General features: G+C 44.1%; 54 protein-coding genes and 1 pseudogene (1 of these 55 running past the window's edge). 28 read left to right on the top strand and 27 right to left on the bottom strand.

Going from position 1 to position 57,671, the window contains the following annotated elements; all coding sequences use genetic code 11:
• The 3 genes from AB4585_RS15865 to AB4585_RS15855 form a co-directional block, all read right to left on the bottom strand.
• Window positions 1-783, bottom strand: partial view of an ATP-binding protein gene (locus AB4585_RS15865; RefSeq protein ID WP_372154522.1) — the beginning only. The gene continues 939 nt to the left of window position 1, outside the view; only the first 783 of its 1,722 coding nucleotides appear in the window; its start codon is at window positions 781-783; the stop codon falls past the left edge of the window.
• On the bottom strand, window positions 783-1,967 hold the full coding sequence (locus AB4585_RS15860; protein WP_017063855.1) for an FIST signal transduction protein: 1,185 nt from the start codon (window positions 1,965-1,967) through the stop codon (window positions 783-785). The genes AB4585_RS15865 and AB4585_RS15860 overlap by 1 nt, the downstream gene beginning before the upstream one ends.
• Window positions 1,968-2,081: 114 nt before the next feature.
• On the bottom strand, window positions 2,082-2,447 hold the full coding sequence (locus AB4585_RS15855; RefSeq protein WP_372154523.1) for a hypothetical protein: 366 nt from the start codon (window positions 2,445-2,447) through the stop codon (window positions 2,082-2,084).
• A gap of 252 nt (window positions 2,448-2,699) precedes the next feature.
• On the opposite strand from AB4585_RS15855, the gene ccoN reads away from it, so the two are divergent.
• From ccoN to uspE, 10 genes are all read left to right on the top strand, one after another.
• Complete coding sequence (gene ccoN, locus AB4585_RS15850; protein WP_009846707.1) at window positions 2,700-4,133, top strand: cytochrome-c oxidase, cbb3-type subunit I; 1,434 nt, start codon at window positions 2,700-2,702, stop codon at window positions 4,131-4,133.
• An 11-nt stretch (window positions 4,134-4,144) separates the two neighbouring features.
• Window positions 4,145-4,765 carry a cytochrome-c oxidase, cbb3-type subunit II gene (ccoO, locus tag AB4585_RS15845; protein ID WP_017059643.1) on the top strand — a complete coding sequence of 207 codons (621 nt, stop codon included), beginning with the start codon at window positions 4,145-4,147 and terminating at the stop codon, window positions 4,763-4,765.
• Between the two features lie 9 nt (window positions 4,766-4,774).
• On the top strand, window positions 4,775-4,948 hold the full coding sequence (locus AB4585_RS15840; RefSeq protein WP_004733679.1) for a CcoQ/FixQ family Cbb3-type cytochrome c oxidase assembly chaperone: 174 nt from the start codon (window positions 4,775-4,777) through the stop codon (window positions 4,946-4,948).
• Window positions 4,948-5,922: a cytochrome-c oxidase, cbb3-type subunit III gene (ccoP, locus tag AB4585_RS15835; protein WP_017063857.1), complete on the top strand. Its 975-nt coding sequence runs from the start codon at window positions 4,948-4,950 to the stop codon at window positions 5,920-5,922. Before AB4585_RS15840 ends, ccoP begins: the two co-directional genes overlap by 1 nt.
• A gap of 108 nt (window positions 5,923-6,030) precedes the next feature.
• Entirely contained in the window at window positions 6,031-6,510 is a 480-nt protein-coding gene (locus AB4585_RS15830; RefSeq protein WP_017059641.1) for a FixH family protein, read from the top strand.
• A gap of 5 nt (window positions 6,511-6,515) precedes the next feature.
• Entirely contained in the window at window positions 6,516-8,888 is a 2,373-nt protein-coding gene (locus tag AB4585_RS15825; RefSeq protein ID WP_136974290.1) for a heavy metal translocating P-type ATPase metal-binding domain-containing protein, read from the top strand.
• Window positions 8,888-9,124 (top strand): cbb3-type cytochrome oxidase assembly protein CcoS, encoded by a 237-nt coding sequence (gene ccoS / locus AB4585_RS15820; protein ID WP_017059639.1) that lies wholly within the window; start codon window positions 8,888-8,890, stop codon window positions 9,122-9,124. Before AB4585_RS15825 ends, ccoS begins: the two co-directional genes overlap by 1 nt.
• Window positions 9,114-9,788, top strand: coding sequence for a sulfite exporter TauE/SafE family protein (locus AB4585_RS15815; RefSeq protein ID WP_017059638.1), 675 nt, complete (start codon window positions 9,114-9,116; stop codon window positions 9,786-9,788). The genes ccoS and AB4585_RS15815 overlap by 11 nt, the downstream gene beginning before the upstream one ends.
• A gap of 86 nt (window positions 9,789-9,874) precedes the next feature.
• Window positions 9,875-10,621, top strand: a complete 747-nt coding sequence (locus AB4585_RS15810) for an FNR family transcription factor (RefSeq protein ID WP_017059637.1) — start codon at window positions 9,875-9,877, stop codon at window positions 10,619-10,621.
• Between the two features lie 132 nt (window positions 10,622-10,753).
• Window positions 10,754-11,704: a universal stress protein UspE gene (gene uspE, locus AB4585_RS15805; protein WP_017070547.1), complete on the top strand. Its 951-nt coding sequence runs from the start codon at window positions 10,754-10,756 to the stop codon at window positions 11,702-11,704.
• 104 nt (window positions 11,705-11,808) lie between these two features.
• Here uspE and ttcA read toward each other — a convergent pair whose 3' ends face one another.
• From ttcA to AB4585_RS15785, 4 genes are all read right to left on the bottom strand, one after another.
• Window positions 11,809-12,702, bottom strand: a complete 894-nt coding sequence (gene ttcA, locus AB4585_RS15800) for a tRNA 2-thiocytidine(32) synthetase TtcA (protein WP_017059635.1) — start codon at window positions 12,700-12,702, stop codon at window positions 11,809-11,811.
• Window positions 12,703-13,021: 319 nt separating this feature from the next.
• Window positions 13,022-13,672, bottom strand: a complete 651-nt coding sequence (locus tag AB4585_RS15795) for a DUF2987 domain-containing protein (RefSeq protein WP_017063862.1) — start codon at window positions 13,670-13,672, stop codon at window positions 13,022-13,024.
• Between the two features lie 122 nt (window positions 13,673-13,794).
• The gene (locus tag AB4585_RS15790) at window positions 13,795-14,646 is read right to left on the bottom strand and encodes a glucosaminidase domain-containing protein (RefSeq protein WP_372154524.1); all 852 of its coding nucleotides are present in this window, start codon (window positions 14,644-14,646) and stop codon (window positions 13,795-13,797) included.
• Window positions 14,639-15,454 carry a membrane protein gene (locus tag AB4585_RS15785; protein WP_017063864.1) on the bottom strand — a complete coding sequence of 272 codons (816 nt, stop codon included), beginning with the start codon at window positions 15,452-15,454 and terminating at the stop codon, window positions 14,639-14,641. The genes AB4585_RS15790 and AB4585_RS15785 overlap by 8 nt, the downstream gene beginning before the upstream one ends.
• A 329-nt stretch (window positions 15,455-15,783) precedes the next feature.
• Here AB4585_RS15785 and potA point away from each other — a divergent pair, with 329 nt between their 5' ends.
• From potA to AB4585_RS15760, 5 genes are all read left to right on the top strand, one after another.
• Entirely contained in the window at window positions 15,784-16,899 is a 1,116-nt protein-coding gene (gene potA / locus AB4585_RS15780; protein ID WP_017059631.1) for a spermidine/putrescine ABC transporter ATP-binding protein PotA, read from the top strand.
• Window positions 16,883-17,740 carry a spermidine/putrescine ABC transporter permease PotB gene (gene potB / locus AB4585_RS15775; RefSeq protein WP_017059630.1) on the top strand — a complete coding sequence of 286 codons (858 nt, stop codon included), beginning with the start codon at window positions 16,883-16,885 and terminating at the stop codon, window positions 17,738-17,740. Before potA ends, potB begins: the two co-directional genes overlap by 17 nt.
• Entirely contained in the window at window positions 17,740-18,510 is a 771-nt protein-coding gene (potC, locus tag AB4585_RS15770; protein WP_017059629.1) for a spermidine/putrescine ABC transporter permease PotC, read from the top strand. Before potB ends, potC begins: the two co-directional genes overlap by 1 nt.
• 149 nt (window positions 18,511-18,659) lie before the next feature.
• The gene (locus AB4585_RS15765) at window positions 18,660-19,694 is read left to right on the top strand and encodes an extracellular solute-binding protein (RefSeq protein ID WP_017059628.1); all 1,035 of its coding nucleotides are present in this window, start codon (window positions 18,660-18,662) and stop codon (window positions 19,692-19,694) included.
• 210 nt (window positions 19,695-19,904) lie between these two features.
• Window positions 19,905-20,942 (top strand): extracellular solute-binding protein, encoded by a 1,038-nt coding sequence (locus tag AB4585_RS15760; protein WP_017059627.1) that lies wholly within the window; start codon window positions 19,905-19,907, stop codon window positions 20,940-20,942.
• 94 nt (window positions 20,943-21,036) lie between these two features.
• Here AB4585_RS15760 and cobB read toward each other — a convergent pair whose 3' ends face one another.
• The 11 genes from cobB to AB4585_RS15705 all read right to left on the bottom strand — a co-directional run bounded on the left by cobB (window position 21,037) and on the right by AB4585_RS15705 (window position 32,592).
• Window positions 21,037-21,771 (bottom strand): Sir2 family NAD+-dependent deacetylase, encoded by a 735-nt coding sequence (gene cobB, locus AB4585_RS15755; protein ID WP_017063867.1) that lies wholly within the window; start codon window positions 21,769-21,771, stop codon window positions 21,037-21,039.
• A gap of 256 nt (window positions 21,772-22,027) precedes the next feature.
• Complete coding sequence (locus tag AB4585_RS15750) at window positions 22,028-23,248, bottom strand: ammonium transporter (protein WP_017059625.1); 1,221 nt, start codon at window positions 23,246-23,248, stop codon at window positions 22,028-22,030.
• Window positions 23,249-23,626: 378 nt separating this feature from the next.
• Window positions 23,627-24,043, bottom strand: a complete 417-nt coding sequence (locus AB4585_RS15745; RefSeq protein ID WP_048658737.1) for a hypothetical protein — start codon at window positions 24,041-24,043, stop codon at window positions 23,627-23,629.
• Window positions 24,027-25,100 carry a formate dehydrogenase subunit gamma gene (locus AB4585_RS15740; RefSeq protein WP_372170223.1) on the bottom strand — a complete coding sequence of 358 codons (1,074 nt, stop codon included), beginning with the start codon at window positions 25,098-25,100 and terminating at the stop codon, window positions 24,027-24,029. Before AB4585_RS15740 ends, AB4585_RS15745 begins: the two co-directional genes overlap by 17 nt.
• Window positions 25,101-25,113: 13 nt before the next feature.
• A complete protein-coding gene (gene fdh3B / locus AB4585_RS15735; protein WP_004742271.1) occupies window positions 25,114-25,722 on the bottom strand; it encodes a formate dehydrogenase FDH3 subunit beta in 609 nt (202 codons plus the stop codon).
• Window positions 25,723-25,733: 11 nt separating this feature from the next.
• On the bottom strand, window positions 25,734-28,589 hold the full coding sequence (locus tag AB4585_RS15730) for a formate dehydrogenase subunit alpha (protein ID WP_017063869.1): 2,856 nt from the start codon (window positions 28,587-28,589) through the stop codon (window positions 25,734-25,736).
• A 10-nt stretch (window positions 28,590-28,599) separates the two neighbouring features.
• Window positions 28,600-28,800 carry a twin-arginine translocation signal domain-containing protein gene (locus tag AB4585_RS15725; protein WP_008217926.1) on the bottom strand — a complete coding sequence of 67 codons (201 nt, stop codon included), beginning with the start codon at window positions 28,798-28,800 and terminating at the stop codon, window positions 28,600-28,602.
• A 78-nt stretch (window positions 28,801-28,878) separates the two neighbouring features.
• The gene (locus AB4585_RS15720; protein WP_017059621.1) at window positions 28,879-29,517 is read right to left on the bottom strand and encodes a molecular chaperone; all 639 of its coding nucleotides are present in this window, start codon (window positions 29,515-29,517) and stop codon (window positions 28,879-28,881) included.
• Window positions 29,518-29,526: 9 nt separating this feature from the next.
• Window positions 29,527-31,194, bottom strand: a complete 1,668-nt coding sequence (locus tag AB4585_RS15715) for a 4Fe-4S dicluster domain-containing protein (protein WP_372154526.1) — start codon at window positions 31,192-31,194, stop codon at window positions 29,527-29,529.
• A gap of 299 nt (window positions 31,195-31,493) precedes the next feature.
• Window positions 31,494-32,141 carry a DUF3306 domain-containing protein gene (locus AB4585_RS15710; protein WP_372154527.1) on the bottom strand — a complete coding sequence of 216 codons (648 nt, stop codon included), beginning with the start codon at window positions 32,139-32,141 and terminating at the stop codon, window positions 31,494-31,496.
• A complete protein-coding gene (locus tag AB4585_RS15705; protein ID WP_017059618.1) occupies window positions 32,131-32,592 on the bottom strand; it encodes a DUF3305 domain-containing protein in 462 nt (153 codons plus the stop codon). Before AB4585_RS15705 ends, AB4585_RS15710 begins: the two co-directional genes overlap by 11 nt.
• Before the next feature lie 455 nt (window positions 32,593-33,047).
• On the opposite strand from AB4585_RS15705, the gene fdhD reads away from it, so the two are divergent.
• Window positions 33,048-33,869, top strand: coding sequence for a formate dehydrogenase accessory sulfurtransferase FdhD (gene fdhD / locus AB4585_RS15700; RefSeq protein ID WP_137001783.1), 822 nt, complete (start codon window positions 33,048-33,050; stop codon window positions 33,867-33,869).
• A 222-nt stretch (window positions 33,870-34,091) separates the two neighbouring features.
• Here the strand turns inward: fdhD and AB4585_RS15695 are convergent, their stop codons facing one another.
• Entirely contained in the window at window positions 34,092-35,675 is a 1,584-nt protein-coding gene (locus AB4585_RS15695; protein WP_372154528.1) for an ABC-F family ATPase, read from the bottom strand.
• Window positions 35,676-36,137: 462 nt separating this feature from the next.
• Here AB4585_RS15695 and AB4585_RS15690 point away from each other — a divergent pair, with 462 nt between their 5' ends.
• Together AB4585_RS15690 and AB4585_RS15685 are read left to right on the top strand one after the other, a co-directional pair.
• Entirely contained in the window at window positions 36,138-38,483 is a 2,346-nt protein-coding gene (locus AB4585_RS15690) for an ATP-binding protein (RefSeq protein ID WP_372170218.1), read from the top strand.
• A gap of 1 nt (window position 38,484) precedes the next feature.
• Window positions 38,485-39,372 (top strand): mechanosensitive ion channel family protein, encoded by an 888-nt coding sequence (locus AB4585_RS15685; RefSeq protein ID WP_017059614.1) that lies wholly within the window; start codon window positions 38,485-38,487, stop codon window positions 39,370-39,372.
• 130 nt (window positions 39,373-39,502) lie between these two features.
• Here AB4585_RS15685 and AB4585_RS15680 read toward each other — a convergent pair.
• The 3 genes and pseudogenes from AB4585_RS15680 to AB4585_RS15670 all read right to left on the bottom strand — a co-directional run.
• A pseudogene (locus AB4585_RS15680) lies at window positions 39,503-39,802 on the bottom strand (methyl-accepting chemotaxis protein); the annotation flags it as partial.
• 266 nt (window positions 39,803-40,068) lie between these two features.
• Window positions 40,069-42,096: a cache domain-containing protein gene (locus AB4585_RS15675; RefSeq protein WP_372170215.1), complete on the bottom strand. Its 2,028-nt coding sequence runs from the start codon at window positions 42,094-42,096 to the stop codon at window positions 40,069-40,071.
• The gene (locus AB4585_RS15670; RefSeq protein WP_029235435.1) at window positions 42,086-43,549 is read right to left on the bottom strand and encodes a sigma-54 dependent transcriptional regulator; all 1,464 of its coding nucleotides are present in this window, start codon (window positions 43,547-43,549) and stop codon (window positions 42,086-42,088) included. Before AB4585_RS15670 ends, AB4585_RS15675 begins: the two co-directional genes overlap by 11 nt.
• 302 nt (window positions 43,550-43,851) lie before the next feature.
• On the opposite strand from AB4585_RS15670, the gene AB4585_RS15665 reads away from it, so the two are divergent.
• The 6 genes from AB4585_RS15665 (at window position 43,852) to AB4585_RS15640 (ending at window position 49,222) form a co-directional block, all read left to right on the top strand.
• On the top strand, window positions 43,852-44,658 hold the full coding sequence (locus AB4585_RS15665) for a substrate-binding domain-containing protein (RefSeq protein ID WP_017071481.1): 807 nt from the start codon (window positions 43,852-43,854) through the stop codon (window positions 44,656-44,658).
• A gap of 210 nt (window positions 44,659-44,868) precedes the next feature.
• Complete coding sequence (locus AB4585_RS15660) at window positions 44,869-45,567, top strand: ABC transporter permease (protein ID WP_017059610.1); 699 nt, start codon at window positions 44,869-44,871, stop codon at window positions 45,565-45,567.
• A gap of 10 nt (window positions 45,568-45,577) precedes the next feature.
• Window positions 45,578-46,297, top strand: coding sequence for an energy-coupling factor ABC transporter ATP-binding protein (locus AB4585_RS15655; protein WP_372170212.1), 720 nt, complete (start codon window positions 45,578-45,580; stop codon window positions 46,295-46,297).
• Window positions 46,275-46,859, top strand: coding sequence for a molybdenum cofactor guanylyltransferase MobA (gene mobA, locus AB4585_RS15650; protein ID WP_004733776.1), 585 nt, complete (start codon window positions 46,275-46,277; stop codon window positions 46,857-46,859). The genes AB4585_RS15655 and mobA overlap by 23 nt, the downstream gene beginning before the upstream one ends.
• Complete coding sequence (locus AB4585_RS15645) at window positions 46,859-48,676, top strand: bifunctional molybdopterin-guanine dinucleotide biosynthesis adaptor protein MobB/molybdopterin molybdotransferase MoeA (RefSeq protein ID WP_372170210.1); 1,818 nt, start codon at window positions 46,859-46,861, stop codon at window positions 48,674-48,676. Before mobA ends, AB4585_RS15645 begins: the two co-directional genes overlap by 1 nt.
• A 279-nt stretch (window positions 48,677-48,955) precedes the next feature.
• Window positions 48,956-49,222: a DUF2960 family protein gene (locus AB4585_RS15640; RefSeq protein ID WP_017063882.1), complete on the top strand. Its 267-nt coding sequence runs from the start codon at window positions 48,956-48,958 to the stop codon at window positions 49,220-49,222.
• 179 nt (window positions 49,223-49,401) lie between these two features.
• Here AB4585_RS15640 and nagK read toward each other — a convergent pair whose 3' ends face one another.
• Together nagK and AB4585_RS15630 are read right to left on the bottom strand one after the other, a co-directional pair.
• Window positions 49,402-50,310 carry an N-acetylglucosamine kinase gene (nagK, locus tag AB4585_RS15635; RefSeq protein ID WP_017068179.1) on the bottom strand — a complete coding sequence of 303 codons (909 nt, stop codon included), beginning with the start codon at window positions 50,308-50,310 and terminating at the stop codon, window positions 49,402-49,404.
• 163 nt (window positions 50,311-50,473) lie between these two features.
• Window positions 50,474-51,220 (bottom strand): tRNA-uridine aminocarboxypropyltransferase, encoded by a 747-nt coding sequence (locus AB4585_RS15630; RefSeq protein WP_371722153.1) that lies wholly within the window; start codon window positions 51,218-51,220, stop codon window positions 50,474-50,476.
• Window positions 51,221-51,288: 68 nt separating this feature from the next.
• On the opposite strand from AB4585_RS15630, the gene AB4585_RS15625 reads away from it, so the two are divergent.
• Window positions 51,289-52,098: a sterol desaturase family protein gene (locus AB4585_RS15625; RefSeq protein ID WP_171733000.1), complete on the top strand. Its 810-nt coding sequence runs from the start codon at window positions 51,289-51,291 to the stop codon at window positions 52,096-52,098.
• Between the two features lie 115 nt (window positions 52,099-52,213).
• On the opposite strand, the gene AB4585_RS15620 is transcribed toward AB4585_RS15625, so the two are convergent.
• Complete coding sequence (locus tag AB4585_RS15620; protein WP_372170208.1) at window positions 52,214-54,259, bottom strand: methyl-accepting chemotaxis protein; 2,046 nt, start codon at window positions 54,257-54,259, stop codon at window positions 52,214-52,216.
• Window positions 54,260-54,363: 104 nt separating this feature from the next.
• Between AB4585_RS15620 and AB4585_RS15615 the strand changes: the two genes are divergently transcribed.
• Window positions 54,364-54,849: a C40 family peptidase gene (locus AB4585_RS15615; RefSeq protein ID WP_017059602.1), complete on the top strand. Its 486-nt coding sequence runs from the start codon at window positions 54,364-54,366 to the stop codon at window positions 54,847-54,849.
• Window positions 54,850-54,956: 107 nt separating this feature from the next.
• Here AB4585_RS15615 and AB4585_RS15610 read toward each other — a convergent pair whose 3' ends face one another.
• Window positions 54,957-55,301: a DUF3802 family protein gene (locus AB4585_RS15610; RefSeq protein ID WP_010440912.1), complete on the bottom strand. Its 345-nt coding sequence runs from the start codon at window positions 55,299-55,301 to the stop codon at window positions 54,957-54,959.
• Window positions 55,302-55,885: 584 nt separating this feature from the next.
• On the opposite strand from AB4585_RS15610, the gene AB4585_RS15605 reads away from it, so the two are divergent.
• Window positions 55,886-56,752 carry a fructosamine kinase family protein gene (locus AB4585_RS15605; RefSeq protein WP_372170206.1) on the top strand — a complete coding sequence of 289 codons (867 nt, stop codon included), beginning with the start codon at window positions 55,886-55,888 and terminating at the stop codon, window positions 56,750-56,752.
• Window positions 56,753-56,815: 63 nt separating this feature from the next.
• Complete coding sequence (locus AB4585_RS15600; protein WP_017059600.1) at window positions 56,816-57,019, top strand: CPXCG motif-containing cysteine-rich protein; 204 nt, start codon at window positions 56,816-56,818, stop codon at window positions 57,017-57,019.
• 108 nt (window positions 57,020-57,127) lie between these two features.
• Here AB4585_RS15600 and AB4585_RS15595 read toward each other — a convergent pair.
• Window positions 57,128-57,671: riboflavin synthase subunit alpha (locus AB4585_RS15595; protein ID WP_372170204.1), on the bottom strand; the 544-nt coding region annotated here is incomplete at its 5' end.

Below are 57,671 nucleotides of genomic sequence, written 5' to 3'. Positions count from 1 at the left end.
AATTGCCAGCAATAGCTCAGATGATGTGCTCATATTAAGCAGTATAGACTGTTGTTCTTCGTTCAATGATGTGGATTTTAGGGTGTCTATTAGGCCAATTATGGCATTTAGCGGTGTTCTTAATTCATGACTCATCATCGCGAGGAATTCAGACTTGGCCTTGTTGGCTCTTTCTGCGTCTTTTCTTGCTGTGACAAGCTCTGCGGTACGTTCTCGAACGGTTGCTTCAAGCTTTTCTTTGTTCTCAATATCGAAAACAGCACGCTCTATCAACGGTCGAAAACGGTTTAGTGTGGCCTTAGTTTCAATACTAAAGTGCTTGGTATTCGAGTGGATAAAGATGATGACGGATTGTGTTAGTCCGCTATCGATACCAGTAATTAGAACAGAGTTGATTTGATCGAGGATAATGGGATGTAAGGAATTGAATTCACCCAGAGACTTGGGTTCAAAAAGGATGGCGCATTCTCCATTGATCACTCGAGATAACTTGCCACAATCACTCCAATTCATCTGTTCGAAGACTTTGTTATTGCTTAGCAGGGTTTTGAAACTGCCTTCGTTCCCTACCCTTGATACCACGATAAAGTCATCAAACTTAATGTATTTTTTGAGCACGAACTCGAGACTGGAGAATATCTCAGATATGTTACTTGCCTTACTGATCGCAGAGATGGTTGATAAGATCACCCTGTTCTCTTCAGCCAGCTTTCGCTCACGGGCTTTTAGTTTTTGCAGTTCAATACGTGCTTCTTGCAGCGCTTCTTGACCTTCAGAACCCATTACTTTTTCAACCTATAAAACGTTGCAGACGATACCATTAAATTCCCGTGTGCATTCTCGCCACCAGAGAGCCTGCCTTGTTCACCAAACGTAAACGGACATATGTATGGGAGCCCATTAAGTGCTTGATTTATTTGGTCACAAACCTCATCCATATCTTGTTTAAGGTTCAACATTGGGCCTGCACAAAAGATATTGATCGCCCCTAGTTTCTCTTCAAGATCCATGTCGTTGTAGTATGAGGAGTGAATGATATTCGCGGCGCGGCTAATCAACTGCTGCTTAGACCCTTGCATCAGGTAGATGGTGTCGCCTTCACTGATGTCTGTGAACAGCTCAATCCCATTACACTCCGTCTCTCTGATCGAATGAGATAATTTGAAATATGGGTAATCGTAAGAAGAGCCGACTTTCCTGCCTAATGGGTAGACTGACGACTTTTCGAATATGTAGCCATCATCACTGCCATCTAAGTGGAAATTAGTCCATTCGTTGTAAACGGTGACGGCTGGCCTGTGGTCTATCTCCAACAAAATTCGGTTTCTTACTTTGGTCACGGTGCCTGAATACCGCGTAGGCGTATGACCCGCGCTGAAAGAGGAATAGATGGACTGAGACGCAAACACTACCGTTAAAGACACACCATTTATAGACAGCGACTCTTCGGTGAAGATACTCCAATTTCCGGAAACCTGGTTGTCTGCAGCACTGCCACCAATAATTGGCACTTCAGTACCAAATTTCTTATCGATAGCCGCCATCACCTTTTCTTCGTTACCCGGTGTGGAATGCAGCAAGATAAGATCAGGAATTTCACCTTCTCGGTTGGCGTTCTTGAGTGCTTTGTCTATCGCGCTGAAGGTACTGCGGTCTATGGAGTCGCTGAAATGTTCGATTCCCGTACCATAGGCGTTGATCCCCGAGTCATGAATAATGAGGACGCCAATGACTGGACCAGAATGAAAACCAGTTTCGGTCATAATGCCGTGACAAGTAGTACAGCCATGTATGGGAGTGTTCGGGAGAGCATCTACGAAATATCTCTGCACAGCGAGTGTCGAATACTCTTCTGTGCAGTAGCAAATAAGACAAGCAATATCGTCAGGGTTTTCCACCCCGCTGAGCAACTCATCTACTGCGATTTTATCGTCTAGGGAGTAAGAGACTTTTGATAGAAATTTCATAGATTCTGGGTAACTTTATTAATGCTCTCTTTATAACACTTTAATGCATTGTGTTTCACTGATTTGGTACATGTTTCTATCAAAAGAACCGAGGTGTGCCCCAGTTTCTCTCTGTTACTCCTTAGAAAGGTTTACAGAAAACGTGCTCACCTGTTGTGGAAATGTAACCGTTATTGAGGAGGTCTTATCACTAGTTTGTAACAGCCAATTTGATGGTCCTTTTTCTTCCAGAATTCCGCTTTCATTATAGCTAATGATAAATTTGCCAGTTTTAGATGTTTCGATCGAATACCCTAGGTTATTGCTTGAAACTGAAACATTATGATTATCAATACCAAATTTACAAGGTTTTGAAACTATACAGTTTGCTGTTTCGTTATTATCGTATGTTACTGTTCTCCAAGTAAATGCAGCTATTAAAATAACCAACATGACGATAATTTGAACAAGCCTGCCTTTTGTTAGCTTTTGTGCCGCCATTATAATCTTTACTCCTTGTTACAAAGTTCAAAGTTTTTAAATAAAAATCCAATTCCAGACCAAGCGTAAGGTTACTACTCTGTCATTGATTTGTTAATTCAAGTATAGTGTCGCGTTGAAAATGCCACTTTTTTTTAAAATCAGCAAGTGGAAATAAAGCCCTGAATAGGCTGAATTTCCTTTTCTAATTTGGGTGGCATTACGACGTGAGTCGTGTTGGAAGTAAAGTGTAGTAAATAAGAAATTGGAAGCATGCAAATGAGCCAAGAAAAGCAGCTTGAACAAAACTACAACTATACGGTCGTCCGTCAATTTACCCTAGTTACAATTTTGTGGGGTATTGTCGGTATGGGCGTTGGTGTTTTGATTGCCGCTCAATTAGTTTGGCCACAGCTAAACTTTGATACGCCGTGGTTGACGTACAGTCGTTTACGTCCCCTGCATACTAATGCGGTTATTTTTGCGTTCGGTACAAGTGCGCTGTTTGCAACATCATATTATGTTGTACAACGTACCTGTCAGACGCGTCTCTTTGGTGGCCCTCTCGTAGCCTTTACCTTTTGGGGTTGGCAAGCGATTATCCTGTCCGCTGCAATTACTTTACCGTTAGGTTTAACCTCTGGTAAAGAATACGCAGAACTTGAATGGCCAATCGATATTGCTATTACTCTTGTGTGGGTAGCTTATGCGGTCGTGTTCTTCGGAACCATGATTAAACGTAAGACATCGCACATTTACGTAGCAAACTGGTTCTTCGGAGCCTTCATTATCACGGTTGCCGTGTTGCACATCGTTAACAGCCTAGCTGTTCCTGTCTCTGCGTTTAAATCGTACTCGATTTATTCCGGAGCGATCGATGCAATGGTGCAATGGTGGTACGGACACAATGCGGTAGGCTTCCTATTGACAGCTGGTTTCCTAGGCATGATGTACTACTTCGTTCCTAAACAAGCTGGTCGCCCTGTTTACTCTTACCGTTTGTCGATTGTTCACTTCTGGGCTCTCGTGTCTCTGTATATCTGGGCTGGTCCTCACCACCTACACTACACTGCACTTCCTGACTGGACTCAATCTCTAGGTATGGTTATGTCTTTGGTTCTGTTTGCTCCATCTTGGGGTGGCATGATCAACGGTATTATGACTCTATCTGGTGCGTGGCATAAGCTTCGCTACGACCCAATCCTACGTTTCCTAATCGTTTCTCTATCATTCTACGGCATGTCGACTTTCGAAGGCCCAATGATGGCAATCAAAACGGTTAACGCACTATCTCACTACACGGACTGGACTATCGGTCACGTTCACTCTGGTGCGTTAGGTTGGGTTGCAATGGTTTCTATCGGTTCGGTTTACCACTTAGTTCCTAAACTATTTGGTCAAGAGCGTATGTACTCTGTATCCCTAATCAATGTTCACTTCTGGTTAGCAACGATTGGTACGGTTTTCTACATTGTAGCAATGTGGATCTCTGGCGTGATGCAAGGTCTGATGTGGCGTGCAGTTAACTCTGACGGTACATTAACTTACAGCTTCGTTGAATCTGTAGAAGCGTCTTACCCGTTCTACTTTGTACGTTTCTTAGGTGGTTTCATCTTCCTATCTGGTATGTTCTTAATGGCATACAACACGTACAAAACTGTTTCTGCACCTAAAGATAGCCTTAAAGCTATCCCTCAACCGGCTTAAGGAGATTTAGAATGAGCTCAAATTCAAATAATCGCCATGAGTTGGTAGAGAAGAATGTTGGCCTACTAGCGATTCTTATCGTTATTGCTATCAGTTTTGGTGCTTTAGTAGAAATTACCCCGCTTATTTTCCAAAAGCAGACTACTGAACCTGTAGAAAACCTACGTGTTTACTCTGCTCTGGAAATGGAAGGTCGTGATATCTACATTCGCGAAGGTTGTAACGTATGTCACAGCCAAATGATTCGTCCTTTCCGCTCTGAAACTGAACGTTACGGTCACTACTCTGTAGCTGGCGAAAGTGTTTGGGAACACCCATTCCTATGGGGTTCTAAGCGTACTGGTCCTGATCTAGCGCGTGTTGGTGATCGTTACTCTGATGAGTGGCACCGTGTTCACCTTATCGACCCTCGCGAACTTGTTCCTGAATCAAACATGCCTGGTTTCCCATGGCTTGCTGAGAATGTACTTGATGGCAAATTGACTAAACAGAAGCTTGAAATCTTCCGTAATCAATTTGGTGTTCCTTACACAGACGAACAAATTGCTAACGCTAAACAAGATGTTGAAGGAAAAACAGAGATGGATGCAATCATCGCTTACCTTCAATCGCTTGGCCACGCAATGAAATAAGGAATAATTATGGACATTATTACATTTCAAAGTGTTTGGACTGTTACTGTTTTTGCTTGTTTCATCGGCATCGTTTGGTGGGCTTTCGGTAAAAATCGTAAGTCGCGCTTCGACGAAGATGCAAACCTAGTGTTCGCTGATGAAGCACCTGCGAAAGATAAAAATCAAGGAGTGACGAAGTAATGAGTACATTCTGGAGTATTTGGGTAACAGTAATCACAATCGGTACATTGATTGGCTGTGCAGCCTTACTTCGTTGGTGTTCCAACGATAAAACAGGTGTAGAAGAAGGTCAGGATATGGGCCATGAATACGATGGTATTCGTGAGCTTAATAACCCGCTACCTAAATGGTGGACATACCTTTTCGTTAGCACAATTGTGTTTGCAGCTGTTTATCTAGCTCTATACCCAGGCCTTGGCAACTTTAAAGGTCTACTAGGTTGGACGAGTTCAAACCAAACAGTTCGTAGCGTAGAAGAGTCTCGCTCTGCAATCGCTGCTGCGCAAGCAAACAAACAGTTAGACGCATACGCGAAAGAACTTGATGATGCTGACACCTACTTTGGTGAAGCTTTCAGAAAGCTAGCTCACGACGAAAACGGTCTACGTTCTGTCCCTGACATTGCATCAGATGCCGATGCAATCAAAGTGGGCCAACGTTTGTTCCTACAAAACTGTTCTCAGTGTCACGGCTCTGATGCACGTGGTCAGAAAGGTTTCCCGAACCTAACTGATGACGCATGGCTATATGGTGGTGAACCACAAGCTATCGTTACTACCATCATGCATGGTCGTGTCGGTCAAATGCCAGGTTGGAAAGACGCTCTTGGCGAAGAAGGCGTAAAAGAAGTAGTTAGCTACACGCTTAGCCTTTCTGGTCGTAGCGTAAACGCACGTGAAGCAGAGGCTGGTAAAGCTCGCTTTGTAGTGTGTGCAGCGTGTCACGGTACTGATGGTAAGGGTAACCCTGCTGTTGGCGCCCCTGACCTGACTGACCGCGACTGGCTATTCGGCGATTCTCGCGCTGATGTGACGGAAACAGTCATGTACGGACGTTCTGGTGTAATGCCGGCTTGGAAGGACATCCTCGGTGAGGATAAGGTTCAGCTCGTCTCTGCCTACGTCTGGAGCCTCAGCAACTCAGATAAAGAGTAACATAATAATAACAGCCCCTTCTTAAGGGGCTGTCTTTCTTTTACAGTTATAACCTTAAGTGTTTGTAAAAATTAGTTTTATTTCATTGTATATATTGAGAATAATAATATGGAACAACCTTGGTATAAGCAGTTTTGGCCGTGGTTTTTGATCTTCCTAACCGTTGGCGTTTCTATGCTAACATTGGTTCGAGTCGCGATACTTACCAACCATTCAGTTAACGTTGTCACTGAAGATTACTATAAAAAAGGTAAAGGTATTAATGTCGACATTTCGAAAGTAAATGTTGCTAAAGAGCTTGGCTTATCAGCTTCAGTTAGCGAGAAAGGTAACTCAGTTATCATTACTCTCGACAAAGGCAAACTAGACCACTTCCCTGCTATTAGCGCAATGTTCGTGCACCGAACGCTGCCTGACCGTGATTTTACTCAGCTACTGACCGCTGATGCGAGAGGCAACTACACGTTGACTCTGGATCATGAAATGCAAGGTCCATGGTTTATCGAGCTTTCTCCGCATGATTCTGAATGGTTAGTGCAAGGTCGCATGAACTTCCCTATTGATACTCCTACTCAACTAACGAACTAAATCTTATGTGTGAATCCTGTTATCACTGCGGTGAAGATGTACCAGCGGAAACGGATTTTAAAGTAGAAATCTTAGGATCGGTGCGACCTATGTGTTGTCCGGGTTGCGAAACCGTAGCCCAGACAATCGTTGATAGCGGTCTGGTCTCTTACTACCAATATCGTACCGCTCCAGCTGAAAAAGCGGATCTCGTGCCAGAGCAACTTCTGGCACTCAGTCATTACGACAACGAAGATGTTCAATTGGAGTTCGTCCGTAACTCTGAAAACACCTCTGAAGTGACATTGTCACTAGAAGGTGTCTCTTGTGCTGCTTGTGCTTGGCTTATTGAAAAGCAAGTCTCTTCAAAGTTAGGGGTTGTTAGTATTCGTGTTAATACCACGACTAACCGCGCCCTGCTCAGTTGGGACAACACTCAGACGAAACTGAGCGAGCTGTTGTCTGCAATCCATACCTTAGGCTACAAAGCCGCACCTTTTGAGGCTGATCAACAAGAAGCCGCCTATCATCGATCGATGAAGAATTATCTCTATCGTCTTGGTATTGCTGGTTTAGCAACCATGCAGGTCATGATGCTGGCTGTGGCGTTGTATCTTGAAGTCTTCGGTAACCTTGAGCCCGAATTCAAAAGCTACTTCCGTTGGGTGAGCTTAATCTTTGCAACACCGGTTCTGCTCTACTCTGCATTGCCTTTCTATATCAACGCGTGGCGTAGCCTCAAAGGTCGAACATTGGGTATGGATGTACCTGTGTCGATCGCTCTTTTGTTTGCCTACGTTGCAAGTTTGGTCGCAACGGTGACAGAGAAAGGTGAAGTATTCTTCGAATCTATCTCGATGTTTACCTTCTTCCTACTGCTTGGTCGTTTCCTTGAAATGCGCGCTCGTCGTAAAGCCGCCGCTGCTAGTGGTAACCTGCTTAAGCTCGTTCCTGCTATGGCAACAACGTTAGATGGCGAACAAGTTCCAGTCAAAACCTTAAAAGTTGGCGACCAAATTCGCGTTCTACCGGGTGAGCACATTCCTGCCGATGGCAAAGTATTGTCTGGCAGAGTTCATATCGATGAATCGATGCTGACTGGCGAATCTATCCATGTGGTCAAAAACGAAGGCGATACTGTCTACGCTGGTACATTGAATGGTGACGAGTCGTTTGAACTGGAAGTGATGACATCAAAAGCGGATTCGGTGATTTCCAACATCGTTCGCCTGCAAGACGAAGCGCAACTGTCTAAACCTCGCATTGCAGAAATTGCTGATGTTGTGGCTCGATACTTTGTTGCGGTTATCTTAATCATCTCATTCGGCACTTGGTTTTACTGGCACCAAACACGACCAGAAGACGCTTTCTGGATCATGCTTTCGGTATTGGTCGCAACGTGTCCTTGTGCTCTGTCACTGGCAACACCGACGGCGATTACTTGTTCAACGTCTCGCATGGGTAACTTCGGTATTTTGCTGCGCAAAGGCCACGTATTCGAAACCTTGTGCAAAGTGAATCACTTGATCATCGATAAAACAGGTACATTGACTGAGGGTGATATTCGTATCAGCCAAGTTGAAACCTTCGCTGAACTTGATAAAGACACTTGTCTCAAAGTAGCGGCGAGCCTGGAACAACACGCTAACCACCCTATCGCTAAAGCGTTCAAGACTCATCTTTCTGATGAGATCGAAGTAGAGTCAGTTAATAACGTGATTGGTTCAGGTATCACTGGTGAGTGGAATGGCCAAGAAGTTGCGATTGGTAGTAGTGAATTCATTCTAGGTGAAGCTCAACCATCGGAAAGCAACGGCATTTACTTGTCGATGGCGGGTCGTCATATCGCTACATTTACTTATGAAGATCCAATCCGTAAAGAAAGCATCGAGTTTATTAAGCAATTTAAAGAAGCGGGCATCAAAACAACTCTGCTTACTGGCGATTCTTTGATTAACGCGAAGCCTGTTGCTGAAGAGATTGGTATTACTGATATTGTTGCTAACGCGAAACCTGAAGATAAACTTGCTTACCTGAACTCTCGAGATGCAAGTGACATTACCATGATGGTTGGCGATGGCATTAACGATGCCCCTATTCTTGCAGGTGCCCACCTTTCTGTCGCTATGGGCGGCGGTACAGACGTGGCGAAAGCTTCTGCGGATATGGTGTTACTGGGTGATAAGCTCGATAGATTACTTAAGTCGCGTACTTTGGCGTTAAAAACACGTAAGATAATTCGTGAAAACCTAGCTTGGTCATTAGGATATAACTTACTTATCCTTCCATTGGCTGTCGCGGGTTTGGTTGCTCCATACATTGCCGTTGTGGGCATGTCTGCCAGCTCTATTATTGTTGTGTCTAACTCGTTAAGGCTTTTAAAAGAGCAAGGTAAATAATGGAAAGTTTATACATCCTGATCCCCATTGCGATTGTACTGGTGTGCATCGCTGTTGGTATTTTTCTATGGGCGGTGAAGAGCGAACAGTTTGAAGACCTAGAACGTCAAGGTCACAATATACTGTTTGATGAAGACGAAAAGGCTCACAACCATTCTGATAGTAAACCTGTCAAGAATGAGAAAGCTAACAGCGAAAGCCAAACTAACGTAGACAAAAAGAACGATGACGCCTGATTGGATCGGAGCCTTTGTTGTTGGATTGATCGGCGCAGGCCATTGCATGGGAATGTGTGGTGGTATTGCGTCGCTTCTTTCGATTGGCAACAGTAAACCTTCCCCTGTTATTCCCCTACTTTATAACCTAGGGCGCTTGCTAAGTTATGCCGTGATTGGTGGTGTGATTGGCGGTGCAATCTCTTCGATAGGTCAGCTAAGCGATTTTAACGCTCTGCTAGGTTGGCTGCGATTATTTGCAGCTGGCTTTATGATCGTCTTAGGTTTGTATATCGGTAAATGGTGGTTCGGCTTGTTGTTCTTTGAAAAAGTCGGGCAGAAACTATGGCGCTATATCTCTCCTTTAGGTAAATCATTTCTACCCTTGAAGCACCCTAGCCATGCTTTGCCGTTTGGCTTTATTTGGGGTTGGCTACCATGTGGCTTAGTTTACTCAATGCTTACGTGGGCGGCCGTATCAGGAAGTTGGTACAACGGTGCCGGTATCATGCTTGCTTTCGGTTTAGGTACGCTTCCAGCAATGCTCACAGTAGGCATGGGCGCTAATTTCCTCAAAAAACTGCAACAAGCTGACTTATTTCGCCAATTAGGCGCAATTTTAATCCTCCTTTACGGTTTCTATACCGGATATATGGCATTGCAGCTCATTATTTATACCGTATAGGTGATCTTTAAATCCGGTTTTTTTACTACCCAACTGGATAAAGGAATGCTAAAATATTGACGTATATCAAATAGTGAAAGATTGTTATGATTTCTGAAAAGCCTGTGACGAAACGTGTTCAGTCTGGTGGCTGTGCGATCCATTGCCAGGATTGTAGTATTAGCCAGCTCTGTATTCCGTTTACTTTGAATGAATCTGAACTCGATCAACTTGATCAGATCATTGAGAGAAAAAAGCCTATTCAAAAAGGCCAAGAGTTATTTAAAGCCGGTGACGAGCTTAAATCTCTATATGCTATTCGCTCTGGAACGATCAAGAGCTACACGATTACCGAGCAAGGTGATGAGCAGATTACTGCATTCCACCTAGCGGGCGATCTTGTTGGCTTCGATGCGATTACTGGTGACCAACACCCTAGTTTTGCACAAGCGCTAGAAACTTCTATGGTATGTGAAATCCCATATGAGATTCTTGATGACCTATCAGGAAAAATGCCTAAATTGCGTCAGCAAATTATGCGCCTGATGAGTAACGAGATTAAAGGTGACCAAGAAATGATTCTGCTTCTTTCTAAGAAGAACGCGGAAGAGCGTCTTGCTGCATTCCTTTACAACCTTTCGACTCGCTTCTCTCAACGTGGCTTCAGCCCGCGTGAGTTCCGCCTAACGATGACTCGTGGCGATATTGGTAACTACCTTGGTTTGACTGTTGAAACAATCAGCCGTCTTCTAGGTCGCTTCCAAAAAGCAGACATCTTGAGCGTTAAAGGCAAATATATCACTATCGAAGATCACGATGCGTTGATGGAACTTGCTGGCGTTTCAAAAGAATAGTCTAGATATCAATGATGTAGTTCAATAATGAGCTACATCATGTTTCTCTCTTAAAACCTCTTATATTTCTCTTAATCTCTCCATAACTACGCTACATTATTTATATGTTCGGTCTGAAAAGTAGGCTTAGTTATGAGTATCTATAACAAAATTTTAGTTGTCGCAGACATTAATCACGATGAGCAACCTGCTCTAGTTCGTGCTATCCAACTTGCTAAGAAAAGCACCTCAACAAGCCACATCACTTTCTTTTTGTCGATATACGACTTCTCGTATGAAATGACATCTATGCTCTCTATCGATGAAAGAGACGCAATGCGCAAAGGCGTAATTCATCAACGCGAAATTTGGATGAATAAAGTCGCAGAACCTTACCTAGATGATTCTATTGAATTTAACGTACAAGTGGTTTGGCACAACCGCCCGTACGAAGCGATCATAGCCGAGGTTTACAGTGGCGAACACGACATCTTAATCAAAGGCACGCGTAAGCATGATACTTTGGAATCTGTCATCTTCACTCCAACCGATTGGCATCTATTGAGAAAGTGCCCTAGCCCAGTGCTATTGGTTAAAAACGATTTCTGGCCAGATCACGCGAAGATTTTTGCTTCCGTTCATGTAGGTTCTGAAACAGAAGCTCATTTAGAGCTTAACGATACAATGGTCGACAGATTGCTAGAGATCACCGGTCGTTTGGATGCGGAACCGTTCTTGGTGAATGCCTACCCTGTGACACCTGCGAATATTACCATTGAACTGCCAGAGTTTGATCCAACGTCTTATACCGATGCGGTTCGTGGCCATCACTTAACGGCAATGAAAGCATTGCGCCAGAAGCACGGTATGTGTGAAGAACAAACTGTGGTTGAACAAGGCTTGCCAGAAGATGTTATTCCTCGCGTCGCTTCTGAAAATAACGCTGCGATGGTGATTCTGGGTACAACGGGTCGTACTGGCTTGTCTGCCGTGTTTATTGGTAATACCGCGGAACATGTTATCGATAAGATTAACTGTGATGTGTTGGCTCTTAAACCGTCTGGTTACGTCAGCCCACTAGACCCTAACCTTTCGAAAGGTTAGGTCAGGGAAAAGTTTAACTTATAAAAAAACGCCTCAAGCATTGCTTGAGGCGTTTTTGTTTGTCTGTTGTAGGCGCATCTACTGCTCTACAACGATTATTCTTATTATACGTTCGTTACGTCGATGAACATTGACTCATCGATGTTAGAAGATGAAATTTCAGCTTCTTCGAATTCGTACGCTTTGCGGTCTTCACTACGGTCTAGTGGAAGGTTCACGAAGTCAAACAGCTCACGGTCAGCCAGTTGGCTTGGACTTACGTTCTGGATTGACTTGAAGATCTTCTCAACACGACCTGGCGTTTTCTTATCCCAATCAATTAGCATCGCTTTAATGTTCTGACGCTGTAGATTCTCTTGAGAGCCACATAGGTTACAAGGAATGATTGGGAACTCTTTATGTTCTGCGTATTTGATTAGGTCCGTTTCACGACAGTAAGTCAGTGGACGAATAACAACGTTACGACCATCATCTGAACGAAGCTTTGGTGGCATAGCCTTTAAGCGCGCACCGTGGAACATGTTTAGGAACATGGTCTCAACGATGTCGTCTAGGTGGTGACCCAGAGCGATCTTAGTTGCACCAATCTTCTCTGCGAATGAGTACAAAGTACCACGACGAAGACGAGAACATAGGCCACACGTTGTTTTACCTTCTGGCACTTTCTCTTTAACCACTGAATACGTGTCTTTATCTACGATGTAGTAAGGAATGTTCAGCGTTTCAAAGTACTCAGGAAGAATGTGTTCAGGGAACCCAGGTTGTTTTTGATCTAGGTTTACTGCCACAACATCAAATTTGATCGGTGCTGCTTCACGTAAACGTAGCAAAATATCTAACATCGCAAATGAATCTTTACCGCCACTAATACATGCCATTACTACGTCATTCTCTTCGATCATGTTGTAGTCGATGATGGCATTTCCAACATTTCTTCTCAGACGTTTCTGAAGTTTGTTGAATTCAAGTGTTTCTTTTCTATTATCGTTTTGGTTCATTGCGACTCTCACACCGTCGTATTACCGACTGTAGATTGCTAGTGGGACTGTTTTAGGGCGTGGATTATACGGATTTTTATTTGATGTTGAAATAGTAACGGCCGGATAAACAAGCTGAGTAATAGAAAGATTCTGCTTTTATTGTTCGATAAGCGCCTAAACGGCAGAGAAACGCGGCTTCACAAGCTCTCGGTTGGTATCATAGATAAAGAAAAGCAGCCTGATCTTATTCGATGAGGCTGCTTTAAGATATGTCGCAAAAACTTAGGGGGATGATTTCGCTAAGCTTTTACTTCACTAACAATGATTCTGTTAAAAATTATTGCGCGGGAATGTACGGCAATACGCGAACTGTTGGTTCTGGCAACGTGATGCTGTCACTTCCATTCAGTTCTTCTAAGGTGAATTTCGCACGTCCTTCTTTGATTGGTAGTTGCTTGCCATTTGAAAGCTCGATGTTGCCTTCCAGCTTATTAGCGAACTCTAGCGTTAACCCTTGGATATCTGGCGTGAACCAACCAGAGAACATACCGCTGACGTCTTCAAGCATCGCCTGCATCTGTGGTAATAGGTTTTCTATCTGTGCAACTTCTACTGTGCCAGCTAAAGGCTCTTGAGTCATCACCACAAAAGAATACGCACATTCCTGTTCTTGAGTTTGTACAAAGATAAGAGGGTTTGCTGAGCGTAGGTTTTGATCTACCGGTAGAAGCAGTTCATTGGCCGGAGAGACTTTTAGCTCTTCGTAGTGCTCTTCTTTTTCCATCCAAGCTTTGCTGATGTGACAGGTTTGCTGAGCTTGTTGATCAACAAAGAAGACCGCAACTTTGACATCATCATGCCCTTCTTTGGTGTTGTTTTTCAGCTGAGTATAAAGCTTAGAATACGTGAACATGTATTCTTGCGCTGAAGCAGGAAGAGAAACCCCAAGGCTTAATGAGGCTAATAAAGCGAGTGCTGTCTTTTTCATTATTATAATCTTGTCGAAGTTGAGCGTTTATAAATAGAAAGAGCAGCCAATGAGCTGCTCTTTTTGTGATATTACTGGTATAAGCCGACTATCGAAGGCAACCAAGTTGGTATCAAAATGAGTTACTTTTTCCAGTATACCTCGTTGTGACGGATCATAGCTTGTAAATCAGTCACATAGTCGGAACCTCGCTCAGAATATTTTAACAAGCCATTGGTGAGCTCTGTCGCCGTTGCGGTTGTTAAAAGATCATCACCTTGCGCATCAAGTTTTGCACGAATCACTCTTAGATCGGCGTAAGCACGATTACGATTAAGGTTCATGAAATACCGATGTACGGATTCTTGGCTTGAAGAGAATGTTGCGACTTCATGCGAGCTACCTTCGTTACGTTGTAGCGGAACAAGGCCACAACCTTTGGTGTAACACCAGTGTCCAAAATAGTTATTTGCTTTAGTGGCGAAACGAGATGTACCCCAAGCTGATTCATTGGCCGCCTGAGTTAACACAAGCGCTTCAGGTAGCACGTTTACACGATTCAACATTTCTTTCAGCCAAGCGTCATCTAAGCCCGATGAAGGTACAGGCAGGCTATACAGCTTCCCTAGTCTCTTTGCGTATGACGCGTCTTCAGAGTCAACATTGTTCAACCCCGTCTCTGAAAACTTGGTTAGAAACGCACGTTCTTTGGTGATTCGCTTGTTTTCGATGTTGATACTTGGGCGAAGATAAGAAAAGAAGGTGTCTTTCTTTTTATTTACATCTTCAATCGCTGCGAAATTTGGCTTATCAGAAGAGACGGTCAAGTCACCAAAGTTTTGCTCTGAGTCTGGAGCCTTTTGCCCCGCTCGCCTGCGCTCTTCTTCTTGTTGGTAAAGCATTGGGCCAACTAACGAGATCGAGCCAACTAAGGCTAATGCTGTCACTTTTAGCGCAAGTGATTTACTTGCGCTTAATTTAGAGTTGTTATGCATCGAATACCTGTGGGTCTTTATTGTTGCTACCGTTGTGGTCGTCGTCGCTCTTTGGTCTGTCTGACGCGATCAGTTTGAGTTTAATGCCAAACATCTCGCGGTAAAGAATCCCTTTCACGTGGAAGAAGAAAGGTAAAACGAAGATAAGGCCAATGCCGTACATCATTGCCGCGACGATGAACATCAGCATTACTAATAGGTAGATAGAAGCAACGGTGAAGATTTTTTTGTTGACAGCACGCAGAGAAAGCAGCAGCGATTGCATTGGCGGCACTTTCTTATCACAAATCAGCAGAATCGAATGGCTGAACGCCAGTGAGAAGTAGATAGACAAGAACGGCAGAATCATACCTGCGATGCCTTGAAGCATTAGGCTAAACAAAGTCACTAGAATAACCGGAACCGTAAACTGCAAACCTTTACCGATGTGGCGTACTTTGGTTTGTAGGCCAGCGGCGTGACTCATTGCCATTAAACAGATACCCGCATAGATAGGCGCACTGATCACTTCATAGCTAAAGTTCGCGATAAAAATCGATTCAACGATTTGTGGCGTAAACGACTCTGGGTCGATAACTGCATCTAAGATAACCGCGGGATCACCAAGCTGTAGTTTTAGTGCGATATAAAAGATAGCGAGCTGCACAAACATCAAAGCAATAATCGCTGGGGAAAACGAAAGAAAGTGACTTATCGTATGTTTCCAAGCTTCTTGGAATACAGCCGTTGCTTTGAGCTCATAATCGCCAGAAAGTGCACGGTTGATACTACCGCCCAAATTAAAATCTTTTTCGATGTCGTTGTTCATATTGATACCTAGGTGTGCCGATTAAGCGAAGCCACCTAACTTATTGATAAAAAATTACCTTCATTATACTCATATGTCGGATACAAACTAAAATATGAATCTGTAACAAGGCTTGCTTTTGCGTCTTGATGGTTAATAATTAGACACTTGTTAGGGTGTAAACCCAGTAAATAACAGTATGGTAAAGGATGTTTACTTTTACCTGCGAAATTTTTTATCTTCGAAAGGTAAAAAATGCTTTGAATTCACGTTTTTGGTGATTATGATGCGCGCCTTAAAGGTGTATAGCAACAGGTCTCAAATAGAACCAAGGTGGAGAAAAACAGACGTTGAACGCTAAAAAATCAGTAGGAAAGCCAGTAGTACAGCTAACTGGCATCAGTAAAAGTTTCGATGGTAAGGAAGTCATCGGCAATCTGGATTTAAACGTAAATCATGGTGAGTTTCTCACGATTTTAGGCCCATCAGGTTGTGGTAAAACAACCGTGCTAAGAATGATTGCGGGTTTTGAAACGGCAGATAGTGGTCAAATACTATTAGCTGAACAAAACGTAACCCAAGTTCCTGCTGAACAAAGGCATGTAAACACTGTATTCCAAAGCTATGCCCTATTCCCGCATATGACCGTTTTCGACAATGTGGCATTTGGCTTACGCATGCAGAAAGTTCCAAACAGCGAGATTGAACCTCGTGTAATGGATGCTTTGAAAATGGTGCGCCTAGAACAAATGGCACAACGAAAGCCACACCAGCTATCTGGTGGCCAACAGCAACGTATCGCAATCGCTCGTGCTGTCGTTAATAAGCCTAAAGTTCTTTTGTTGGATGAATCTCTATCTGCTCTGGATTACAAACTACGTAAACAGATGCAAATCGAGCTGAAACAATTACAACGCCAACTTGGTATCACGTTCATTTTTGTAACGCATGACCAAGAAGAGGCGCTGTCTATGTCTGACCGTATTATTGTTATGCGTGATGGCGTGATTGAACAAGACGGAACACCAAGAGAGATCTACGAAGAGCCTAAGAACCTATTTGTAGCGCGTTTCATTGGTGAAATTAACGTATTCGAAGCGACAGCGAAATCTCGTCAAGATGAAAAACGCATTGTTGCGACAATCGAAGGTGAAGAGTCCATTATCTATCACGATAAAGACGTAACACCGGGTCAAAAACTGCAAGTATTGCTTCGCCCTGAAGATCTTCGAATCGAAGAAATTAAAGAGTCAGAGCAACGCGGTATTGTTGGCCACATTGTCGAGCGAACCTATAAAGGCATGACATTAGATTCAGTCGTAGAACTTGAATCTGGTATGCGTGTCATGGTTAGCGAATTCTTCAACGAAGATGACCCTGATGTTGATCACTCACTGGGCCAAAAAGTTGCAGTAACTTGGGTTGAGAGCTGGGAAGTGGTATTAGAAGATGAGCAAGAAGTTTAATTTACAAAACGCAATTGTTGCTTTAATCACAGGTTGGTTAGTGTTGTTCGTGATGATTCCAAACATCATGATCATTGGTACTAGCTTCTTAACTCGTGATGAAGCGAACTTGATCGAGATGACCTTCACTCTCGATAACTACGTGCGTTTGGCTGACCCGCTGTATTTTAAAGTGTTGATGCACTCTTTCTATATGGCAATTGTCGCAACCCTACTTTGTTTGATTATTGGTTACCCATTCGCTTACATCGTGGCAAAAATGCCGGCGAAGTGGCGTCCAATCATGTTGTTCCTAGTGATAGTACCATTCTGGACGAACTCTTTGATTCGTACATACGGATTAAAAATTGTACTGGGTACGCAAGGTGTCTTGAACAAAAGCTTGTTAGCGTTAGATATCATTGATAAACCGCTACGTATCATGTACTCAGAAACCGCAGTAATGATCGGTTTAGTGTACATCCTACTTCCGTTTATGATTCTGCCGCTGTATTCAGCGATTGAAAAACTGGACGATACGTATTTAGAAGCGGCTAAAGATTTAGGTGCGAACAAACTGCAAACGCTATTGAAAGTGGTACTACCACTAACAATGCCGGGCATTATTGGCGGCTGTTTGTTAGTGCTACTGCCAGCGTTAGGTATGTTCTACATCTCTGACCTATTAGGCGGAGCTAAGAACCTATTGATTGGTAACGTGATTAAGAGCCAAGTGCTCAACGCTCGAGACTGGCCGTTTGGTGCAGCGACGAGTATCGCACTGACCATGGCAATGGCTGTGATGCTGTATGCCTACTACCGAGCAGGTAAGCTATTGAACAAGAAAGTGGAGCTAGACTAATGGGGCGCACAGTTAAGTTCAGCTTTATGGCGCTGGTATACGCCTTTCTATACCTACCTATTATCGTATTGATCGCCAACTCGTTTAATGCCAATAAGTTTGGTATGAAATGGGGTGGCTTCACCACTAAATGGTATGACGCGCTTATTAACAACGACAGCCTAATGCAGGCTGCGTGGCACTCGATCAACGTAGCGGTGTTCTCAGCAACAGCCGCAACGATTGTCGGGAGCCTTACAGCAGTAGCCCTATTCCGTTACCAATTTAAAGGTAAAGGCATCGTAAATGGCATGCTGTTCATCGTAATGATGTCTCCAGATATCGTAATGGCGATTTCGCTTCTTGCGCTATTCTTGGTAATGGGTGTTCAACTTGGGTTCTTTACCCTACTTGCTGCTCACATTACCTTCTGTCTACCGTTTGTTGTAGTAACGGTATACAGTCGCTTGAATGGCTTTGATGTGAAGATGCTAGAAGCAGCAAAAGACTTAGGTGCAAGTGAATGGACGATTCTAAAACAGATCATTCTGCCTCTTGCTAAGCCAGCGGTTGCTGCGGGTTGGTTATTGAGCTTCACTCTGTCTTTGGACGATGTAATCATTAGCTCTTTCGTAACCGGCCCAACGTATGAAATCTTACCACTGAAGATTTACTCAATGGTTAAAGTGGGTATCTCTCCTGAGGTAAACGCCCTAGCAACAGTGATGTTAGTGGTGTCGTTAATACTGGTGATCATTTCTCAGTCATTAGCGAGAGAAAAAATCAAGTAAGTCTCCTACTCTATATAGAGACTGGCTTGATTAAGAAGTTAAGAGACTTCAAGTTCAAAAAAAGTGTTAATCATAAACAGAATGGTAAATTGCCATTCTGTTTTTCTATCTACTGCCTTCGGGCAACGTTTAGTTTGGAGCTAACGTCAATGAAAAAATGGGCTACTCTATTAGCTGGTAGTGCATGTGCGCTTTCAATGTTATCTGCACCATCATTTGCAAAAGATAACAAAGAATTGGTATTCATGAATTGGGGACCTTACATCAACAGTGAGATTCTAGAACAGTTCACTGATGAAACTGGTATCAAGGTGATCTACTCGACTTACGAGTCGAACGAAACCCTGTACGCAAAGCTAAAAACACACAACAAAGGCTATGACCTAGTTGTGCCGTCGACTTACTTCGTATCTAAGATGCGTGACGAAGGTATGCTACAAAAGATCGACAAAACTAAGCTGAACAACTTCAAGAATCTAGATACTAACTATCTAGATAAGCCGTACGACCCAAGCAACGACTACTCTATTCCACACGTAGTTGCGATCACAGGTCTTGCTGTTAACACTGACATGTACGATCCAGAAGATTTCCAAAGCTGGGCTGATCTATGGAAGCCAGAGCTTGAAGGTCAACTGATGATGATGGACGACACTCGTGAAGTGTTCCACATCGCACTGCGTAAGTTAGGTTACTCTGGTAACACAACCAACGAAAAAGAGATCGACGAAGCGTACGCTGAGCTACAAAAGCTTATGCCAAACGTTCTAGTATTTAACTCAGACAACCCAGGCGCGCCTTACATGTCTGGTGAAGTGGGTCTTGGTATGCTGTGGAACGGTTCTGCTGCTGCAGCGCAAAACGAAGGTCTACCAATCAAACTAGTTTTCCCTAAAGAAGGCGGTATCGGTTGGGTTGATAACTTTGCGATTAGCTCTGGTGCGGTAAACGTAGAAGCAGCTCATAAGATGATTGATTTCCTACTTCGCCCTGAAATTGCTGAGCAAATTTCTCGTGACACAGGCTACCTAACGGCCGTTAAAGCGTCTAACGAGAAGTTCAAAGATAGCCCTGCGCTATTCCCATCGCAAGAAGACCTTGATCGTGTTGAATGGCAAGCTGCGGTTGGCGATAAGACAGTGAAGTATGAAGATTACTTCATGAAACTTAAAGCAGGTCAGTAATTTAGCTTATTATCTAACTGTGGCTAAGTAACCAGTTTACTTAACAGGTCAACGTAGATAATCAATAAGTTAAAAATAAGAATATCAATGAATAGGCAGCTTAGGCTGCCTATTTTATTATATCGCTGCTATAATATAGCGCGATTTTTCGAAATCCTTTACCTTGGGTTCACTACCCAGCTCCAAATCAAACAAATGAACGGAACAGTAATGAAAAAAACACTGTATACCGGCGCATTGTGTGCTGCTACTTTACTTTCTACACCCTCTTTCGCAGCTGACCAAGAACTGTATTTTTACAACTGGTCTGAATATATTCCAAATGAAGTACTAGAAGACTTCACAGAAGAGACGGGCATTAAAGTCTACTACTCAACTTATGAGTCTAACGAAAGCATGTACGCTAAGTTAAAAACTCAAGGTACGGGTTACGACTTAGTGGTTCCTTCTACTTACTTCGTTTCTAAGATGCGTAAAGAAGGCATGCTTCAAGAGCTTGATAAAACCAAGCTAAGCCACTTTGCAGATTTGGATCCAAATTACTTAGATAAGCCATTTGACCCAAATAACAACTACTCAATCCCATACATCTGGGGTGCGACGGGTATTGGTATCAACTCAGACATGCTAGACAAGTCTTCAGTTAAAAACTGGGGCGATCTGTGGGATACGCAGTGGGAAGGTCAACTGATGATGATGGATGACTCTCGTGAGGTTTTCCATATCGCTCTATCTAAACTGGGCTACTCTCCAAACACGACTAACCCTGAAGAAATCAAAGAAGCCTACGAAGAACTTCGTAAGCTAATGCCAAACGTATTGGTATTTAACTCAGATTTCCCAGCGAACCCTTACCTAGCAGGTGAAGTGTCTCTTGGTATGCTTTGGAATGGTTCTGCTTACATGGCACGCCAAGAAGGCGCAACGATTGACATTATCTGGCCAGAAAAAGGCGCTATCTTCTGGATGGACAGCCTAGCAATTCCAGCAGGCGCTAAGAACACTGAAGCGGCTCATAAGATGATCGACTTCCTTCTTCGCCCAGAGAACGCTGCGAAAATTGCTCTAGAGATCGGTTACCCGACACCAGTTAAAACCGCTTACCCTCTTCTTCCTAAAGAATTTGCTGAAGACAAGAACGTTTTCCCACCACAATCAGTGATGGATAACGGTGTGTGGCAAGATGAAGTTGGTGAAGCGAGCGTTATTTATGACGAGTACTTCCAAAAACTTAAAGTAAACAACTAAGTTATTGTTAGTTAAGAAGTTAAGTAAATAAAGCGGCGTAAGCCGCTTTATTTTTTCAGATTCAGAAACTGATGTGTGTTATTAAAGACAAGGCTTAGGCCGTTAAAGAACCTTTCTCTGTACATAATAACTCGCCAACCAGTTTAGGCACCTCGATACTCGCCTTGCCGTAGCGCTTCTCTTCAAATTCACTTTCAACCGCACTTGGTTCGAGGTTTATCTCGATAGTATGTGCACCATGCATTTTCGCATCGTGAACAAAGCCTGCCGCTGGATAAACAACACCTGAAGTTCCGATAGAGATAAACAGATCCGCTTCTTCCAGTGCGGAATAAATGTCGCCCATTCTTAGTGGCATTTCGCCAAACCAAACAATATGTGGACGCATTTGTGCAGGGATTTGGCAGCAATGACAAAGTTCACCCGTTTCAATATCGCCTTTGTGCTCTACAACTTGATTGGATTCACTGCAACGCGCTTTTAAAAGTTCACCATGCATGTGAATAATGTTGTTGCTACCGCCTCTCTCGTGCAAATTGTCGATGTTTTGAGTAATGATGGTAACTTTGCCATCAAGCTTGTCTTCGAGCTCTCCTAGCGCCTTGTGGGCTGAATTGGGCTGAATGCTCTCACTTTGCAGGCCGTGACGACGCTTGTTATAGAAGGCTTGTACCAAGTCAGGATCTTTTGCGAACCCTTCAGGCGTCGCTACATCTTCGATTTTGTGGTTTTCCCATAGCCCGTCTTGTGCTCGGAATGTTTGTATCCCCGACTCTGCAGAGATGCCAGCGCCAGTAAGAATTACGATATTTCGATATGGGAAATGCATATAACGTCCTTTTAGATATGTCACTTTGTAACAGCTTAGCACTGTTCAAATTCCAACAATAGTTTTGGGGATTAGACCATAGTCTTAGGCAACTGAATTCATTGGCTATTTGTGACATAACTCGCTTGATAGTTGTGGTTGTTGTTACTCAAATTCTCTGTTTTGCTATCCATAGAAACAAAAAAGCGACCGAAGCCGCTTAGTTCTGTTCAACAGTTGTCTACTTGATGTGCTTTACCCCACCAAGTGAACAACGTTAGTCTTCGTTGATAGAAGAGATCTTATGGATAGAAAGATCCGCACCGTTGAATTCATCTTCTTCACTTAAGCGTAGGCCTGTTAGTTTGCTCAACACACCGTATACGATTAACGCGCCGACGAAAGCAACAGCAACACCTGCGACTGTACCAATCAACTGAGAAGCAAAGCTCACGCCGCCTAGACCCCAGAAAGCTTGTTGGCCGAAGATACCAGCAGCAACGCCACCCCAGGCACCACATACGCCGTGTAGAGGCCATACACCCAGTACATCATCGATCTGTGTTTTGTTTTGCATATAAGTAAATAGGTAAACAAACAGCGCACCTGCCACACCGCCCGTCACCAAAGCGCCAAGTGGGTGCATCAAATCTGAGCCCGCACAGATAGCGACGAGACCAGCCAAAGGACCATTGTGGATGAAGCCCGGGTCATTTTTACCTGCAATTAGAGCCGCAAGAATACCGCCAACCATGGCCATGAGAGAGTTCATTGCCACGAGACCGCTGATGCCATTGATCGCTTGAGCTGACATCACGTTAAAGCCAAACCAACCCACACATAAGATCCAAGAGCCTAGTGCTAAGAATGGGATATTCGATGGTGCGAAGTTGGTGTGTTTGCCTGCACGGATTCGACCTTTACGCATCCCTAAGAAGTAAACTGCGACCAAAGCAATCCAACCACCTACGCCGTGAACCACTACCGAGCCTGCGAAGTCATGGAACACGTAACCAAACTGACCTTCTAGCCAATCTTGGAATCCAAAGTTGCCGTTCCAAATGATGCCTTCAAAAAATGGATAGATGAAACCAACCGTAAACAGTGTCGCAATCAAAATTGGATAGAAACGAGCACGCTCTGCGATACCACCAGAAACAATCGCAGGAATTGCCGCTGCGAATGTCATTAGGAAGAAGAACTTAACCAGTTCATATCCGTTGCCTTGCGAAAGTGTTTCTGCGTCTGCAAAAAAGTGTGCACCGTAAGCAACCCAGTAACCGATAAAGAAGTAAGCAATGGCGGAGACACCAAAGTCGGAAAGGATCTTAACCAGCGCGTTGACTTGGTTCTTCTTTCGCACGGTACCGACTTCGAGAAACGCAAAGCCAGCATGCATCAGGAAGACCATGATTGCGCCGAGTAATAGGAATAAAGTATCTGAACTTTGGGTAAGGGTTTGTACTGCACTATGAACTTGAGTCACCGTTTCACTCATTAAAGCATTCTCCTTCGCTTTATCTGATTTGCACTGATATCGTGCGATTCAATGTTGTAATTAATTAAAGACTCAACAGTGAACGCAAGATGCGTTCCAAGTATGAGGGGTAATTTTCGTGCAACAGGTTTTGTTTTTAACTTATTGATTATTAAAGTCTAAATATTTAGGTGCACTTTTATGGTCCTTTACACCAAAAAAAAATCGCAACGACAATTGCACCAAATAAGGGAGTTGCACCATATTGAAGCGGTCAATAAGTAGGTTCTGATGCAGATAGCGGCTGACAACTATTTACGGTTCCGGGGACTTAAAAACAAAAAGCCCAGTTCAATGAATCACTGGGCTTTCTTTAGATATGTCATTAACGTCTCAGCGTTACAGGTTTGGTCCTGTCGACGGGTTTTGCGGTAGGTTTTGACTTAAACGCTGCATGCCTTGATACATACGGATAAACCAAACCACAATCGCAACACCACCGAACAACATGCCTACATACGGTATGTAGTAAGCGATGTCATCGATAATATGATTTTGATACCAGTAATCGTTCACACCGATCAACACGCCATTAGAGGTCGCTACTGTCACGATAAGTACAACAAAGAACGTCAAGTTCAAGAAGAACGAGCGAATCAAGCCGTAGTAATGGGTATCCACTACTTCGCCGTCTTCACCTTTATCTAAACGATAGCCCGCGTAGATGATGGCAACCACACCAGAGAGAAGACAAGTAAATGGCGTAAAGCAGCTTAGTATGTAAGCGACCCAAATACCTTTATGAGGTTTGTTCATTCTTATTCACCCCTTCCGTTTTCTCTGTTGCTGCGTTAGCGCTTTGTTCAACGCCGTTTTTCTCTTGTTCCATCACTTCTTTGTACCAAAGATCATGGTGCTCTTTAGCCCAAGTCTCATCAACTTCGCCTGTTACCATGCCTTCTAGTGCCCCTTCCATACCGAACAAGCCGATGTAGATGTGGAACACGAAACCACAGATAAGGATCAAAGCAGCCAACATGTGGACTAGGTTTGAGAGCTCCATATCTCGACGGGTTTGACCGAAGATTGGGAAGTCTAAAACCAAGCCACTGATCGCAGCCACACTACCCATAACAATCAATAGCCAGAACAGTGCTTTTTCACCCGCGTTCGAAAACTCTGCAGATGGATGAGAACCTTTATGTTTCCCGACCATACCACCCAGTTTCATGAACCACTGGATATCGACCATCTTGAAGATAGACTTACGCCACCACTTGATAAGAACAGCCATCAACAGCACATAGAAAATTGGGCCGATGTAGTTATGGTATTGCTTAGCGAGTAGAACGATGAAGCCCCAAAGGTCTGTTGGAATGTACGGCTTCAAGAAGTGCTTACCGTAAACCAACATCAAACCACTGAACGCCAGTGTTAAGAAGGTAAACGCCATACTCCAGTGCAAGGCACGGTCTAGTCGAGACCAACGTTTGATCTTACGGCCTGTTCTTGGCGCGCTTAGCATTAGCGGGCCAATCACAACGTACATCAAAGTCACGAAAGCAATACTGCCAAAGATAGCGACGGCACCGGCTGGTGACATCCACTTCTCTTTCAATATGTACCACGTTTGACCTGGAGTACTGATCAACACACCATGCTCAGCTGATTGAGATGTGGTGTAACCTTCCTCACCGCTTCTCACTTGTCGCCAAAAATCGGCGCCAGCAAGTTGTGTGATTTCTCGTTGAGCAGAGCTCGATTGAGTTTGTGATGAGTTCGTCTCAGATGCATGACTCATAGGAGAAAGCATTGTTAGTGCTGCCAACATTGGCAGCACTACAAGGAAGAGACGCTTAAACATTGTAAGCATATGTCTCTCCTACTTAGCTCTTAGTCGCATCGTAAGAAAGGTCGTTGCCGTCTGTCCAACCTGCACCTTTCGCACCACGTTCAACAACACGCTGACGGAAAACATCAGAAACTTTCTCTGCGTCACCCGCTAGCAGTGCCTTAGTTGAACAAAGCGAAGCACACATTGGCAGTTTGCCTTCAGCAATACGGTTCGCACCGTATTTTTGACGCTCTTCAACAGAACCTGGCTCTGTTTCTGGGCCGCCAGCACAGAAGGTACACTTGTCCATCTTACCGCGCTCACCAAACGCTTCCTGTTTAGGGAATTGAGGTGCGCCAAACGGACAAGCAAACAAGCAGTAACCACAACCAATACATAGGTCTTTATTGTGAAGTACGATGCCGTCTTCTGTATGTTCAAAACAGTCTGCAGGACAAACTGCCATACATGGCGCATCAGTACAGTGCATACACGCTACTGAGATAGAGTTTTCACCTGGTTCGCCATCGTTCAGTGTCACAACGCGACGACGTTGAATACCCCATTCCAGAGCATCATCATTTTCATTCTTACATGCAGTGACACAACCGTTACATTCGATACAACGCTTGGTGTCACAAAGAAATTTCATTCTAGCCATTTTAAGACTCCTTACGCTTTACGAATATTACAAAGGGTTACTTTCGTTTCCTGCATCAACGTGACAGGGTCGTAACCGTATGTGGTTGCTGTGTTAGCAGCTTCACCAATAACGTAAGGATCAGTGCCTTCTGGGTATTTAGAACGCAAATCTTCGCCTTGGAACTTACCACCGAAGTGGAATGGGATGAATGCCAGACCCGGTTTCACACGACGTGTAACCATCGCTTTCACCTTAATACGGCCCTTCTCTGCACCCTCAACCCAAACATCGTCACCGTCTTTAAAGCCGATGTCGTTTGCATCTTTCGGGTTCACTTCAACAAACATCTCTTGCTGTAGTTCTGCTAGCCAAGGGTTAGAACGGGTTTCTTCACCACCACCTTCGTACTCAACCAAACGACCAGAGGTCAGGATAATCGGGTATTCGCCAGATTTGTCTTGCTCTTGAATCGACTTGTAAAGCGTAGGAACACGGAAGATAGCTTCTTTGTCGTCCCACGTTGGGTAATCAGCAACTAGGTCGCGACGTGGCGTGTAAAGTGGCTCACGGTGCAGTGGTACACGGTCTGGGAATGTCCAAACAATCGCACGTGCTTTCGCATTACCAAATGGGATACAGCCGTGTTTAATTGCCACACGTTGGATACCACCTGAAACGTCAGTCTTCCAGTTTTTGCCTTCAGCAGCCGCTTTCTCTTCTGCAGTTAGATCATCCCACCAACCCAGTTGTTTCAGTAGTTTGTCACTGAACTCTGGGTAGCCGTCTTTGATCTCACAGCCTTTCGAGTAGCTGTCTTCTGCCAGTAGGCTTTGACCTTCAAACTCAACACCAAAACGAGTACGGAAGTTACCACCACCTTCAGCAACCGTCTTAGACGTATCGTAAAGGATGTGTGTACCCGGATGTTTCATCTCTGGTGTGCCCCAACATGGCCAAGGTAGACCGTAAGTCTCGCCATTTGCTGGACCGCCTTCTGCTTCTAGAGACGTTTTGTGGAATGTGTGCCAATTCTGTTGGTGTTCTTTCAAACGCTCAGGGCTTTGGCCTGTGTAGCCGATTGTCCACATACCTTTGTTGAATTCACGTGTAATATCTTCAATCAGTGGTTGGTTGTTCTCAACACGGATGTTTTTGAACAGCTGATCAGAGAAACCAAGCTTCTTAGAAAGCAGGTACATGATTTCGTGGTCAGGTTTAGATTCGAATAGAGGATCAACAACCTTGTCACGCCACTGTAGAGAACGGTTTGACGCCGTTACACTGCCGTAGGTTTCAAACTGAGTCGTTGCTGGTAGCAGGTAAACGCCGTCGGTACGATCATTCATTACCGCTGCAACCGTTGGGTATGGGTCAACAATAACCATCATATCCAGCTTCTGCATCGCTTTTTTCATCTCTGGACCACGAGTCTGAGAGTTCACCGCGTGACCCCAGTAGAACATGGCACGGATGTTTTCGCGTTGGCGAATCTTGTCTTTGTCTTCAAGTACGCCATCAACCCAACGAGATACAGGAATACCTGCACTGTTCATTGGTTTTTGACCGCCGTATGCGTTGTCGTCGAAACGGCCTTTCACCCAGTCAAAGTCGATATCCCAAACTTTTGACCAGTGACGCCAAGAACCTTCAGACAAGCCGTAGTAGCCTGGAAGTGTGTCTGACAGTACGCCAAGGTCAGTTGCGCCCTGTACGTTATCGTGACCACGGAAGATGTTTGCACCGCCGCCTGATTTACCGATGTTACCTAGCGCAAGCTCAAGTACACAGTAAGCGCGTGTGTTGTTGTTACCAGTCGTGTGCTGAGTACCACCCATACACCAAACGATACAACCCGGACGGTTTTCAGAAAGTAGTTTCGCGGTGTGGTATACGTCTTTTTCACTAACACCAGTTACGCGTTCAACTTCTGCTGGGTTCCACTTCGCGACTTCTTCACGGATCTCGTCCATGCCGAATACACGTTGTTTAATGAACTCTTTGTCTTCCCATTGGTTTGCAAAGACGTGCCATAACACACCCCAGATAAACGCAACGTCAGAACCTGGACGAAGAGAAACGTAGTGATCTGATTTCGCAGCAGTACGCGTACGACGAGGATCCGCAACAACGATCTTACAGTTGTTCTTCTCTTTCGCGATCAAGATGTGTTGCATCGCTACTGGGTGAGCTTCCGCTGGGTTTGAACCAATGAACAGCATCGATTTACAGTTGTGCATGTCATTGAACGAGTTTGTCATTGCACCGTAACCCCAAGTGTTCGCAACACCGGCTACTGTGGTTGAGTGACAAATACGTGCTTGGTGGTCAACGTTGTTGGTGCCCCAAAGCGAAGCCATCTTACGGAATGCATAAGCTTGCTCGTTACTGTGTTTCGCACTACCTAGGAAGTAAACTGAATCAGGGCCAGACTCTTTACGAAGTTCTAGCGCTTTGTTACCGATCTCTTCAATCGCTTGTTCCCAAGAAAGCTTCTTCCACTTACCGCCTTCCAATTTCATTGGGTACTTAAGACGACGTTCACCGTGGCCGTGCTCACGAAGTGCTGCACCTTTCGCACAGTGTCCACCAGCGTTGAATGGGTGATCGAATGCAGGCTCTTGACCTGTCCATACGCCATTTTGAACTTCAGCGTAGATACCACAACCCACAGAACAGTGAGAACAGATAGTACGTTTCACTTCTGTTTTCGCTTCTGGATCGACTGATTTAGCCTGTGCTTTCTTCATCATACCTGGTGCAAATAGACTTGCGCCTACCACTGCGCCACCAGCAGCTAATGAAGTGTTTTTCATGAAGGCACGTCGAGACACACCTAGCTGATTGGTTTCTTTGCTCACACTATCGGAGCGTTTGACAAGTTTCATCCGTTATCTCCTAAAGTGTGTCGTAGTAATCGCGAATGTGTTGCGTCTCACGATACCCTGTCTTCTTCACGTCTTCTTTCGAAATTTCAACAGTTTCTGAAGCGGTTGCCACTTTAGTTGTACCAGCGACAACGGCACCAGCAACGGCTGCAGTCGTCAAGCCTTTGAGTAGATCCCTACGGCTTGTATTTATATCTTTATTATCTTTCATCATTGCTTCCTTACCTTACGGTAGATCTTTTTTTGGAGGCTTAATGCCCCTCTATCGATATAATCGCGTACTGCTCGATTACTCGTAATCAGTGACGTTTTTCACATCAATCTTTAATTTGTGCTTACTGCTTTTTGTATTCACGCTAAAACGCACTTGTTCTAACGTTAAGAATGCTTCACACAGTTGAGCGGCCGATTTGTAGAAGTTCGCGCTTTCTGCCCCTTCAAGCTGACGCGTGAAAGAGTTAAACCAAGGGCCAAGGTGCTTATTGAATACCGCCTGTTGCAGTGCTTCTTCTTCAGCCGTTAGCATCGCCATCACTTCACACAGTGCTGCGATATGATCTTCCGGCTCTTTCACTTGATCGTCACGCTCAATGCCTAAAAGCTCTAAGTCATGACGAATCTCTGCCAATGGTTTTTCCATCATGGCGCCAGTGCGATGCCAAGAACCAAATGGAACGACTTCTCCACGCCCAATACCGATGAACAAATCTTGATATTCGTCTTCAAGAGCTTCACGGTTTGATTCTGTTGCCGCTTGTTGAATGGCAATCCAAGCCTTTTGCATTGCGCTTTCAGACGCTTCAATATCGAGTGTTTTTAGAAAGTCGATCACCTCTTCAGAAGGTGCGCTGCGAAACAGTGCGGATAGAACCAAATAGATCTCAGTTCTTAGTGTCTGTTCTTGTGCCTGATCCAAATTCGTTTCCAAGGCTAACTCCTAGTATTTCAATTGTTTCAATGGGTCTTGAGCCATTGAATCGAACATATCCACCACACGGCAGTCTTCACACATAGCAATACGATTAATCGCTGCTTCATCTGAAAAGTGAGAGTGACCGCGTAACTTGTTCTGTAACATGTCAATCATAGACTGAGGTGCGAATGGTTTATGGCAACGTACACATTCCGCAGCTTTCTCTTCATGAATCACAACTGCTTTTTGACGTTCTTCTTTTACCCAGTTCATACGAGGCGTAAGAGTCAGAACATTTTCAGGACATGCCTTTTCACACAAGCCACATTGAATACAGTCTTGTTCTACAAATTTAAGTGATGGAGAAGCCCCGTCGGTATGAAGTGCACGTGTCGGACACACAGCCACACAGCTCATACATAACGTACAATCTTTGCTATCACACGAAACGTTGCCGTAAGGTGCGTTTGACGGAAGCTCAACAATATTTTCAACAGGAATACGAGCTGAAGACATCGCATCAAGTGCTGTAAATAGACGTTGGCGCTTGTTGCCTTGAAGACCGCCAAGTGCAAGGTCGAGTGAATCCACACAAAGTGTTGGAGGACATTCACGTAGAGATTCTAAGTACAGAATATCGATGGTTTCTTTTGGAATACCGATTTGATCTAGTAGTTCTTGAGCAATCCCTACTTCGTTATTTAGAACACGAATGATCGTTTCTGGCATAAAGCGAGATGCGGCAAACAGAACCTGAGTTGCGCCATTAACTAAAGCTGCAAACCAAGTATCGATACCAATAGATGGCAGTTCTTCTACGACAATTGGAATCACGTTATCTGGCAGTGCTTTTAGCGCCATTACATTGTAAGTCTCATGACGAGAGCTACAGATAAGTACGATTGGATCCAGACCGCCCGCTTGCTCATAATTAGCTAGCGTACGTTCAATAAACTTTTGAGTGTCATCAGGGTTTGGCAGCGCATAGGTAATCGCTTCTGTAGGACAACTAGTTGCACAAGTACCAACGCCTTGACATAGGTAAGGGTTAATCTCAATCTTGTGACCCGTCTTATCAGAGCCTTCACTTGATAGTGCGCCAGCAGGACAAGCATCTACACAACGCTCACAGCCTTTTACGCCACGAGAACTGTGCGCGCAAAGGTCAGTGTCGAGACGGAAGAACTTAGGCTTATCAAATGTGCCCATAAGCGTTGGAATCTCTTCCAGTGCTTCAGCAAGTTTTGGATAGCCACGACCTACTGGGTAATAACCCGGTACAGGCACTTCTTCTGTCATACAGCTACTTAGGCATAAATCCAAAACCACATCAAAGCAGTCATGATTAATCGCCACTTTCGCTAGGTTATTGGTTAGGCCTTTGCTCTCGATAAGAACTTCGAACGTACCAAGGAAACCAGAAACTTGAACCGCGTTCGCGTAGTAAAGCTCTGACTCAGTATTCGTAGCTTTTACACCATCGGTTGAAAGCAGTGTCAGGCTTGTTAACTGAGGCAATTGCGCCGCAGCACTTTCGATGATCGCCGTTGGACCAATAATCAGCGTATTACCACCGCTTTCATAACTGACTGTCGGTGGAATTAGGTTTGTTAACTCAACTGTATTTTCAAATGCATACAGCCTTGCTTTCGCGTTATTTGAAGTTGCTTGTTCTAATAATTGTTTAAGCATTGCTCAGTTCCATCTTTGGACATGGATAATCTGTTCAACCTTCATTGTAGTAAGCGATAGAGAACTTGCTGAGTAATCCGTTAACAACTAACCCTTTAGCCAGTGTGCCGCTCGTCAGACCGTGAACTCGTCTATCTACAAAAAAGTTGATAATGAACGTTATTTAGCAAATGCCATGCCAATTTAATATGCCTTATATTTCAGTGGTTTAATTCTTTATAACGTTTATTGTGCGTATAAAAAAACCGCTTGGGACATTTTGTCGCAAGCGGTTCATTGAGTGTTTAGTCAAAATGTACCTATTCTTTGTGTGGTATATTTTGTCCCACCTCTTTTGGGTCATTTTCGATAGCATCGGTGTCGAAATTATCCGATACTGTGTTTTTGTACAGTTCTTTTTGTTGTCCCGTAATTTCGTCACTTTCAACAAGGTCTGATTCCGCTTCTTCAGCGTTGTTAATTGAACCTTCTTCCTTATTTTCAGTGACTTGCTCTTGTTCGCTTGAGGTTTCTTCTTCTGCCTTCTCTTTTACCCAATCACGTAAGCTTTCAGCGACACCTTCAGAAAGTGACTTAAGATTACTGTAATCGTCATCGTAATCGTCTAAGCCATCACGTACGTTAAACTCTTCTGAGAGAAATAACTTACGTAATGCGGCTTTTTTTACGCTTTCTGATGCTTCTGATACCAATAATTGAGCCATAGACAGCTCTTCAGTCGCCTCTGATGCCGACTCTTTAGTGTCACCTGACTCTTCTAAAGCGTTAGTTGGCTCGATAGAAGCTGGGTCATTTGGTGCGAGTTCTTCAGCAGAGGTGCGTGTTTGAGAAGCAGACTCAGGAGAGGTAACCGAGGTTTCCTCAAGAGGCTGTTCAGCTTCACGCGCTTTATCAGTCGATTCATCGAACTTTCGTTGAGACCAACGGCTAAGAAAGTTAGTTGCCATTTGATCGACCCGCGCCTTTACGTTTCTTACGTCTTGCTTCTAATAACTCGCCATGACGACCGATGAATGCTTCCATCCAAGCTTGTACAGGCAATGGCATGTCGTAAGACAATACTTGGTTATCTCCGTCCATGTATTGGCCTGCGACTGTTTGTGATGCTGTCAGTAATTGAATAATAGGTTTACCGGAGTCAACATTATCCATAACTAAGAATAGCTTAGGTTGCTGAGAGCTTAGATTGAAGCGGTAGTCGGTACGTTCGTCTTTGTGCAACTGAAGCAAACATACGTCTGGGGTTTCATGTTCAGGTGATAATTCAAAACCGATGAGTTCCCATTGAGTTGTTACCCAAATGCCAGTTTTGATCTCTTTCTCTATTCTTTGGACACCGATTGGCCAAGCTGCTTCTGTTTTTTCATATTGTTCTTTGAATTCTTTTATCTCAGACATACTTCACCCAATTGATTTTCTTTGGTCTGAATGCACTTAGGACATTTTGTACTGTGTGCATTCATATACACCCCATAAAGCAATAAACACGCCAATACGGATTAACTGCGAGAGCGTATCTATAGCGTTCGTTATCAAGTTGTCACTATAACGTTAGTCGATACTGGTTATTTCAGACAACTCCACCCGGTGAACTCTCATATTTTGCGCTATTTTAATCTAATGCTTCATGTTTCCATCAATCCCCGTTATTTTGGAATAAGATTTGCTTTAGCTAATTCGCTAATGTTCTTCACAGAGCTATGTATTCACAGATCTATGGCATGTTCGAGAACGATAATCGAAATCTAGGCCATAGCGAATCAACAAACTAGCGCATTAATGAATGAGAGCCTTATTGCTCTTGTTGACTTCTTATCTCATAAAATCGCTATCTCATTAAGTAGGAAATGACTGTGGTAAAACCAAACATAATAAAAACCAGTGAGAACCCTCTTCAGACAATCGAAGTTGAAGTGTTTGATGAATATGGCGAAAAGCTAACGAAACAGATCGCGTGTGAGCGCCCTCTTACCGTGATGTTGAACTGGAAAGAGATCGTAACCTTAATGACATTGGGCTCTCGTCCTGAGTCATTAGTATTAGGCTATTTGAAAAACCAAAGCTTCCTTTCCGATCCGGAAGCGGTTGAATCTATTATCATCGATTGGGAAACCAGCTCTGCTGCGGTTATCACCAAAGAAGATACAAGCCAACTTGAGCAAGCGCTTAAGAAGAAGACAGTAACCTCTGGCTGCGGTCAAGGCACTATGTATGGCAACGTGATGAAGCAGTTGGAAGATTACCAAGTGCCTCAAAACAAGATTAAGCAATCTGAAATCTACACAGCGCTTGAAGCGTTGACTCATTACAACGATACCTACAAGAAAGCAGGTGCTGTGCACGGTTGTGCGGTTTGCAAAGACGACAAGGTTCTATCGTTTGTTGAAGATGTTGGCCGACACAATGCCGTTGATACATTGGCTGGTGAGATGTGGCTTAACAAAGAGTCAGGTGAAGACAAGATCTTCTATACCACAGGTCGTTTAACGTCTGAGATGGTGATTAAGGTTGCTCAGATGGGTATCCCTGTTCTACTGTCACGCTCTGGCGTTACACAAATGGGCTTAGATTTAGCGCAGAAGTTCGGCATCACTACGATTGCTCGCGCTAAAGGTTTACGCTTCCAAGTGTTCACGGGTGCAGACAAGATTGACTTTGATGTGAAAGGTGAATAATCAGCAGTCGGAAAAAAGCGTAGGTTTGATTGGTGATTCACTAACCGCTTCTAATTGTAAAGTTCTGATGTAAATAGTTAGTGATCCATCAAGGATAAATACATAGAAACTTAGCTAGATACAAAAACGCCGTCATGCTTTTTAGTATGACGGCGTTTTTAATTTTCAATTTATAGCTTAATTTCCAACGCATAGAGTTGAAAACTAAGGCTAACTTAAAGCTTAGCCGCGTGCTTTCAAGAACTCAGCGTAAGTACCGCGGAAATCGTTGATCTTGCCATCTTTGATTTCAAGGATACGAGTTGCAAGCGAGTCTACGAATACACGGTCGTGAGATACGAAGAACAATGTGCCTTTGTAGTTCTCAAGAGCCAAGTTAAGCGCTTCGATAGATTCCATATCCATGTGGTTTGTTGGCTCATCCATTAGCAGGATGTTTGGTTTATGCATCATGATCTTACCAAGAAGCATACGACCTTGCTCACCACCAGAGATAACCTTTACAGATTTCTTAATGTCGTCTTGACCAAATAGCATACGACCTAGGAAGCCACGAACAACTTGCTCGTCTTCGCCTTCTTGGCGCCATTGGCTCATCCAATCAAACAAGTTCATGTCTGTCTCGAAATCGTGTGCGTGATCTTGAGCGTAGTAACCGATGTTTGAGTTTTCAGACCACTTGTACTCACCTGTGCGAGGCTCAAGAGCGCCAACTAGTGTGTTAAGTAGTGTTGTTTTACCCACACCGTTCTCACCGATGATAGCAACACGCTCACCTACTTCGAAAATACCGTCGAACTTGTTGTATAGGTCTTCTTCAAAACCTTGAGATAGGTTTTCAACCACAAGTGCGTTACGGAATAGCTCTTTAGACTGTTCGAAACGGATGAATGGGTTTTGACGGCTAGACGCTTTAACTTCGTCTAGTTGGATCTTATCGATCTGCTTAGCACGTGACGTTGCTTGCTTCGCTTTAGATGCGTTAGCAGAGAAACGAGATACGAACGTTTGAAGTTCAGCAATTTGTGCTTTCTTCTTAGCGTTGTCAGACAGTAGACGCTCACGAGCTTGAGTCGCAGCCGTCATGTACTCATCGTAGTTACCTGGGAATAGACGAAGTTCGCCGTAATCAAGGTCAGCCATGTGTGTACAAACAGAGTTTAGGAAGTGACGGTCGTGCGAAATGATGATCATTGTGCAGTTACGTTGGTTTAGCGTATCTTCCAACCACTTGATGGTGTCCATGTCCAGGTTGTTCGTTGGTTCGTCAAGAAGCATGATATGCGGGTCTGCAAACAGTACTTGAGACAATAGAACACGAAGTTTCCAACCCGGTGCTACTTCGCTCATCAGACCGAAGTGCATTGATTCTTCAATACCTACCGCTAGAAGAAGCTCACCAGCTTTAGCTTCTGCCATGTAACCGTCCATTTCAGCGAACTGAACTTCAAGGTCAGCCACTTTCATGCCGTCTTCTTCGCTCATTTCTGGCAAAGAGTAAATGCGGTCACGCTCTTGCTTAATAGCCCAAAGCTCTTTGTGACCCATGATAACCGTGTCGATTACCGTGAATTCTTCGTAAGCAAACTGGTCTTGGTTTAGCTTAGCAACGCGCTCGTTTGGATCGTAGCTTACGTTACCAGCACTTGGCTCAAGTTCACCAGATAGGATCTTCATGAACGTCGATTTACCACAGCCATTCGCGCCGATTAAACCGTAGCGGTTGCCTTCGCCGAACTTAACTGAAATATTTTCGAAAAGTGGCTTAGCGCCGAATTGTTGGGTGATATTTGCTGTGGAGATCAATGCCATTACCTTTTTAATGTGAAAAACGCCGCAACGTTACTTGTTCAGGGCTTTAACTGCAAGTATTGATTGCAATTACTGGCCATTAAGTAAGTGATAACATAGCCAAATCATAGTTTGAACTGACTCACATTTTTGGTTTTCTATTTATCGCCGTAAAACCGTCGATTTTAAGGAAAAACAAAATATCGAACAGCGCACCATAATGGGCGGTATATAACGTCCCAAATCATGCCAACCATTGAATATATCGTATGCTGATTGGTCACAGTAAAAGCCAACCCGATCAACGCAACAGAAGACATAATAAAGATGCTCAAATACTAGCCTAATCCCTGACAATTTCATGACAAAATCGCTCGAAACAGGAATAAAGTACTCGCCCCCGACACGGGGTTGGATTTCACAAAGTCAGATTATCTAACTATAGTAATCCTAACCTCATAATTCTAAGAGACTTTTATGCGTTCACTATCGCGCTTCTTAATCCTCACTTTGGCCATTCTCTCTTGGCCTAGTCATGCCAACTTGGAATATGACTTACAATCTCAGCCGCAGGTATCCGATTCTGCTGTTGATCTCGATGATCGAATTGATTCGTTACCCGACCCCCTCTTTATGGAACCGTCGGACAGACGCCAAGTCAATATATTGCTCGCTGAAGTGCTACAAGTTCAAAAGCAGGAAATCAAAACCTTCGAGCAACAGATAAAAGCCTACAGAGCGAACAACGACGCCGATCAATGGTTTGCCGTTCAAACCAGTTACGTCACTTTGAATAGCTTGAATGTGAGCAAGCAACACCTGTTAGAGCAGACGAATTCCGCTAATAAAGAGCGCCTAACGGGTTTTGGCCCCTACGGCGTAACTCAATTTAAGCAAGAGTGGGAATTAACCAAGCTCAACATTGAGTATCTTGTTTACTTCCAAATTCGTAGCTTTAAAGCGCTCGTTAAAGACATCTTTATTTCGCCAGTGCCTGTGATTGGTGCATCGTTAAAAGTGTTGTTTATCTATTTTGGTTTAGCGTGGTGGCTTGCCAATAGCACTCGTTTGATTGAGTTGTTCAGAATTAATTTTCTTGAAGCGAAAACGAACCCTCCATTTTTAGTACGTGTGATCTGGTACATCAGCCGCGCTGATCGTGCGATTGCTTGGTTAATTGCGATTACGCTTTCTCTAAGAATGCTCTCCAGCATCCCTAGCCTGCAACACCTGATTTTCCTTGAGATCTTCACTTGGTGGATTCTAGGTGGTTCGATTGCTATCAGCTTTATTTTGGAATTTGCGTATCGTTTGGGCCGCACATCTAATCAAGAAGTGATTGCGCTGCGCCTATCGACCATTCGCCGTTATGTTTGGAGCTTCATTGTTGCGGGTGTGACTTTGCAAATATCGAGTATCACGCTAGGCAAAGGCACTATCTATAGCTGGATCTACAGCGCCCTATTTTTCTGGTTTGTACTGGTTACCATTTCAGTGCTTAGATTATGGCGTGCGAAAGTCTTCGATACGCTGCAACACATCTCTGATCGTCCGGTATGGGTGAACTGGGCAGTAAACCGCAAGGATACCTTCTTACTTAATATATTGGCGACGGCCATTGGCATCGTATGGTTGAGTGTTTACAACTTCCAACACCGCATCATGGCCTTACTGTCTAATTACACACTGTTTAGCCAAGCTTTGGCGTACCTGTTTAGAATTGAAGTGGCTAAGCAGTCTGACCTTGACAAGAATCAGCAAAACTTGGTTCGAATCAAAGGCGATCAAACCTATGAATACATTCTTCCGGGTAATATCGACAGCACGCTGATTGATTACGCCGGTGATGAGGTTAAGCAACTGTCTCGCTACTTGATGTCAGACAGCCCTGCTATCTGTATTGTTTCAGGTGAACGTGGTGTGGGCGCAACAACGCTGCTTTATACCCTGCTGCACAAAGTCTCTAACGCTGAACCTGTCTACGTAAGTTGCCCTTACGCTGGTTATCAAGAGCTGTTAGCGCATCTAGCGGTGAGCATCGGCTTGGAAGAGAAAGCGACTGAGATTCAGATCTTGGCTCACCTTCGTAAAAGCAAGACCACGTACTTGATTGCGATCGATAATGCACAACGTCTAGTTAAGCCAATGGTTGGCGGCTTGTCTGATCTGATACGTTTAACCAATCTACTGCGTCGTTCTAAAAAGAACCACCGTGTCGTGATATCGATCGCCAAATCAAGCTGGCGGTTTGTCGATCGAGCGCGTGGCGAACGTTTGCTGTTTGACTTGGTGTGTTTCCTTCCGCGTTGGACAGAGAAACAAGTCGGTGAGCTTCTAAATAGCCGTATTAATACGGAGCTTGAGAAGCCGTTATCGTTTGATGGTTTGGTGGTGCCTAAACAGTGGGACCAAGATGACATGAGCGAGGAAGATCGCGCACGCCAAGGCTTCTACCGAATCTTGTGGCATTACTCTGATGGTAACCCTACCGTTGCGTTGCGCTTCTTCCGACTCTCATTGAATCGAAACAAAGATACCGATCAAGCCGTGGTGCGCTTGTTCCATGTTCCAGAAGCACAAGAACTAGAAAACATGCCAAAACCTATGCTGGCTGTGCTTCGTTCTATCGTGCAGTTGGAAATCGCGTCTCCGGAAGTCTTGTCTGATTGTACGCAGCTAAGCACGGCTGAGATAACCGGCATTCTGCGTTACTTTGAAAGCCGTGGTTATATTGGTTGGCATGAAGAAAAGGCTCGAATTTCCGAGCACTGGTTCCGCCACATTACTAACGTTCTCGACCGTCAACATCTACTGGTGAAGTAAAATGAAGAAGTTATTTATCCTACTATTTGTTGGCTTGGCAAGTGCTGTCAGTTTCCCGATCTTTGCGACGGAAGAGTTAGCCAATGTAGAAAACATCTCAAAGATAGCGAGTCTAGTGCGATGGAGCGGCGTGTTCTTCTCCATGATCGTTATTGCTGCGATGTGGTTACTGCTTAAGTTTATCAACTCGATGGTGACCAGTTTTGGTAGCCAATTCGTGCAATACCGAATGCTGCTACAGAAACTGCAGTCGTTTACTCAGTTCTTTATCTATGTGAGCACAGGTCTTATCGTGTTCATGATGAGCTTTAGAATCAACGACCAAATACTGGCTTTGATTGGTGGTACCCTCGCCGTGTCAGTCGGCTTTGCGCTTAAAGATTTGGCAGCTTCATTCATCGCGGGCATCACGGTAATGATTGATAGGCCCTTTCAAGTTGGTGACCGCGTCACGTTCGAAGGCAACTACGGTGATATCATTACCATTGGTTTGCGTTCAGTGCGAATGAGAACCCTGAACGATGACATCATTACCATTCCGAACAACAAGTTCTTAAATGAAGTGACCACCAGTGGTAACTACGGTGCGTTGGACATGCAGGTGGTGATTCCGTTTTACGTTGGTATGGATGAAGACATCACCCTAGCCCGCGATCTAATTCAAGAAGCGGCGTCTTCAAGTCGTTATATCCACTTGCCGAAACCTGTAACGGTTTTGGTTAAACAGACGATTACCGATAACTACCTAGCAATACAGCTAACTTGTAAGGCTTACGTTGTGGATACTGCGTATGAGAAGCTGTTTGAAACCGACATTACTTTGCGTGTGATGAAAGAGTTTAAGAAGCACAACATCAACCCACCGAAAATTTCAGTAGCGGCGCATTAGGCTTGATGCTTTAGACGTTTGTTGCTTATAGCAAATGACTAGCCATAAATAAAAACACCTCCGAACTTATCGCAAGTGCGGAGGTGTTTTTTATGAGCTTTTTATCTTTAAGCTAATAGTCCTATTGATGCTAAACCTTAAAGTATTTCAATTGCTCAGTAAGGTGTTCTGTAGTGTTCGCCATTTTCTGACTGTCTTCTGCGAGCGATTGTGAGGCTTGGAGTACCTCATTTGCAGCGAGATGAATCCCAGTAACACTTTCACTCATTTCAGTGGCTACCGTGCTTTGCTGCTCCGAGGCTGCGGCAATTTGTGCCACCATGTCATTGGCGTTATGCAGTTCATTCACAATCACATCGAGTTGTTGACGAGTTTCGTTAGACGCGACAACACTGTGATCAACCTTCGCGTTACTTAATTTCATAGCTGACTGACTTTATTATTTGTTTTGATTATGGATTTCGGTCAAGGTATCAAAATTTCGTACAGTTCAGATGATATGCATCAAGATCAAAAGATATGCACTGTGTTACATGGCCAAAAAGAGGTGCTCGTCAAACCGAAAGAGGTTGAGATTTGGTTTGCGATAGATTAGTAGTGCAGAATTTTCGTGCTTGGGCTAAAACGTTCGTGTAATAGCCCAAGCGCGTTAGAAATATTATCAGATGATAATATCAGTGAATGAGTTCTTAGAATTTATAGGTTTGATACAAGCAATTGAGGTGTCGCTTTCTGTTGAAGATAGATACTAAAGCAACTTCCCTTACCTACCTCAGATTCAACTCGGATCTCGCCGCCAGTTTGGCTCAAGATACTCTGAGATACTGACAACCCTAAGCCCGTGCCATCTCGTTTGGTGGTATAGAAAGGCGAGAAGATACGTTTCAGTTGTTCTTCCTTAATACCGCAGCCTTCATCTTGAACATGAACGATAGCGCCATGAGACACACCATTTTCAACCCAGTCTTCACTCGAAATGGTTAACGTGCCCTGACCGTCCATTGCATGAATCGCGTTCATTTGTAGGTTAACCAGAATCTGTAGCAATTGGTTTCGATTGACCTCGACTGAGGTTTTAGCGTTCAGCTGCGATACGTACACAATGCCTTTCTTCTTCGCACCTGTTTTTACGAGCGTAATACTTTCATCCACTATTGGGTTGATATGTTGCCACGTAATTTCGTCTTGTACGCCGCCGTGACGGCTGTATTGAAGCAGGCTTCGTGTGATATTTCGAATTCGGTCAATCTGCTCCATGATCGCGTGGACTTCCTCATCTACACGGCTCACTTGATCGCCCAGTTCAAACTTCATCAGTTCAACGTTGCCAAGAATCACGGCGGTTGGGTTATTGATCTCATGAGCAATACCTGCCGTTAATTCACCTAACGCGGCCAGTTTTTCATTGACCACCAGCTTATCTCTGGCTTGATTGAGAAGCTTGATGTGCAGTTCGAGTTCTTCAGTTTTCTCTTTCAAACTCGCGGTACGAGAATGCACTTTGCACTCAAGTTCAGACGCCGCTTGTTGAATCTCTTGATTGCGCTCGTGCAGTAGATCCAACATCTTGTCGAATTGTTTAGCGAGCAGTGTCAGTTCGTGTTGATCATCCAAACCTAGCGTACCAATTCGCTTGTCTTGCCCCATCTGGACTAGCTTGACGACCTTATGAATGCGTTCGATTGGGTTGAAAAGATCACGTGCGCCACGGTGAACGATCAAACCGGATGCCAACAGAAGCAACACAATGGTAATGCTAATTTCGCCAAGGTTGGTCAAGTACGTTTCTATCAGCGGCCAAATCAAATAACCGGTGTAAAGCATACCAATCACATTATTAAACTGGTCATGGATTGGTTGGTAAGCTGTGATGTACCAAGCATCGTAAACATACGCTCGATCTAGCCACTCTTTACCTTCATTCAAGACTTTCGAGTGAACCTCGTGAGAAACACGTGTACCAATGGCGCGCCCTACACTGTCTTCACTGCTCAAAGGCACGTTGGTGCTAACACGAAGATCATCAAGGAAAACCGTGACCGTTCCTATATGACGATTAAAACCTTCTCGTTGTGGATAGATAAGGTTACTGATTTGGTCAACAAGTTGAGTACTGTTATTCAGTAAGATCCCACCATCCAGAAAACCAATCACATGATCATGTTCATCTTTGATGGATACAACGGTTCGGCTTACCAATCCGCGAGTCTCGACCTCTTGCCCGTTGAGCATCGGAACTTCCGCTTTTTTAGCGAGGTCACGATCGAGATAATTGAGTTCATTACGGCTTAAGACACTGAAAAATGAAGGCTTGTGAGTTAAGTTTAGATATTCGAGTTTCTTTTCCATGCTCTCGACACTGCGCCAGCGCAGAAAATCGAGCTCATAGCGAGATTTGTTCTCAGACACCCAGCGCGTTAGCTCTTCGTGTGAAAGATCACTCGCAAGTTTGGTTCGAAAGTTATAAGACTCGGCAAACGCACGAACGTTGTATGCTTGCTGATTTTGGATCAGGTGAATACTGTTATCGGCAACATCCAAACGCTCATCGACATCAATCAGAGCGCCCTGCCACGTGTAATGTATTGACCAATACAGTGTGATAGCCACAAGCGCGCACAAGGTCAGAATGATCGGAGCAGATGTAAGGAATAATAATCGGTAGCGAACCATGGTTTTGAATCGGAACGCCCACTTTGACCACCAACGACGTCTAATCGGCATATTCAGAGCCTTCTGTGTTCCAATCTTTGTACTTACGCTCTAGCGTTTTACGTGCGACGCCAAGATCTCTTGCAGCTGCCGATTTATTGCCATCATGAAAACTAACCAGCTGTTCTATATGAGATTTTTCTACTTCTTTGAGTGTCCAAGTGTTTGGATAACCCTCGGCAGCGTCTGCATTATTCAAGTTTGGCATTTCCGCACCATGTGACACCGTCACTGAAATGCTAGCGGGAACAGGATCACCATTAATCTCGCGCCAATAGTGTGCTGGTGGCTTGTCTAAAAGAATGCATCGTTCGACTAAGTTTTTAAGTTCACGAATATTTCCCGGCCATTCGTATTCGTTCAACGCCAAGATATCTTCATGTGCCCAATTTGGAACTGGCATGCCAAGCTCGCTCGATAAAAGACGAGTAAAGTATGGAACAAGTTCAATCAGGTCTGACGGGCGCTCTCTCAATGGCACCACATCAATCTTAAGTACATTGAGTCGGTAGAACAGATCGCGGCGGAAGTGCCCTTTATCGACCTCTTCTTGAAGATTTCGGTTGGTCGCCGCCACCACTCGTACGTCAACGGAAATTTCCTTTTCGCTACCGACTGGACGAATGGTTCTTTGCTCTAACACGCGTAGCAATGCAGCTTGCATTGGCAGTGGCATTTCACCAATTTCATCAAGGAACAAGGTGCCACCACTTGCGACTCGGAAAAGACCTTCACGGTTTTTCTTCGCACCAGTAAATGCGCCTGATGTATGTCCAAACAGTTCACTTTCTAGAAGCTCTGGAGCAATCGCACCACAGTTGATTGGCACAAATGGACCTGTGCGTTTACTGGCTTCATGTACACCACGAGCAACCAGCTCTTTGCCGGTACCCGACTCACCTTCTATCAAGACGGACGCTCGAGACGGTGCAAATTGACTGATCAGCAATTTAAGTTGTTTGGTCTTGTCTGAATTGCCAATCAGTTCAGTCTTGATATGACGACTCACATCACGCTTCAACGCGTACTGCATTCTTTGGTCGAGTCGCTTATCCATACAACGCAGAACCGCTTGTATCATCTGTTCGAGGTTGAACGGCTTAAGAATAAAATCTGAAGCACCAAGCTTAAGCGCGGATATGGTCATCTCTAGATCGGCATAACCCGTCATGAAAATCACATCGGCGCGTTTGTCGTTGTCGTTAAACGCCTCTTCCCACTCAATGCCAGAGCGGCCTGGTAGGTTGATATCAAGGACAATCAGATCAAAATGTTCGCTCGAACGCAGCGTTTCAGCCTCTTCAACCGATCCTGCGCTCGACACCTTGCCAAAGAACTTACCCAGTGCTTTCTTTAAGATAGCCTGCATACCCAATTCATCATCGACCACCAAGACGGAAAACGCCTGATACTGAGTCAATGTGTTCGGGTTGAGATTGGATGCAGATGAACTAGGTAAAGACATAATGATTAGCCGGTGAGAAAAGTTGGGACAGAGTGTACCAATTAACCTTTTCTCCAACAGGGACAATGTGCGACATTTTGTCCTAGCTCATGTTTTGATTCATTTTAACGGGGTAAAAGACTCAGTTTTGTCCGAAATAACAGCAATTTAAAGAAATCTGATGCATTATTTGTTGGCATTAAGATTGCTTATAAGGTGTAGATTTCTAATTACAACAATTAGCGTCTTATGCACATGCCCTCTTTGAGCCCTTTAAAATTGAAGGCATGTCATTCATTTATAACAGAATGGACATAATAATAATGAAAGCAATTCCCCTAACTATTGCAGCTCTATCTATCGTCAGTTACACGGCTAGCAGCGCGGAAGACACCACTCATATTAAGTTGGCGACAACCACAAGTACTTATCACTCTGGTCTACTGGACTACTTATTGCCTGAGTTCGAAAAAGATTCTGGTATCAAGGTTGATGTTCTAGCTGCGGGTACCGGTAAATCACTTCGCATGGGCGAAAATGGTGATGTTGATTTGGTAATGACTCACGCACCAAAAGCTGAAGCGAATTTCGTAGAAAAAGGCTACGGCGTTTTACCTCGTAAGCTGATGTATAACGACTTTGTCATCGTTGGTCCACAAAGCGACCCTGCAAAAATTGAATCTCAAAAAGCAGTGGCCGATGTGTTCAAAGCGATCGCGACTAATAACGTGACGTTTGTGTCTCGTGGCGACGACTCTGGTACTCATAAGAAAGAGATGGGTATTTGGGCGCAAACTAAAATGGAACCAAACTTTGGTGGTTACCGCAGTGTTGGTCAAGGTATGGGCCCTACTCTGAACATGGCGTCAGAGATGCAAGGCTACACCATGACAGACCGTGGCACATGGTTGGCTTACCAAAACAAACTGGATCTTAAAATCCTTTTCCAAGGTGACAAGAACCTATTCAACCCTTACCAAGTAATCCTTGTTAACCCAGAGCGCTACCCAAGCATTAACTACCAAGCAGCGAAAGTATTCAGTGATTGGTTGGTGAACCCTAAAGGTCAGAAACTGATTAACGACTTTAAACTGCATGGCAAACAGCTGTTTGTAGCGAGCGCAGAGTAGTTTTTCGTCAGCGTAGATTCGTTTATAACAAGCTGAGAATGGTTTGTTGTAAGTACTAATTCCAATTAGCACTACGCTTAACTAACCAGTTAACTGAAGCATTTAAAGAAACAATAGCTGGCCAATATAGGCTCAATAATATTGTGTCAGCTATGATTAACATCAGTCATTACCGATAAAGACCTATTATCGATTCACACGAGATACTTCATGACCCTATGGCAAACAACGATTGATGCAATGAACCTACTAGTGAGTTTTGACCACGAATTGTGGAAAATCGTCGCGGTATCTTTCAGCGTATCTTTGTCCGCCATCTCATTAGTGATTATTCCTGCAATCATCATGGCTTTCTTATTGGCTTATACCGAGTTCCCCGGGAAGTGGGCATTATTATCGGTGATCAACACCCTGCAAGCTATCCCAACCGTGGTTATCGGTTTGTTGATGTACATGATGCTCTCTCGCTCTGGCCCGTTAGGTGATTGGGAATTACTGTTCACCCAAAAGGCGATGATTCTAGGTCAGATGCTGATCTGTTTCCCAATCCTAGTCGCGATGATGCACGGCGCTCTGCAGGCCAGTGACCGCCGAGCGGTTGAAACGGCGCGCACGCTTGGCGTATCAACGACTCGTGTGGCGTGTACGTTAATTTGGGAAACGCGCTTCCCTCTTTTAGCTGCAACTATCGCTGCCTTCTCTCGTATCGTCACTGAGGTTGGTTGTTCAATGATGGTCGGTGGCAACATTATGGGGATGACAAGAAACATCCCAACAGCTATCGCTATGGAAAGCCACAAAGGCGCATTCGCTCAAGGCGTCGCCCTCGGTATGGTGTTATTAGCATTGGCATTAGCCCTTAACTTTTTCCTTTCCAGTGTGAGAGGAAAAGGCTATTTAAGAACTTAGGAACGCTGTCATGAGTATAAAAATAACAACGCAGCAAATTTCAATGCGCTACAAAGAGCGTGTTTTGTTCCATATTCCCGAATTGTCGATCGGCCCCAACGATGCCATTTATCTCAAAGGAGATAATGGTGTGGGTAAAACGACCCTACTTAAAATATTGTCTGGATTGATTCAGCCCAGCTCTGGCCGCATTCAGTCTCCGACACAAAGCTGGCAGCAGCTCTTATTCCCTAGGCTCAAGTTCAAAGACATTATCTACCTGCATCAAACCCCCTATCTTTTTGATGGTTCGGTGTACCAAAATGTCGCTTATGGCATTCGCTTTAACAAAGAGAGCCAAAAAGATAAGCGAGCTCAAATAATTAATGCATTGAGAATGGTAGGTTTAGAAACCTTGGCAGATGAACACATTTCTGTGTTGTCTGGTGGTGAGCGTCAACGCGTTGCAATGGCACGAGCCTGGATTCTTAAGCCGTCAATCTTGCTTATGGATGAACCAAGTGCCTCTTTAGACAAAGAATCTATTGAAAGATTGGTGATAATGGCCGAAGATCTTCTTCAAAGAGGCGCGAGTTTAGTCATCACTAGTCACCAAACTAACGCGTTAACCGACTTATGTAAGAAGCAATGGTGGATCAAAGACAATACTTTGACCGAATCGCCGCTTCTGCAAGTTATTCAGAAAGATAAAGCACAAGAGAATATTTATGCTGCTTCCAACGCAAACTAGTTGGGTTATTTTGGCTGGCGGACAGGCCAGCCGCATGGGCGGAAAAGATAAAGGACTTGTTGAGCTCAACGGTTCTCCGCTTATTCAATACGTTATAAACAAGCTGTCACAGCAAGATGTCAGCATCACTATCAATGCCAACCGTAACTTAGACAGTTACCAAGCATTTGCTCCGGTTGTTTCCGATTCCTTCCCTGACTATCCAGGTCCATTGGGCGGCATTCATGCTGGCCTTAAAAACGCGAGTACAGACTGGGTCGGCTTTGTCCCTTGCGACAGCCCACAAATCAGTGACGACCTTGTTGAGCGTTTTTGTTCTGCAGTTAAAGAAGACAGCGACATTCTTGTCGCGCATGATGGCGAATTTAAGCAACCTGTATTCACCCTATTCCACAAACGTGTTCTACCAAAGTTAGAAGCGTTTTTGGAACGTGGTGATCGTAAAATCATCTTGCTATACAAAGAGTGTGTTACCGAATACGTTGATTTCAGCGATTCTCCTAACTGCTTTGTTAATCTCAACACGCCAGAAGAACTCACCCAATTCGGAACGCTTCAATAATGAAAGATTCTAAACAACGCCCTAACCTTCCTTTATTGGGCTTTGCTGCTTATAGCGGTACAGGCAAAACTACCGTACTTGAAGCCCTGCTTCCTCTGTTGACTGATGCGGGTTTAAAAGTTGGCGTGTTAAAACATGCTCACCACGATTTTGATGTCGATAAGCCGGGTAAAGACAGTTACCGCTTACGTAAAGCGGGCGCGAACCAAATGTTGATTGCTTCTCGTAATCGTCACGTGATGATGACAGAAACACCAGAAGCCGAAGCAGATTTTTATTACCTGCTGACTCGATTTGATACCAACACGCTTGATCTGATTTTGGTTGAAGGCTGTAAGAACATCGCCTTCCCTAAAATTGAACTGCACCGAGATGAAGTGGGCAAACCTTGGTTATATCCAAACGATAACAACATTATTGCTATCGCGGCAGACAGCCAAGTTGAATCAGAGCTGCCACAAATGGCGATCAGCGACTTAGAAGCGATTCGTGATTTCATCATCGATTACGCGCAGTCCTTTGACCTTGTCTCTACAACAGACAGAGCCGTGTCATGCTCATCTTCAAAAGACGCAGCGCCAGCTGTTTGTTGTGATTCGTTCTCTCCTGCAGGTTTAACCGTTACTCAAGGCCAACAAAAGATTGTTGATAGCATTGACGCACTCGATCTCACAGAGAGTGTTGAATTACTGCAAGGCTACGGCCGCGTGCTGGCTGAAGATGTGATTTCGCCAATCAACGTTCCTCAGAATACCAACTCTGCAATGGACGGTTATGCAATTCGTAGTGAAGATCTAGAATTGGACAGTTACAACATCATTGCTGAAGTCATGGCGGGTCACAGCTACGAGCAAATCGTGCAACAAGGTGAAGCCGTTAAAATCATGACCGGCGCACCAATGCCAGAAGGCGTTGATGTTGTCGTGATGCGTGAACAAGCCGTCCAAGATGGCGATAAAGTTAGCTTCCCTGATGCTAAAATCTCGGTTGGACAAAATGTCCGTATGGCAGGTGAAGATTTAGAAATCGGCCAACCTGTCTTTACACGTGGCACACGCATTGAAGCGCCAGAAATGGGCATGATGGCGTCGTTAGGTTTTGGTACCTGCCCTGTTCTGCGTAAAGTGAAAGTGGGTGTGTTCTCTACGGGTGATGAAGTTCAAGCGCCGGGTCACGAGCAAAAACCAAACTCTATCTATGACTCAAATCGTTTTACTATTATCGGCATGCTTCAAAAGCTCGGCTGTGACATCGTCGATTACGGCATCATTGAAGATGATGAGCAGAAGATGATGGATGTGCTGCATTCTGCGTCGCTTGAAACCGATATGGTTTTGACTTCTGGTGGTGTGTCTGTTGGTGATGCGGATTACATCAAGCTTGCGTTAGATAAACTGGGTGAAATCAACTTCTGGCGTATCAACATGCGTCCAGGTCGCCCATTGGCTTACGGTAAGATTGAGAACAAGCCGTTCTTTGGTTTACCGGGTAACCCTGTTGCTGTGATGGTGTCGTTCATTAACTTTGTTGAGCCTGCGATCCGCAAGCTTCAAGGTCAAACGAACTGGACACCAGTAAAAGCAAATGCTGTAGCAACTGAACAACTGCGCTCACGCCAAGGCCGTACTGAATTTAGCCGTGGTGTGTTCTCGATGAATGAATCTGGCGTGCTTGAAGTGAAAACAACGGGCAAGCAAGGTTCAGGTATTCTGCGTTCAATGAGTGAAGCGAACTGCTTAATCGAAATCTCTCCAGCAGTTGATACTGTGAAAGTTGGCGAGACAGTGACGATCATTCCTCTGCAAGGTCGCGTTTGATTCAAAACAAACACCTAAATTGACTTAGCAGCTTTTTAAATGATTTGGAAGATCTTCGCCAAAACATAAACGAAGCCCCTATATAGATTTTTCAATGTTAAGGGGCTTTTGTTTTTTTCGTTTCGTGAAAAAACAACCTGTTCGTTTCCTAAAAGACAAATAGCTTAAATTACGCTAAACGTTTAGAACGATAATCTTAAGATTTCTTACCATTACCTTGAGCCACGTACGCTTTTTATGTAGAGTGCGCGCAAAGTAATAATTCTATTGGAGAGCACCATGGCTCGTACCATTCTGTACACTTACAAAGACGAAGACAAAGAGTTACTGTTTTCAAAACAAGAACACCGCACGATCCAAGAAGCTGTTGCTGCAGCTGAAGGCATCGATATCTCTGAGTATCTAAAAACTGAGCAACAGCTTGAGTTGATTTCTGATACTAAAGCGGTTCGCAACTACCAAGACAACTACTTCCGCAAGCTTGGCTTTACTAAGCTTACGTTGAAGCAAAAAGACAATCTTGGTGTTGGTAAAAAGAAGAAGTAAGCCCTCTTGGCTCTTTTCTTGATATGTCGTTTCTAGCTTTTCGTTTGTAGTTAACAGCTAACAGCTAAAGAAACGAAAGCACCGAACAATAAAAAATGCCGCAACCTCTTTCGAGATTGCGGCATTTTTATTTGTATTTTTTAACTATCTAACCTTAGCTAGCTTAACTTAAGTCACGATTACTTAATGTTAAGGAATGCAGCACCACGAACGCCGCCTGAATCACCATGCTTCGCTTTGATGATCTTTGGACATTTCGCTACAGACAGTAGGTATTTAGGGATACGCTTTGGCATCTCTTCGTAGATAAGTTCGAAGTTTGAAAGACCGCCACCCAATGCAACTACGTGTGGATCAAGACCGGTAAACAGGTTCGCGAAACAGATAGCCAATAGCTCCATGAAACGATCAACGTGCTCAGCCGCTTTTGCTTCACCTTCGTTGTACGCTTGAATGATCTCGATTGCTTTCTTCTTCTCGCCGAAGTAGTGCTCGTAAATCAATTCAAAGCCACGACCTGATAGGTAGCTGTCTAGACAACCTTTCTTGCCACAACCACAACCGAGTAACGGTGCGTTGTCGCCAAGGTGGAACCAAGCATCAATAGGAAGACGCATATGGCCCAGTTCACCAGCAACGTGGTTACGACCAGAGAACACTTTGCCTTCGTAAACTAACCCGCCACCAAAACCAGTACCTAGAATTAGGCCTGCTACTGATGGTTCGTCTTTAAGCTCGTCATCCCACGCTTCTGAAAGCGCAAAGCAATTCGCATCATTTTCAATTTTCACACTACGACCAATAAGTGCTTCTAGGTCTTTACGTAGTGGTTTCCCCGTTGAAGCTGGCACGTTAACAACCAGCATTGTGCCGTCGTCAGCATCTTCCATACCAGGAAGACCAAGACCAATTTTACCTTCGCAAGAAAATTCACTGTCGTACTTCTTCACCAAACCGGCAATCGTATCAAGTAGCAGTTGATAATCTTCAGTAGGCGTTGGTACGCGTTCTGTTGCTACTCGCTCAAGTTTTTCATTGAACGCACCAAATTCAATTTTTGTGCCGCCAACATCGAAGCCGTAATACATGAAATCTCTCCAATTTTTCCCTAAATTCGGGCAAATAAATTTTTCAAATTAAACATCTAGGACGCATTATCCATAACACTCCCCCTACAAACCGTGATGGATAACAAACTTATCTCGTGTTCGAATCTGTTTGAACAACAAGTCAGCACAAAGCGGTTAAAGGTTAGAGTGACGTCTCATTTTTAGTGTGCTCTATGAAAGCGTTCAGGCTTGGTTTGGTTGGATCGGACTTATAACGCGTCTTACTTAGCATGTAGCTTTCACGAAATGTCTCAAACCACAGCTGTAAAGTCTTTGCGCCCTGCTCTTCACCAGCCTGTTTCAAAACCAAGCTCGCTACTTCTGCAGTCGAGAGATGTTGTTCGTTGTCTGACTTACGCATCATGTATTGCGAAACCGATTCTGGTTCGATCGACAACACCGGTAAGTCTTGCAGATACTCTGAACGACGGAAAATACGTCGTGCTTCACGCCAACTACCATCAATAAAGATCAGCAGCAACGTCTTGTTCGAATCTCGCATTTCAGCAAGATCTGCAACCACACGCGATTTGTCATCGGTATAATCTTCAGGAAAGACCACGACTGGCTGATATTTATCGTCTTTCAGCACATCAAGCATCTCTTGATTCGGTTCAGTGCGGTGCCAAAGGTAGGCATAGCTGTCTTTAACGGTATCAAGGATTAAACGGCCGGTATTACTTGGTTTGAGTATTTCGTTGTCCGATAAGATCAACATGGTCGCGACGTTCGTATTTACGTCTGGTTGATGTTCACAGATACAGCTATCTTGTTTGATTTTACAGAACTCACATCGAACCACTTTACACCCGCGCGCGTTAAACGGCTTGGTAGAAAGAGACAAACGGTGTTGATATAAACGGTGAAAAGCGTGGATTCTCATGGACAATAACGATAAATCTAGAAAAGTGGCACGATTGTACTTACAGTGTCCCTAGAATGATAGAAGGAATTCCCATGCAAGACCCATCACTGCTTCGCCTTGTTTTCTTTATTAGCGCTTTTGTTTTGTGTGCGTTGTGGGAATATCGTGCGCCAAGAAAAACGTTGACTCAAAATAAATGGTTTCGTTGGGGAAATAACTTCTCATTAATGGCGCTTAACAGTGTTTTATTGGCGACATTAATACCTGTTGCGGCATTTCAAGCGGCACTGATTGCGGAACAAAATCAATGGGGTCTGTTCAATAACATTCGCCTACCCTTTGAAATCACCGTGTTCCTTTGTGTCGTGTTATTAGATCTTGCCATTTACACTCAACATTTAGTCTTCCACCGTATCCCTGTCCTGTGGAAACTTCATCGCGTCCATCATGCCGATTTAGATATCGATGTCACAACTGGTACCCGCTTCCACCCCATCGAGATGATTTTATCTATGTTAATTAAAGTCGCGTTGATTTTCGTATTGGGTGTGCCCGCACTAGCGGTTGTGATATTCGAGGTTGTGCTTAATGTGAGTGCTATGTTCAATCACAGCAACGGTCGTTTACCTTTATGGTTCGACAAGCAGCTTCGTAAAGTGATTGTCACGCCAGATATGCATCGAGTGCACCATTCAGTGATCGTCAAAGAGACCCACTCTAACTTTGGGTTCTTCTTATCAGTTTGGGATATCTGGTTTAAAACGTATCGTGCTCAACCCAAGCTTGGTCACGATAAGGTAAGCATCGGTGTACCAGAAATACGAGACGGAAAAGAACAAAGGCTCGACTTGATGTTACGCCAACCATTCGCTTCCTTCCCTCATTCGAAAGACAAGACCTAACGCCTCAAGAAAATAATAAAAAATGGCGCAAACTCATAAGAGATTGCACCATTTTTATATGCGTAGCTTCTCACCTTTCAGCGGCAATTCCCACTTCCGGACGACGTTGACACACTTACTTCAATACGTACTTATGAAGCATAGCTTGTTGGTGCCCTGCTATCTCTCCGACTTGCTCTGAACTCTCGATCATAGATTCAAGTTGCAGCTTAGTATTTTCGCCCTGCTCAGACACGCGAGTGATAGAATGCGTTACATCGACAGTCGCACGTGCTTGTTGTTCGGTAGCCACCATGATTTGCTCAACACGCCCTTTGATCTGGCTTACTGCAAATTCTATTTTCTCGAAGGCTTGTCTTACATCACCACTGGTTTGCAGTGCATTGGCCATCTCGCTTCTCGATTCCGTTACAGAAGCACGTGAGCGATCTGCTGCCGCTACTAGTTCGTTCATCATGCTACGAATATTGGTGGTTTGCTGGGATGTGCCGCTCGCCAATTTACGCACTTCGTCTGCAACTACCGCAAAACCTCGACCTTGTTCACCTGCTCGCGCCGCTTCTATCGCAGCGTTCAGTGCCAATAAGTTGGTGTTTTCAGCGATACCACTGATCATGTCGACCATTTCACGAATCTGTTTCACTCGACCATCCAAGTCAGCCATCGACTCTTCACTCATGCTAAGAGAGTGCTCAAGCGCTTGTAATCGTTGTTGGTTAAGGCCAACCACTTGGCTGCCATTCACTGACTCATCTTCTGCTATTTGAGCATCGTCGTTCGATGCGTTAGAAATACGAGCAATCTCACCAATCGATGCTTCCAGCTCAGTAATGGTGGTGATCATATTCTGAAGTGATTCGTTCTGTTCGTTCAAGCTCGAATTGGTTTGCTCTGCAGCGTCATGGCTTACTTCAGCCGTTTGATAAAGCGTCTCACAGTTACGCGTTACTAAACGAACCGAGTCCGCGGTGGAATCAACGACCGTATTGAGTTTTGAAGTGATAACTTGAAGCTCTAGCGGCCCAAGCAATTCACTCTGTTTAGAGAAGTCATGATCTGCAAGTGAACTCAACTGTTGAGTAATGTTTTTTAGCCCTTTATTCATCCAACGGCGTAACACGAACCATGAAATCACAATGATTACGGCAATAACCAGCCCGCTGATAAACAACACACGATCAATATTGGTGATGGTTTGATTTACAACCAGTTCGCTTTCATCAATCAGATGGGAAGCGGTAGAAGACAACTGATTCAATGTGCTTATGACTGTATTCGCGAGGGTGATAACTTGCGTTAAGTTCTGCTCTTGCTGCTGAACAAGTTCGAGTTTCAAGAGGATCTGTTTGATCACGCCTTCTTCGGTAAAGCCTTCTTTCACCATCTCGTAAGGCGCCGTCAAGCTCGCGAACTCAACGATGTCTGGATGCCAATCGGCAAAATCGCTGTAAGCCAAGTTAAGGCCTGCGATTCGGTTTCTCAATTGACGGTATTCGTCTTGTGCTTTATCAATGTCAGGTTGCATCATCAACATCAAGAAGGTGTTCGCCATAGCAGACGCACTGGATGTGAATCGGTTCGCTGCATCGCTCGCTTCTGGGTTGTCTTCAACCAAGAATGAGCTGATTCGATTCATTTCTGGTCCGATAGATCCAACGCCATAACGGAACTCGCCCATTTTACTGTCGATCAGATTTTGCTTACTTTGAATCTCAATCTGCGCCAGCAGTACCGTGTTGGTCATAGCTTGCAGTTGCGCCATGTCATCGACAAGGATTTGTTGTTGCTCTAAAGAGATCGCATCAGGAAAAGATTGGGAAATAAAAAGAAGTTCCTCTAGCGTGGTATTGCTCTCTGTCGCGAGTTGGTCAATTGAGCCCCTTGTGGCATTCAGTGTATCTAAGTCGGTTGATTGGGTGCTGTAAGTGAGAAGTTTTACTTGTTCTAATACGCTTTGCGTTAATTCGGCGTTATGTAGAGCAAGGGGTAATGCTTGTTCCGAGAGTGCATCAAAATGTCCCCCGACCCGTTCAACGCCCCGAATGCTAACCATTGATAAAAAAGTAACAAGTAAAAGAATGGAAATAAATACAGCAGTGACGGTTTGAATGAGCGAGAATGTATAACGTGAGGGTTTTATTGATAAATTTGTGTCGGGCATGTGAAATCCAGTTTGACTACGAAAAGAGATATCCTTAAGTTAGGTCGTATACTAGAAGTCCTTGATGACGTTTTTATTTCAGTTTTTTGTCAGAAGAGTTACATATGAAAATCAGAAAAATGGCTGTAGTTACAATAACTTTAGCAACATTGGCTGCTTGTAGCTCGTCACCTTCGCCTTCTCAGCTTAGTCAAACCGCACAGAAACCCCTATCAAAGTCAGAACAATTGACTACAAACGCTTATATGAGCGTGTATGAACAGTGGAAAGGCGTGCCATACCATTTCGGTGGGACCTCATTTCGAGGTATAGATTGCTCTGCTTTTGTTCAAATCGCCGTGCAAAATGCGACTCAACAAGCTCTACCAAGAACCACAAAAGACCAGAGTAAAAAGGGAAAAGAAATTGCGTATGGGCAGGCAACAAGCGGTGACTTGGTGTTTTTCAAGACTTCGATGACGGTGCGACATGTAGGCGTTTATTTAGGAAACAACCAATTTCTACATGCCTCGACATCGAAAGGTGTCATTATTTCTAGGTTAGATAACCCTTACTGGGCATCCAAGTTTTGGCACTTTAGGCGTTTATAGCGGTTCGAAAGATAAACCGCTGAGCGAGGTAACTCTAGAAAGATACGACTTAAACGCCCGTTGTTATTATGCTGATTAATTACGACGATAAATGAGCAAACAAACCGTTAATCGTATTTAGCAACAGCAGTATCAAACAGGTTCTTCACTAACGCGATGTACTCATCGAGGAATACAATTTGTTCGTTAGTCGCTTTCTTAGCCCACACACCCGCTAATACTTCACCAAGATCCGCTACTACGGCATCTGCTTCTTTCAAAAGTTGAAAACGAACGCTCGAATGCAACTCTGGGTTTTGCTCGAAAATAGCCATGATGTTTGTTGAAATCATGTCGGTAACAATGTCTTCGACACTTTCGTTTCCAGTATCACCATTACTATTGGTAAACACATCAAGGTTGAATGATAGGTGCTCGATTAAAGCCAAATAGCCATCGGTTTCTACAACCACAATAATTCTCCGTTTTAAGCTCTAGAGCAGATTAATACGTACTTGCCTAATACTATGTAAATGAAGCTATTTGTCATCACTTTATTGCCCAAAACTACATTTAAATGATCCTAGTTAGTATTTCAGCTTAAAATTAAATCGATATAGCTTTATGTGGTATACCTGCCTACTTACGACATAAGTAAATTCACGCTAAAGAAGTGTAAGACAAACTTTGAAGCAAAGTATTGCGCCAGTTAACAAAGCCCTTTCAACTTACTCTAAAAGCTCATTTGATTTAGTCGCTAGACAATAACAAGCTCAAACCTCTTTTCCAGTTTGTGGCGTTCAAAACCGTTTCGATTGTGAGACCAGTTCCAAACTATTTCATCACGTCAGGTTTTCAATTTATGTTTGTATTTCAAAGAGCTTGAATCAGTTCGAGTTCACAATTCGGCCAATTGATTCTACGTAAGATGAAGAAGAGCTAAGAACATTGACGAGTGCGTCTATAAATTGTTCAGATTTATCCTAAACTATTGCTATTAAACAAACAGTATTTCTAACCTTCAATCTTTTTAACTTTCAGTCTTTGAGGATTTCCTATGTGGCAGGCCATTTCTCAACAACTTTCAGATACTCTTCTATTTAACTTTCAGATTACTGAACGTACCAAGGTTTCTGGTGGCGACATTAACGATTGCTATATGATCAGCGATGGTAATGAGCGTTACTTTGTGAAAGTGAATCAGCGAGAATTTTTACCTAAGTTTGAAATTGAAGCTGAGAACTTACGCTTGTTAAGAGAAACCTCCACTGTTTACGTTCCTGAGTTGGTGCTTATTGGCAAAACCAAAGAGTGCTCGTTCATTATTCTGAATTACTTGCCGACCAAACCGCTCGAGACGGGCAACAATAGCTTCGATTTCGGCGTTCAGCTTGCGCGGCTTCATCAATGGGGCGAGCAAAAAGAGTTTGGTTGCGACCAAGACAACTATATCGGCAGCACACTTCAACCCAACCCTTGGCATAAGAAATGGGGTCGCTTTTTCTCTGAGCAACGCATTGGTTTCCAACTGCAACTGCTCAAAGAGAAAGGCATCGAGTTTGGTGATATCGATGACATCGTTGATGTGGTGAATATGCGTCTTGCTGGCCACAACCCTCGCCCTTCTTTGCTTCATGGGGATCTTTGGAATGGCAATGTAGCAAATTCAGCCTTTGGGCCAATCTGTTACGACCCGGCTTGTTACTGGGGGGACCATGAATGCGATTTGGCATTAACGGAATTGTTTGAAGGTTTCCCTAAAGAGTTTTATGAAGGTTACCAGAGCGTCAATCCACTCGACGTTGGCTATACTGATCGGAAAGACATTTACAACTTGTACCATCTTCTTAACCACTGCAATCAATTTGGCGGCGAATATTTAGTACACACTGAAGCATGCATTCAGAAGATACAGGCCGTTTAATACCAATTACAGCTGTTTATAACCGAATACGATTGGTATCAGTTACAGTGAGGAGAATTTGCCATGCATAAATACACAGAGAAACATGTCTCCTGTCCGCATTGTGGGCACGGTATTAACATCACGCTTGATGCATCTAATGGTAGCCAAGACTTCTATGATGATTGTCCAGCGTGTTGCAATGCCATTCATTTGGATATGCAGGTTGACGAAGTAAGAGACAGAATCAACCTTTCGATTGATGCCGATGATGAACAAGTATTCTGACAATCAGTTTCTCGTTTAAACCATGATCAAAAAAGAGCACCTCACGTGCTCTTTTTTAATTTGGTCATCGGTGTGATTTTATTGCCACCGATTCAATGCGCTTAGTGGCTATTTCTGGTTCGCTAATACACGCTCGACAGTATCAACAATTGCCTGCGTTTGTGGATCGAACTCAATGTTCACTTGGTCGCCTACTTCACGGCCGCCAAACAGAGTACGATTCAGAGTTTCTGGGATCAGGTGAACAGAGAAACGGTTCTCTTCCACTTCACCAATCGTCAATGAACAACCATCAACACCAATGTAACCCTTACTCAATACGTACTTCATCGATTCTTCTGGTAGTTCGAACCAAAGTGTACGGTTGTTTTCTGTTTTAATCACATCGACTAGGTTAGCCATCAGAGTAATGTGGCCAGACATGCTATGCCCGCCAATTTCGTCACCAAACTTTGCTGCACGCTCAACATTCACTTTGTCACCAACATTCAGTTGGCCTAAGTTCGTCAATCGCAATGTCGCTTGCATTAAATCAAAAGCAATCTGGTTACCTGAAATTTCCGTTACCGTTAAGCAACAACCGTTATGAGCTACTGAAGCGCCAATTGCTAACCCCTCAACCATTTCGTCACTTAATACCAATCCGGAAAAT

It is taken from the genome of Vibrio sp. 10N.222.49.C9 (assembly GCF_041474985.1).
Lineage (GTDB): Bacteria > Pseudomonadota > Gammaproteobacteria > Enterobacterales > Vibrionaceae > Vibrio > Vibrio crassostreae_C.
This window is presented reverse-complemented; position numbering and strand designations above follow the sequence as displayed.

Coding starts and splice junctions, on each gene's coding strand:
- AB4585_RS15860 (WP_017063855.1), bottom strand. CDS start 1,967: ATGAAATTTCTATCAAAAGTCTCTTACTCCCTAGACGATAAAATCGCA.
- AB4585_RS15855 (WP_372154523.1), bottom strand. CDS start 2,447: ATGGCGGCACAAAAGCTAACAAAAGGCAGGCTTGTTCAAATTATCGTC.
- ccoN (WP_009846707.1), top strand. CDS start 2,700: ATGCAAATGAGCCAAGAAAAGCAGCTTGAACAAAACTACAACTATACG.
- ccoO (WP_017059643.1), top strand. CDS start 4,145: ATGAGCTCAAATTCAAATAATCGCCATGAGTTGGTAGAGAAGAATGTT.
- AB4585_RS15840 (WP_004733679.1), top strand. CDS start 4,775: ATGGACATTATTACATTTCAAAGTGTTTGGACTGTTACTGTTTTTGCT.
- ccoP (WP_017063857.1), top strand. CDS start 4,948: ATGAGTACATTCTGGAGTATTTGGGTAACAGTAATCACAATCGGTACA.
- AB4585_RS15830 (WP_017059641.1), top strand. CDS start 6,031: ATGGAACAACCTTGGTATAAGCAGTTTTGGCCGTGGTTTTTGATCTTC.
- AB4585_RS15825 (WP_136974290.1), top strand. CDS start 6,516: ATGTGTGAATCCTGTTATCACTGCGGTGAAGATGTACCAGCGGAAACG.
- ccoS (WP_017059639.1), top strand. CDS start 8,888: ATGGAAAGTTTATACATCCTGATCCCCATTGCGATTGTACTGGTGTGC.
- AB4585_RS15815 (WP_017059638.1), top strand. CDS start 9,114: ATGACGCCTGATTGGATCGGAGCCTTTGTTGTTGGATTGATCGGCGCA.
- AB4585_RS15810 (WP_017059637.1), top strand. CDS start 9,875: ATGATTTCTGAAAAGCCTGTGACGAAACGTGTTCAGTCTGGTGGCTGT.
- uspE (WP_017070547.1), top strand. CDS start 10,754: ATGAGTATCTATAACAAAATTTTAGTTGTCGCAGACATTAATCACGAT.
- ttcA (WP_017059635.1), bottom strand. CDS start 12,702: ATGAACCAAAACGATAATAGAAAAGAAACACTTGAATTCAACAAACTT.
- AB4585_RS15795 (WP_017063862.1), bottom strand. CDS start 13,672: ATGAAAAAGACAGCACTCGCTTTATTAGCCTCATTAAGCCTTGGGGTT.
- AB4585_RS15790 (WP_372154524.1), bottom strand. CDS start 14,646: ATGCATAACAACTCTAAATTAAGCGCAAGTAAATCACTTGCGCTAAAA.
- AB4585_RS15785 (WP_017063864.1), bottom strand. CDS start 15,454: ATGAACAACGACATCGAAAAAGATTTTAATTTGGGCGGTAGTATCAAC.
- potB (WP_017059630.1), top strand. CDS start 16,883: ATGAGCAAGAAGTTTAATTTACAAAACGCAATTGTTGCTTTAATCACA.
- potC (WP_017059629.1), top strand. CDS start 17,740: ATGGGGCGCACAGTTAAGTTCAGCTTTATGGCGCTGGTATACGCCTTT.
- AB4585_RS15765 (WP_017059628.1), top strand. CDS start 18,660: ATGAAAAAATGGGCTACTCTATTAGCTGGTAGTGCATGTGCGCTTTCA.
- AB4585_RS15760 (WP_017059627.1), top strand. CDS start 19,905: ATGAAAAAAACACTGTATACCGGCGCATTGTGTGCTGCTACTTTACTT.
- cobB (WP_017063867.1), bottom strand. CDS start 21,771: ATGCATTTCCCATATCGAAATATCGTAATTCTTACTGGCGCTGGCATC.
- AB4585_RS15750 (WP_017059625.1), bottom strand. CDS start 23,248: ATGAGTGAAACGGTGACTCAAGTTCATAGTGCAGTACAAACCCTTACC.
- AB4585_RS15745 (WP_048658737.1), bottom strand. CDS start 24,043: ATGAACAAACCTCATAAAGGTATTTGGGTCGCTTACATACTAAGCTGC.
- AB4585_RS15740 (WP_372170223.1), bottom strand. CDS start 25,100: ATGCTTACAATGTTTAAGCGTCTCTTCCTTGTAGTGCTGCCAATGTTG.
- fdh3B (WP_004742271.1), bottom strand. CDS start 25,722: ATGGCTAGAATGAAATTTCTTTGTGACACCAAGCGTTGTATCGAATGT.
- AB4585_RS15730 (WP_017063869.1), bottom strand. CDS start 28,589: ATGAAACTTGTCAAACGCTCCGATAGTGTGAGCAAAGAAACCAATCAG.
- AB4585_RS15725 (WP_008217926.1), bottom strand. CDS start 28,800: ATGAAAGATAATAAAGATATAAATACAAGCCGTAGGGATCTACTCAAA.
- AB4585_RS15715 (WP_372154526.1), bottom strand. CDS start 31,194: ATGCTTAAACAATTATTAGAACAAGCAACTTCAAATAACGCGAAAGCA.
- AB4585_RS15710 (WP_372154527.1), bottom strand. CDS start 32,141: ATGGCAACTAACTTTCTTAGCCGTTGGTCTCAACGAAAGTTCGATGAA.
- AB4585_RS15705 (WP_017059618.1), bottom strand. CDS start 32,592: ATGTCTGAGATAAAAGAATTCAAAGAACAATATGAAAAAACAGAAGCA.
- AB4585_RS15690 (WP_372170218.1), top strand. CDS start 36,138: ATGCGTTCACTATCGCGCTTCTTAATCCTCACTTTGGCCATTCTCTCT.
- AB4585_RS15685 (WP_017059614.1), top strand. CDS start 38,485: ATGAAGAAGTTATTTATCCTACTATTTGTTGGCTTGGCAAGTGCTGTC.
- AB4585_RS15675 (WP_372170215.1), bottom strand. CDS start 42,096: ATGCCGATTAGACGTCGTTGGTGGTCAAAGTGGGCGTTCCGATTCAAA.
- AB4585_RS15670 (WP_029235435.1), bottom strand. CDS start 43,549: ATGTCTTTACCTAGTTCATCTGCATCCAATCTCAACCCGAACACATTG.
- AB4585_RS15665 (WP_017071481.1), top strand. CDS start 43,852: ATGAAAGCAATTCCCCTAACTATTGCAGCTCTATCTATCGTCAGTTAC.
- AB4585_RS15660 (WP_017059610.1), top strand. CDS start 44,869: ATGACCCTATGGCAAACAACGATTGATGCAATGAACCTACTAGTGAGT.
- AB4585_RS15655 (WP_372170212.1), top strand. CDS start 45,578: ATGAGTATAAAAATAACAACGCAGCAAATTTCAATGCGCTACAAAGAG.
- mobA (WP_004733776.1), top strand. CDS start 46,275: ATGCTGCTTCCAACGCAAACTAGTTGGGTTATTTTGGCTGGCGGACAG.
- AB4585_RS15645 (WP_372170210.1), top strand. CDS start 46,859: ATGAAAGATTCTAAACAACGCCCTAACCTTCCTTTATTGGGCTTTGCT.
- AB4585_RS15640 (WP_017063882.1), top strand. CDS start 48,956: ATGGCTCGTACCATTCTGTACACTTACAAAGACGAAGACAAAGAGTTA.
- nagK (WP_017068179.1), bottom strand. CDS start 50,310: ATGTATTACGGCTTCGATGTTGGCGGCACAAAAATTGAATTTGGTGCG.
- AB4585_RS15625 (WP_171733000.1), top strand. CDS start 51,289: ATGCAAGACCCATCACTGCTTCGCCTTGTTTTCTTTATTAGCGCTTTT.
- AB4585_RS15620 (WP_372170208.1), bottom strand. CDS start 54,259: ATGCCCGACACAAATTTATCAATAAAACCCTCACGTTATACATTCTCG.
- AB4585_RS15615 (WP_017059602.1), top strand. CDS start 54,364: ATGAAAATCAGAAAAATGGCTGTAGTTACAATAACTTTAGCAACATTG.
- AB4585_RS15605 (WP_372170206.1), top strand. CDS start 55,886: ATGTGGCAGGCCATTTCTCAACAACTTTCAGATACTCTTCTATTTAAC.
- AB4585_RS15600 (WP_017059600.1), top strand. CDS start 56,816: ATGCATAAATACACAGAGAAACATGTCTCCTGTCCGCATTGTGGGCAC.